The following is a 54,776-nucleotide window of genomic DNA, read 5'->3' as shown; positions in this document are numbered from 1 at the left end:
CTAGGAGCGGTCATGAGCCAGTTTGACGCAAGCCCCGCCGCGATTCTCGCCCGACTCATCCGTTGCCCTTCCGTCACCCCGATCGAGGGCGGCGCCCTGGGCGAACTCGAAGAGATGTTGATTCCGCTCGGCTTTCGCGTCGAGCGCCCGGTCTTCAGCGACACCAACACGCCCGATGTCGAAAATCTTCTCGCCTTTTCTGGGGATAAGGGGCCGCATCTCGCCTTTGCCGGGCATACGGACGTCGTTCCCGCTGGACCTGATTCGGATTGGCAACACCCTCCCTTCGCCGCCGTGATCGAGAATGGCGAGCTCTTCGGACGCGGCGCGGTGGACATGAAGGGCGGTATCGCTTGCTTCGTCGCCGCCCTCGCCCGCATCCAGGCCCGCGAGGGCCGGCTGCCCGGCCGGATCTCGCTTATCGTCACCGGCGACGAGGAAGGGCCGTCGATCAACGGCACGGAAAAGCTCCTGCGCTTCGCCGCCGGGAAGGGTCTTTCCTTCGACGCCTGCCTCGTCGGCGAGCCGACCAACCCGGACGCGCTCGGCGACATGATCAAGATCGGCCGGCGCGGCTCGGTCTCGGGCACGGTGACGGTGGAGGGCCGCCAGGGCCATGTCGCCTATCCGCATCTCGCCGAGAATCCGGTGCGAGGCCTCGCGACGCTGCTCGACGGACTTCTCGCCCGCCCGCTCGACGCCGGCAACGAGCGCTTCCAGGCGACCAATCTGGAAGTGACGATGTTGGACGCGGGCGGCAACACCTCCTTCAACGTCATTCCGGCGCGCGCCGCCGCCTCCTTCAACGTCCGCTTCAACGACGAATGGACGCCGGAAAGCCTCATGGCCGAGATCGTGGCTCGTCTGGACGCGGCCGCGACCGATCTCCGGCTGCGCCCCGGACGGTCCGAGCCGATCCGCTACCGTCTCGCCTGGCGCGAGCGGCCATCCGACGTGTTCCTCACGCGGAACGACGCGCTGATCGGCGTCCTCGCGGCGGCGGTGGAGACGGTCACGGGCCGGCGCCCGGCCCTTTCCACCTCGGGCGGCACCTCGGACGCGCGCTTCATCAAGGATTATTGCCCGGTGGTAGAATTCGGGCTTGTCGGCCGGACCATGCATATGGCCAATGAAAGGGTTGCCCTCTCCGACCTCGAGACGCTGACGGAGATCTATGACCTCTTCATCACCCGATGGTTCGCCGCTCACGCCTGACAGCGCGCCCGGCCTGTCCGAGATCCTCGGCTATTTCCAGGGCACGATCGAACTGATGCAGGGCCGCAGCGAAGGGCTGCGGCGTCTCGATCTCTCGGCCGACGGCTTCTGGAGCTCGTTCTTCGCGCTCTTCGTCGCCCTGCCGCCGATGGCGCTGTCCTGGATCGAGTTCGAGGACGTGCAGCGCGAGGCGCCGGTCGCCGATGCCGGGCCGGTCTTCGTCTTCGGCGCCCATGCGGCGGCCGACATCCTCGCCTGGCTCCTGCCGGTCGCGCTGCTGATGGCGCTGGCGAAATGGATCGGCCTGCGGCGCAAGCTCGCGCCGCTCGTCGTCGCGTCGAACTGGGGCAATGCCTGCCTCGCCTGGGCGATGGCGCCGGCCGAATTGCTGGTGATCGTCACCGGCGGCCATTCGCTGGCGATGATCGTCGCGGTGATCGCCTCGCTCGTGGCGCTGGGTCTCCTCGTCCGGCTGATCGCCACCGCGCTCGGCCACGACATGAAGGCGGCCATCGGCATCACGATCCTGATGATCCTCGCCTCGATGTTCAGCTATGCCGCGATGACCGACCTGACCGGCCTCCAGCTGATCTAGACCTCACGCCGTCTCGCCGCCTTCGGCGAAGGCGCGGATCAGGTGATGGGCGATGGCGAAGGGCTTCGGCAGGCTGATGCCCTCCGGATGGCGCTCTTCGAGCATGGCCAGCACCTCGGCGCGCTCGAACCAGCGGCAGCCCTCGAGCTCGACGCCGTCGAAGACGATCTCCGCCGACAAGGCCTCGGCGAGGCAGCCGATCATCAGCGAGCCGGGAAAGGGCCAGGGCTGCGAGGCGAGATAGCGCACGCGCCCGACCTCGATCCCCGCCTCCTCCTTCGTCTCGCGGCGCACCGCCGCCTCCAGCGTTTCGCCGGGCTCGACGAAGCCGGCGAGGCAGGACCACATGCCGGACGGGAAATGCGGCCCCCGGCCGAGCAGGCAGCGCCCGTCGCGATCGTGGACGAGCATGATCGAGACCGGATCGGTGCGCGGGAAATGCGCCTCGTTGCAGGAGGTGCAGCGGCGGCGGTAGCCGGCGGCCTCGGCGACGGTCGGCCCGCCACACAGGCCGCAGAAGCGCGTGCGCCGGTGCCAGTTGAGAAGATGCTCGCCCTGGCCGAGCCGCCCTTCGAGTTCGGGCTCGACGAGATCGCCGGAGGCGAGCGCGCGGAGCGGCCGCGCCTCCAGGCCGTCCGGGCTCGCCGAAACGCGCATGACGATCGTCGGCGCGCTGTTCGCGTCGATGCCGAGAAGAGTGGCGTCCTCGCCGCCCAGCCGCTCCGCCGCCGCCCGGTCGAAGACGAGATCGCCCCCGGCCGCCAGCCAGCCCTCGGGCGCCAGGAGATGGAAGCGCGCGGCCGGATGGGCGAGCGCCTCGGCCAGCGTCGATTCGGTGCGCAGCTCGCCGTCGCGCCAGAGCGTGTTGACGGCGAAGCCCAGATGCAGGGGCACGGATGGCTTGTCGGTCACTGCGCCAGGACTTCCCGTTTCAGTTCGTCGGCGAAACGCTCCAGGCGCGCCGCCTCGTAGGGCAGGCTCTCGCCGAAGCCCCAGACCGGATTCGGCCAGTTGGGATCGCCGGCATGGCGCGCCACGACATGGAGATGGAACATCGAGACGACATTGCCGAGCGTCGCGATGTTCAGCTTGTCGGCCCGCGCCAGGCGCTTCATCGCCTTGGCCACCAGCGAGGTCTCGAAGGTCAGCATGGTCTGGTCGAGCGGCGAGAGATCGTGGAACTCCACGATGTCGTTGCGCTTCGGGATGAGGATCGCCCAGGGCCAGCGCGCGTCCCGCATGATCCGAAGATCGCAGAGGCCGAGCATGGCGACGTGATGGGTGTCTTTCGCAAGGCGTGGGTCGAGCGCGAAGCGGCGCATGCGGGATCATTCTTGGAGGGCAATCCGTCGATTCTGCCCCAGATCGGGGGGCACTTGCAATCGGGCGAGCGAAAGGCGATATGAGCGCCGGGAGGTTGGTGGTGGACGAGCCACTCGCCAACCGGGTCAGGTCCGGAAGGAAGCAGCCCCAACGAGCCCGGCACGGGTCATCGTGCCAGCCTCCCACCCTTTCTCCACCGCCCCGGAACCCTCGCGACGAGACGTCGCGCGCTTCCGGGCGATCCTCCGGTCGGCGCTCTTGCCACCGCCCCCCTTCCGTCACTAGGTGAGATCCATCGGTCGCGGGCTTCGCCGCGCCGGCGAAACAGGGTGCGTGAGCGCGAATGGTCGATGACACCGAACGGGGCGAAAGGGGCGGAGCCTACCGCGTCCTCGCGCGCAAATACCGTCCGACGAGCTTCGACGACCTGATCGGCCAGGAGGCGATGGTGCGCACGCTCACCAACGCCTTCGAGACCGGCCGCATCGCCCAGGCCTGGATGCTGACCGGCGTGCGCGGCGTCGGTAAGACGACCACCGCCCGCATCCTCGCCCGCGCCCTCAACTATCGCACCGCGACGATCGACCAGCCGACCATCCATATGCGCGAGGAAGGCGTCGACGACCGCGCCATCATGGAAGGGCGCCATGTCGACGTGGTCGAGATGGACGCGGCCTCGCATACCGGCATCGACGACATCCGCGAGATCATCGCGCAGGTGCGCTACCGGCCGGTCTCGGCGCGCTACAAGGTCTATATCATCGACGAGGTGCACATGCTCTCGACGCAGGCCTTCAACGGCCTGCTGAAGACGCTGGAAGAGCCGCCAGAACACGTGAAGTTCGTCTTCGCGACGACGGAGATCCGCAAGGTGCCGATCACCGTCCTGTCGCGCTGCCAGCGCTTCGACCTCCGGCGCGTCGAGGCGGGCGTCCTGATGGCCCATCTCCAGCGCATCGCGACGGCCGAGGGCGTCGCCGCCGAGGACGAGGCCCTGCGCCTCGTCGCCCGCGCTGCCGAGGGCTCGGTGCGCGACGCGCTGTCGCTGATGGATCAGGCGATCGCCCATGGCGCGGGCGCCGTCGAGGCGGAGGCGGTGCGCGCCATGCTGGGCCTCGCCGACCGGGGCCGCATCATCGACCTCTTCGAGCATCTGATGCGCGGCGACGCCGCCGGCGCGCTCGCCGAGTTCCGCGAGCAGTTCGCCGCCGGCGCCGATCCGGTCGTCGTCCTTTCGGATCTCGCCGATTTCACCCATCTCGTCTCCTCGCTGCGCTTCGTGCCCGAACAGGCGAAGGATGCCGCCCTTTCCCCCGCCGAGGCGACGCGCGGGCTCGACCTGTCGCAGCGCCTGTCGGTGCGCGCGCTGTCGCAGGTCTGGCAGATGCTGCTCCGGGCGATCGACGAGGCGCGCCAGGCGGCCGCGCCGCGCCAGGCGGCGGAAATGGCGCTGATCCGCCTCGCCTATGCCGCCGACCTGCCGGATCCGATCGAGCTCGCCCGGCTGGCGCATGACGGGACGGCGCCCGCCGTGCCGGCCGCCGCATCCGGTGCCGGGCGCGACGCTCCGCCGCCCGCGCCGCGCCTGGAGGCCGGCGGCAGCGGCGGTGCGGCGGCGCTCCGCGTCCAGGCCCCCGCCCCGAGCCCGGCGTCGGCGCCGGCCCCGGCGTCGCATCTGACGCTCGCCGCCAGCCGCGCGGCGGCCGCGCCCCCCGCTCCGCGCGCCGAGGCGCCCCCCACGCCGGCGGCACCGCCCATCCGCTCCATCGCGGACCTCATTCTTCTTGCGGAGGAGAAACGCGACTCCTTCGCCCGCGTCGCGCTGCGCCGCTATATCCGGCCGGTCCATGTCGAGGACGGCCGCATCGAGATCGAGCTGACAGAGAGCGCGCCGCGCACCCTGCCGGGCGATCTCCAGAAGCGCCTTCTCGACTGGACGGGGCGGCGCTGGGTCGTCTCCATCGCCTCGTCCGGCGGCGAGCCGACGCTGGAGGAACGCGAGGCGAGCCGGCGCCACTCGCTGGTCTCGGATGCCGAGCTCGACCCGGAAGTCGCCGCCATCCTGAAGGCCATGCCGGGGGCGAAGGTGATCGACGTGCGCCTTCGGGCCGATCTCCTCGCCGCCGAACAGGCCGCGAGCGAGGCGCTGCCCGTCAGCGCCGACGCGGCCGAGCTCGCCGCCGACCCGTCCCTCCTTGCCGATGACGAAGACTGACGAAAGGACGATGCCATGAAGGACCTGATGGGCCTGATGAAGCAGGCCAAGGCCATGCAGGAGAAGATGCAGGGGCTCCAGCAGGAGATTTCCGAGGTGACGGCCACCGGCCAGTCCGGCGGCGGCTTGGTCGAGGTCAAGCTGAACGGACGCCACGAGATGGTATCGCTGGCGGTCGATCCCTCGCTTCTGAAGGCCGAGGAGAAGGACATCCTGGAGGATCTGATCCTCGCCGCCCATAACGACGCGCGCGGCAAGCTGGAAGCGCTGATCGGCGAGAAGACGCAGTCGCTGACCGCCGGCCTGCCGCTGCCGCCTGGCTTCAAGCTGCCCTTCTGAGGACGCCTTTCGCATGGCCAAGCCCATTGCCGGGCCGGAGATCGAGCGGCTGATCCAGCTTCTCGCCAAGCTGCCCGGCCTCGGTCCCCGCTCGGCGCGGCGCGCGACGCTGCACCTCGTCAAGCGCAAGGACCAGCTCCTCGCCCCGCTCGCCGAGGCGATGGACCGGGCGCGGGCCAATGTCCTCGTCTGCTCCAATTGCGGCAATATCGACACGCGCGATCCCTGCACGATCTGCTCGGACGCGACGCGCGACCAGTCGACGGTCGTCGTGGTGGAGGACGTCTCGGATCTCTGGGCGCTGGAGCGGGCGAAGGCGCTGAACGCCGCCTATCACGTGCTCGGCGGCGTGCTCTCGCCGCTGGAAGGCGTCGGGCCGGAGGATCTCACCATCCGCCGTCTCGTCGAGCGCGTGGCGGAAGGCGGCATCTCTGAAGTCATCGTCGCGGTGAACGCCACGGTCGAGGGCCAGACGACGGCCCATTACCTCATCGATCAGCTCGCCGGCTTCGATCTCAAGATCACCCGTCTCGCCCATGGCGTGCCAGTCGGCGGCGAGCTCGACTATCTGGACGAGGGCACGCTCTCGGCGGCGATGCGGGCGCGCACGGCCTTCTGAGGCCTTGCCAGAGGCCGGCCGCCGCGCGAGAGTCGCGCAGGTTCGGCAAGCCTTGGGAGGCTTCGATGACGCTGGCGAATGTCCTGGCCTATTGTCTCGCCCTCGGCATCGCCGCCGCGATTCCGGGGCCGGGCGTCGTCGCCCTCGTGGCGCGCGCCCTCGGCTCGGGCTTCCGCCACGGCCTCGCCTTCGCGGCGGGTCTCGTGCTCGGCGATCTCACCTATCTCACCGCCGCCTGTTTCGGCCTCGCCATGATCGCCGCCGCGATGGGCGAGGTCTTCGTCGTCATCCGCTACGGCGCGGCGCTCTATCTCGCCTATCTCGCCTGGCAGCTGTGGCGGGCCGGCGGACGGGCGGCGGCGATCCGCTCGCTCGCCTCGGAAAGCGCGCTGGCCAGCGTCTCGGCCGGCTATCTCGTCACTCTGTCCAATCCGAAGACGATCTTCTTCTATCTCGCCCTCCTGCCGACGCTTCTCGATCTCCACGCGATCGACCTCGGCAGCTTCGCCGCCCTCGCCGTGGCGACGATCCTCGTTCTCTTCGCGGTGATGATCGCCTATGCCGCGCTGGCCGCCCGGGCGCGGAGCGCGCTCGATCGCTCGCGTCTTCTCGCCCGCCTCAACCGCAGCGCGGCGGCGATCATGGCCGGCACCGCCGTCTGGACGGTGCTGCGCCGCGCCTGAGAGAAGGCGACGAGGAACTCGACCACGCGGCGGAACGGCTAGGCAGGAAGGCTTCCAGCCTCCGCCAACAGTTCGGCCATCGACCGGCACCGCGACTTGGACACTCCTTTCGGCACGAAACAATGATGCATTCTTTCCGGCGCCTCATCGGTGCGGCCCTTCTCCTCGCCGCCTCCTTTGCCCTCGCCGCCCCGGCGCTCGCCCAGCCTTCCTACGACGCCGCCTTCCGCCAGTTCCTCGAAGGCGACATCTGGCCGGCGGCGAAGGCGCGGGGCGTGCCGCGCGCCGTCTTCGACGCGGCCTTCAAGGGCGTGAAGCCCAATCTCAAGCTGCCCGATCTCGTCCTGCCGGGCGAGAAGCCGGCGATCGAGGAGAAGAGCAGCCAGGCCGAGTTTCGCGATCCCGCCGCCTATTTCGACGAGAAGGCGCTGACGCGGCTCGGCGCCAAGGGGCGCACGCTCCTCGCCGCCCACCAGACGGTGCTCGCCCGGATCGAGAAGCGCTACGGCGTGCCGGCGCCGATCCTCCTCGCCGTCTGGGGACGGGAATCGAATTTCGGCGCGGCCAAGATCCCCTACGACGCCTTCGAGGTGCTGGGCACCAAGGCCTGGACCTCGCGGCGCAAGGCGATGTTCCGCGACGAACTCCTCGCGGCGCTCGACATCGTGGCGGACGGCCATCTCTCGGTGGCGGAGATGCGGTCCTCCTGGGCCGGGGCCCTCGGCCAGCCGCAATTCATGCCGACGAAGTTCAAGGACTATGCCGTCGATTTCGACGGCGACGGACGACGCGACATCTGGTCCTCCGTGCCCGACACGCTGGCCTCGATCGCCCACTATCTTCAGGCTTCAGGCTGGAAGGCCGGACGCGGCTGGGCGACGGAGGCGGCCATTCCGGCCGCCCTGTCCTGTACCGGCGAAGGGCCGGATAAGGCTCGGACGCTGGCCGATTTCACGAAGGCCGGCGCGAGGCCGGTCGCGGGAGGCGCCTTTCCAGGCGAGCCGCGCGCGACGGCCCATCTCCTGATGCCGGCCGGGCGGCTCGGCCCCGCCTTCGTCGCGACGCCGAGTTTCTACGTCCTGAAGGTCTACAACAATTCCGACCTCTACGCCCTCTTCATCGGCCAGCTCGCCGATCGCATCGCCGGCAAGGGCGGCGCCTTCGCCACGCCGTGGAAGACGGCAGGCGGCCCGACGCGGGGCGAGATCGCCCGGCTCCAGGAGCGTCTTCAGGCGAAGGGCTACGATGTCGGCGGCGCGGACGGCTTTCCCGGCTTCAAGACGCGCCGCACGATCGGCACGGTGGAGGCCTCGCTGGGACTTCCGGAAAGCTGCTGGCCTTCGTCCGCCCTCGCCGCGAAGCTGCGCTGAGGCGAGGCTCAGCGTTCGGCGTCGAGGCAGAGGATCGGCATGACCGAGTCGGCGATGCCAGCCGTCGTGTCCGCGACACTGGCGAAATTCTTCGAGGCCGGCGCCGAGGCGAAGCGGATGCCCTTGTCCTTCAGGAAGCGGGCGGCGGCGTCCGGGCGGATGGCGAAATTGATCGATTGCGGGATGTCGCCCGTCGCGTCGGCCACCGCAATGGCGTCGAGCTTGGCCGTGACGATGCCGACAACGCGGCCGGTGAGATCGACCAGCGGGCCGCCGGAATTGCCCGGCTGCACCGGCGCGGAGATCTGGAGATAGCGCGGGTCGTTCGACAGGCCGCGCAGCGAGGAGACGTTGCCGCGCGTGACGTTCAGGCTGTCGGCGAGGATCGAGCGCAGCGGAAAGCCGAGGGCGAGCACGTCCTCGCCGAGGCGCGGCATGTCGCCGGCGATGGCGAGCGGCTTGCCGAGCTTGGCGCCGACATGGACGGCCGCGACGTCGTTCGCCTCGTCGACCAGCACCTTGTCGGCCAGGCCCTTGTCGCCGACCATCACGGCGCGGCAGGCGCCCGCGACATGCGCATTGGTCAGCACCCAGCCGTCGTTCGAGACGACGAAGCCCGTGCCGGACGAGGCGGTCTCGGTGGCGGCGGGCGCCGTGCCGCTCTCGCCGTCCGGCCGCGCCTTGGCGTCGAGCAGCGAACGGAAGCGCTCGCCGCGCGTGCGGGCGGCATCCGGCACCGCGCCCGTCGGGGCCGGGTCGAGACCAGCGGTGACGACCGGGTCCTGAACCTGCGGAATGTCGGGGTCGAAGAGATTGGCGGCGACGGTCGCGTAGGACAGCATCGCCTCGCGCTGCGACGGGTCGTAGGAGATGCCGAAGCCGCGCACGTCGCCGGCCACGCCCTTGAAGCGCATGAGATAGGGCCGACCGCCCTCGACGCCGGCGACGGTGAAGCCCCCCTCGGTCGCGACATCGGACGTGACGCTGCGCGTCGCGCTCGGCTGCGACAGCATGGCGTGGACGGCATCGATATCGCCTTCCGTCCCGGTCAGGCGCACGGTCTCGATCTCGATCGCGCGGTCGGCGGAACGCCAGACATGGCCGACCGGCGTCGAGCCGTCGTCGCTGACGAGCGCCAGCGGCAGGGCGACGCGCAGGCCCGTCGTCGCATCGTCCACGAGGTCGAAGCCGACGGCGGCGCGGGCGGCATCACTCTTGGCGATCAGGAGCTGGAGGAAGTCCTCGCTGATGACGCCGTTCGCCTCCATGCCGTGACGGGCCTGGAAGTCGCGGATGGCGCGCAGGCTGCGAGCGTCGACCGAGCCGGAGAAGTCGCCGGCATAGTCGCCCGTCCAGGCAAGACGGATCTGCATGCCGGTGCGGAAGCTCGCATCGGTCTGGTGGTTATAGGCATCGGCAAGGTCGGAGGCCCAGGCCTGAGCCGGAACCAGCGCCACAGGCGCGGACGCAAGAAGAAGCGCAGCCACGGCTGCTTGCATCGCCCGCAGCATGCGAGCCTCCGAATATGTTAAGAACTGCTTATACAACGGCAGGCAACGGTTTTCGATCCACCTTTCTGTTTATAAATCGGTAACAAGCGCGTCAGCGGCACTGCCCGGCCTTGCGTCAACGGGGGAAGCATGATTGGCGGAAGCTTCCCGCGATCCCGATGCGCGGCACGGGACTCGATCGTTCGATTGACCCTGGCGCCGTCAGCGATTACCTCACGGCCATGGCCATCCGACCCCTCGTCATTCTGCCCGATCCGCTGCTTCGCAAGGCATCCCGGCCGGTGGAGCGCGTCGACGCCGACCTGAAGCGCTTCGCCGACGACATGCTGGAGACGATGTATGACGCCCCCGGCATCGGCCTCGCCGCCGTGCAGGTGGGCGAACTCCTGCGCATGCTCGTCATCGATGTCGCGGGCGAGGACGAGGAGAAGCGCCCGCAGGTCTTCCTCAACCCCGAGATCCTCGCCCGGTCCGACGCGATGTCGACCTACGAGGAGGGCTGCCTGTCGATCCCGGACTATTACGCGGAGGTCGAGCGGCCGGCCAAGGTGACGGTCGGCTATCTCGGCCTCGACGGCGCGACGCACGAGCTGGAAGCCGAGGGCGTCCTCGCCACCTGCCTCCAGCACGAGATCGACCATCTGAACGGCGTGCTCTTCATCGACCATATCTCCAAGCTGAAGCGCGACATGGTGGTGAAGAAGTTCACCAAGGCCGCCAAGCGCGTCTCCGCCTGACCATCCGCCGTCGCGAGGGCCGGACATGGCGCTGAAGCTCGTCTTCATGGGAACCCCGGCCTTTTCGGTGCCGGTGCTGCGGCGCCTCGTGGATGACGGGCACGAGATCGCGGCGGTCTATACCCAACCGCCCCGCGCCGCCGGCCGGCGCGGCCTCGCGCCGACGCCCTCGCCGGTCGAGACGGAAGCGCGCGCCCTCGGCCTCGACGTTCGGAGCCTTGCCTCCTTCAAGCGCGAGCCGGCGGAAGTCGAGCGCCTCGCGGCTCTGAAGGCCGATATCGGCGTCGTCGTCGCCTTCGGCATGCTCCTGCCCCAGGCGGCGCTCGACGCGCCCCGCCATGGCTGCCTCAACGGCCATGCCTCGCTGCTGCCGCGCTGGCGCGGCGCGGCGCCGATCCAGCGGGCGATCGAGGCGGGCGACGCCGTGACCGGCACGATGGTGATGCGGATGGAGGCCGGGCTCGACACCGGCCCCGTCGCCGAGACGCGCGAGACGCCGATCGGCCCGTCCGACACGTCCGGCGACCTGCACGACCGGCTCGCCGCGCTGACGGCCGAGGCGATGGCGGCCGCGCTGCGCCGGCTGGAGGCCGGCACGCTCGCCTTCGAGCCGCAGGAGGCGATCGCCGCCCGCACGGGGCGCGAGCCGCTCTATGCTCGCAAGATCGAGAAGAGCGAGACGCGGATCGACTTCGCCGGGACCGGCGCCGCCGTCGCGGCGTGGATCAATGCCTTCTCGCCCTTTCCCGGCGCCTGGACCCTGATCGACTGCGGGGCGGGGCCGGAGCGGGTGAAGCTCCTGCGCGCCGTCGCGGAACCCGGCCTCCACGGCGCGCCCGGCACACTTGTCGACGAGGGCCTGACGGTCGCCTGCGGGACGGGCGCGGTACGCCTTCTCGAATTGCAGCGGGCCGGCGGCAAGGCGATGGGGGCTGCCGACTTCCTGCGCGGCGCCAATCTCCGTCCCGGCGCGCGGATCGGGTCCGATGCCCCGCTATAAGCTGATCGTCGAATATGACGGCACCCCCTATGCCGGCTGGCAGCGGCAGGAGAACGGGCCTTCCGTGCAGGGCGCGCTGGAGCGGGCGGTGGAGGCCTTCTGCGGCGAGCGCGTCACCGTCTTCGGCGCCGGGCGCACCGATGCCGGCGTCCATGCCATCGGTCAGGTGGCCCATATCGACCTGTCCCGCGAATGGCGCACCGACACGGTGCGCGACGCGATGAACGCGCATCTGCGCGAGGACAGCGTCGCGGTGATCGAGGCGGCGGTCGTGCCGGTGGATTTCGACGCCCGCTTCTCGGCCCGCCGGCGCCACTACGTCTACCGCATTCTCGACCGGCGCTCGCCGGCCGCCATTCTCAAGGGCCGCGTCTGGTGGGTGTCGCGCCCGCTTGATGTCGCCGCCATGGACCGCGCCGCCAAGCGCCTCGTCGGCACCTACGACTTCTCGACCTTCCGCTCGGCCAATTGCCAGGCGAAGAACCCGGTGCGCACGCTCGACCGGCTGGACGTCGTGCGCGCGCCGGACGGCGGCGTCGAGATCCTCGCCTCCGCCCGCTCCTTCCTCCACAATCAGATCCGCTCCTTCGCCGGGTCGCTGAAGCTCGTCGGCGAGCATCGCTGGAGCGACGACGACGTCACGGCCGCGCTGGAGGCGCGCGACCGCAAGCGCTGCGGCCCGGTGGCGCCGCCGGACGGGCTCTATTTCGTCGGGGTCGATTACGAGACTGAAGCGGAGCTTGCCGCGCCGCGATCACTTCTGCCGACATATTCGATCACGTCCTTGGCAGAGCCGGCGGCGGGGCGTAGTTAAGGCCGCATATCGCAATGCAACAGGCAGGAAGCCGGGCGCGAAGGGAGAGCGCGGCCGGCCAGGAAGGCATTCGTCCGAATGCCCCGGTCCCGCCGCGCCCGCCTGGATGAGGAGCCCTCCCATGAGCGAAGCCGCCGCGCTCGACCGCAATCCGCCCGCCGATCCCGACATGGCTCCCGTTTCGCGCCGCACCGCCCTGGTGGTGACGCTGGCGCTGGCGGTCGGCAGCTTCGGCGTCGGCACCGGCGAATTCGCCATCATGGGCCTTTTGCCGGACGCGGCGCGCGAACTGAACGTCTCGACGCCGGAAGCCGGACATCTGATCAGCGCCTATGCCTTCGGCGTCGTCGTCGGCGCGCCGGCCATCGCGATCCTCGCCGCCAAGCTGTCGCGGCGCGCGCTCCTGCTGCTTCTCATGCTGGCCTTCGTCGCCGCCAATCTGGCGAGCGCCGTGGTGCCCGGCTATCTGCCGCTGGTGATCACCCGCTTCGTCTCCGGCTTTCCGCACGGCGCCTATTTCGGCGTCGCGGCGCTCGTCGCCGCCTCCATGGCGCCGCCGAGGAAGCGGGCCCAGGCCATCGGCCGCGTCATGCTCGGCCTCACCACGGCGACCCTCGTCGGCACGCCGCTCGCCGCGGCGCTCGGCCAGTTCTTCGGCTGGCGGGCGATGTTCGTCTTCGTCGGCGCGGTCGGCGCGGCGGCGCTGGTACTGCTCTGGGCGACGCTGCCGCGCGACCGCGTGGCGGAAGGGGCGAGCGCGCTGCGCGAGCTCGGCGCCTTCATGCGCCGGCAGGTCTGGCTGACGCTCGGCATCGTCGCCGTCGGCTTCGGCGGCATGTTCTCGGTCTTCAGCTATATCGCCTCGACGGCGACGCTGGTCGCGGGCCTGTCGGAGGACTTCATTCCGATCATCCTGGCGCTCTTCGGCATCGGCACGATCGCCGGCAACATCATCGGCGCCTGGCTCGCCGACCGCTCGCTGATGGGCACGCTCGCCGGCATGATGATCTTCAATGTCTGCGTGCTGGTGCTCTTCTCGCTGACCGCCCAATCCGCGCCGCTGCTCGAACTCTGCGTCTTCCTCATCGGCTTCGGCATCGCCGTCGGACCGGCGGTGCAGTCGCGCCTGATGGATGTCGCGGGCGATGCGCAGACGCTGGCCGCCGCCTCCATGCATTCCGCCTTCAACGTCGCCAACGCGCTCGGCGCCTGGCTCGGCGGGCTGTCGATCGCGGCGGGCTACGGCTATGCCTCGACGGGCTGGGTCGGCGTCACGCTCGGCCTCGCGGGCCTCGGCATCTTCGCCGTTTCCTGGCTGGACGAGCAGGCGAGCCGCCGCGAGGCGGCGGCGGCGGCGGGTTGCTCGGCCTGACGGGCCCGTCCTATTCCGCCGGCGCGAGCAGCGCGTGGCGGTCGGGCGCGGCGCGATAGACGCCGAGATTGCGGAACTCCGCCGAGAAGAAGCGCAGCTCCTCAAGGGCGCGTGCCACCGGCGGATCGTGCGGATGGCCCTCGATATCGGCATAGAACAGCGTCGCCGAGAAGGTGCCGCCGATCTGGTAGCTTTCCAGCTTCGTCATGTTGATGCCGTTGGTGGCGAAGCCCCCGAGCCCCTTGTAGAGGGCGCCCGGAATGTTGCGGACGCGGAAGATGAAGGTCGTCACCACGTCGTGGCTGATATAGGCGCGGCCGCGCTCGGTCGGCTGCGGGTCGCGCGCCGCCCAGAGCGACAGGCGCTGCTCCTCGGAATCGGAGGGCGGCAGCTTCTCGGGATCGCGCAGGATCACGAAGCGGGTGACGTTGTTCTCCGAGTCCTCCACGTTGCGGTCGAGGATCTCCAGCCCGTAGAGCCCGGCCGCGAGTTCGGGGGCGAGCGCCGCCTGGCTCCGATCGCCTCCTTCCGAGACCTCGCGCGCCGCGCCCGCCGTGTCGCCGGCGATCACCGCCTTCCAGCCGTTGCGGCGCAGATATTGCCGGCACTGGCCGAGCGCGTGGACATGGCTGTGGACGCTGACGATCTCCTCCCGGCGCGTGCCGGGCAGGGCCATCAGCTGGAAATGGATCGGCATGAAATATTCGCCGACGATCTGCAGGCCGGAATCGGGCATCAGCCGATGGATGTCGGCGACGCGCCCGGCCAGCGTGTTGTCGATCGGAATCATCGCATGGCTCGCCTCGCCGTTCTTCACGGCGGCGAAGGCGTCGTCGAAGGAGGGACAGGGCAAGGGCTCCAGCGCCGCGCCGAAGACGGCCCGGCAGGCCATGTCGGAATTGGCGCCCGGCTCGCCCTGGAAGGCGATCCTCGGCGAGACGGCACTCATCGGACGGCTCCCGAGGCATAGAGGGCACGGGCGCGTTCGAGATCGTCCGGCGCGTCGACGCCGAGCGGCACGGCCCTGACGATGCTGGCGTCGATCCGCATGCCGGCCTCCAGCGCGCGCAGCTGCTCCAGCTTCTCGCGCGTTTCGAGGCTCGAGGGGCCGAGCGCCACGAATCGCTCCAGCGCCGCGCGCCGATAGGCATAGAGCCCGACATGGTGATAGAGCGGCCCCGGCCCCCAGGGTGCCGTCGCGCGGGTGAAATAGAGGGCGCGCAGCCGGTCCTGCCCGAGCGGCGCGCCGACGAGCTTCACCACATTCGGATTGGTCTTCTCCGCCTCGTCCTCGATCTCGACGCAGAGCGTCGCGATGTCGCAGGAGGGCTCCGCGAAGGGCGTCAGCACCTCGCGCACCGTCTCCGGCTCGATCGTCGGCAGGTCGCCCTGCAGGTTGACGATCGTCTCGGCCTCGCCCTTCGGATCGATCGCCTGGAGCGCCTCGAAGATCCGGTCGGAGCCCGACTGGTGCGCGACGGCGGTCATCACCGCCTCGAAGCCCGCCGCGCGCACCGCCTCGGCGATCTCGGCCGTGTCGGTCGCGACCACGACGCGGCCGATCCCGGCGGCGCTGGCGCGTTCGGCGACGCGCACGATCATCGGTTTGCCGGCGATGTCGGCGAGCGGTTTTCCGGGCAGGCGCGTCGAGGCGAACCGGGCCGGCACGAGAACGAGAGCGGACATGCTGCGAGTAATTTGGAAAGATACCAAAGGACGGATTGAATGATCTGAGGCGCGATGCCAAAAGGGTTCGCGTCCGCGCTTCCATACAGGCGTTGCGACGAACTTGCCAAGACCGCCGGGTGGGCGAGCCAGGGGAGGCCGCCGCCGGCCTACCGACGGGACTTCGCTTTCCATGGATTCATTCGAGGCCAACAAGATCTTCGGGGCGATCCTCGGCGTGGTCTTCGTTCTGTTCGGCGGCAGCCTTCTGGCGGAAGCCTGGTTCAGTTCCGAAGCACCGGAAAAGCCGGGCTATGCGATCCAGGCGCTGGAGACGCCGGCCGCCGGCGGGGGAGCCGGGGCCGACGCCAATGCCGTGCCGCCCGCCGCGCAGATCCTCGCCAGCGCCAGCGCCGATGCGGGGCTCGCCCAGTTCAAGAAATGCCAGGCCTGCCACAGCGGCGAGAAGGGCGGCCCGAACAAGGTCGGCCCGGATCTCTGGGGCGTCGTCGGCCGGCCGATCGCCAGCCACGAGGGCTTCAGCTATTCGGCGGGCCTCAAGGACTTCGCCGGCCAGGGCGACGGCAAGTGGGACTTCGAGAAGCTGAACCACTTCATCCATGGTCCGAAGGACTATGTGAAGGGCACGGCGATGGGCTTCGCCGGCATCAAGAACGACAAGGATCGCGGCGACCTTCTCGCCTACCTGCGCACGCTGTCCGACAATCCCGAGCCGCTGCCGACGGCGGATGCCGCCGCCACCGCGCCCGCCGCGCCCGCGACCGAGCAGCCCGGCACCACGACCGCGCCCGGCAATGACAGCCAGCCGCAGGCGCCGGCCGCCGGTGTCGGCGCCACCCCGGCCAAGCCCGCGACGCCCCCGGCGCCCGCCCCGGCGCCGTAAAGGGCCGGCTCCGGCCTCGGCGCAGCCTCCTCGGCGCCGCGCCGCGCCCGCCCCCAAGCGCTTGCCAAGGCTAAACTTTCGTTTATCGCCTTGGCTTGCCGAAGGATGGCCACAAAATCCGTCTGACGTGCCCGAACCATCCGGAGAGCCCGTTGACGATTCATCGCCCGTCCCGCCGCCATGTCCTTCTCGCCGGCGCGAGCCTCGCGCTCGCGCCCCGCCTCGGCTTCGCCGAGGAGGCGGCGCCCGCCGCGACCGAGGCGGCGCCGATCCAGCCCGCCGCGCCGGCGGCCGCCGCGACGCGCGACTGGCGCATCGGCCTCGGCCTCATCGAGGCGCCGAAATACCAGCCGGGCTTTCTGCATTTCGACTATGTCGATCCGGCCGCGCCGAAGGGCGGCCAGCTCCGCCTCCAGTCGATCGGCTCCTTCGACACGCTCAATCCCATCCTGTCGAAGGGCGACCCGGCGGAAGGGATCGGCCTCGTCTTCGACACGCTGATGAAGGCGTCGGAGGACGAGAGCTCGACCGAATACGGCCTTCTCGCCGACGGCGTGTCCTATCCGGCCGATTATTCCTCCGTCACCTATCGCCTCCATCCGAAGGCCCGCTGGCACGACGGCCAGCCGGTGACCGGCGAGGACGTGGTCTGGAGCTTCGAGCAGCTGAAGGAGCTCAATCCGAGCCAGGGCTTCTACTATCGGCACGTCGCCTCCGCCGCCGTGACCGGCGAGCGCGAGGTGACCTTCACCTTCGACGAGAAGAACAATCGCGAGCTGCCGAACATCGTCGGCCAGCTCATCGTCCTGCCGAAACATTGGTGGACCGGCAAGGACGCATCCGGGCGCCAGCGCTCCGTCGCCGAGACGACGCTGGAGCCGCCGCTCGGCTCCGGCCCCTATCGCATCGCCGCCGTCAGCGCCGGGCGCGGCGTCACCTACGAGCGGGTGAAGGACTATTGGGGCGCCGACCTGCCGGTGAATGTCGGCCAGAACAATTTCGACCGCATCGACTACACCTATTTCCGCGACGATTCCGTCGCCTTCGAGGCCTTCAAGGCCAACCAGTTCGACTTCTGGTCGGAGAACAAGGCCTCGCGCTGGGCGACGGGTTACGACTTTCCGGCGGTGAAGGACGGCTTCGTCAAACAGGAGCGCTACCCCAATCCCTATCGCACCGCCGGGCTGATGGTCGGCTTCGCGCCCAATCTCCGCCGGCCGCTGTTCCAGGATCTGCGGGTGCGGCGGGCGCTGAACCTCGCCTTCGACTTCGAGACCATGCAGCGCACGCTGTTCTTCGGCGAGTACCGGCGGCCGAACTCCTTCTTCTTCAACACCGATCTCGCCTCCTCCGGCCTGCCCGGCCCGGCGGAACTCGCCTTCCTGGAGCCGCTGAAGGGCAAGATCCCGGACAGCGTCTTCACCACCCCTTACGAGAACCCGGTCGGCGGCGACAACGCGAAGATCCGCGACAATCTCCGCGCGGCGTTGCAGCTTCTGAAGGAGGCGGGTTGGGAGCAGCGCGGCGGCCGGCTCGTCAACAGCGCCGACGGCCAGCCCTTCGCCTTCGAGCTTCTCCTCAACGGCGACACGCTGACCGGCGTCGCCGGCCAGTATCAGCAGAGCCTGAAGCGCATCGGCATCGAGATGGCGCTCCGCCCCGTCGATCCGTCGCAATATATCAACCGCATCCGCGGCCGCGACTACGACATGATCTATACCGGCCTCGCCCAGTCGCTGTCGCCGGGCAACGAGCAATACGACTTCTGGAGTTCGAGCGCCGCCGACAAGCCGGCCTCGCAGAACTATGCCGGCATCAAGGACCCGGCGGTCGACCAGCTCGTCGTCGACGTCGTCCAGGCCAAGGACCGCGAGACGCTGATCGCGGCGACGAAGGCGCTCGACCGCGTGCTCCTCGCCAACCAGTACATGATCCCGTCCTATGTCGCCTCGGATGTCCGCGTCGCGATCTGGGACCGCTTCTCGCATCCGGCCGAACTGCCGAAATATTCGATCGGCTGGCCGGCCCTCTGGTGGTGGGACGAGGCCAAGGCCGCCAAGTTGCCGGCGCCGCGCACGTGAGCAGCGCCTGTCTTTCGCGCCGCCGCTTCGGGCAGCTGGCGCTCGGGGCCGGCGCCGCGGCGGCCCTGCCGCGCCCCCTCTTCGCCGAGGTGCCGGCCGACACGCCGGTGCACGGCCTTTCCGCCTATGGCGATCTCAAATACGGGCCGGATTTCCAGGCCTTCGACTATGCCAATCCGGCGGCGCCGAAGGGCGGCACGCTGAATCTCAGCGTGCCGAACTGGTATCTGAACCAGAGCCCGCAGACCTTCGACACGCTGAACACCTTCACGCTTCAGGGCAATGCGGCGCCGCGTCTCGAAAAGCTCTACGATTCCCTGATGGTCGGCGCGCTGGACGAGCCGGACGCGATCTATGGCGCCTTGGCGGAAAGCGTCGCGATCTCGGTCGACCGGAACAGCTTCACCTTCCGCCTGCGGCCGGAGGCGCGCTTCTCGACCGGCGCGCCGGTGACGGCGGAGGATGTCGTCTTCTCCTATCGCCTCATGAAGGAGAAAGGCCATCCTAGCCTGACGATCACGCTGCGCGACCTCACCGACGCCGTGGCCGAGGATGCGCGCACCGTCCGCCTCGTCTTTTCCGGCCGCCAGACGCCGCAGAGCGTGCTCGAAGCTTTCCAACCGGTGATGCCCATCCTGCCGAAGAGCTTCTTCGACGGGCGCGACTTCGAGCGGACCGGCCTCACCGAGATTCCGGGCAGCGGGCCCTACCGGATCGGGCGCTTCGAGACGGGGCGCTTCATCGAATATCACCGCCGCGAGGACTATTGGGCGCGGGACCTGCCCTTCGCGCGCGGTCTCGACCATTTCGACATCCTGCGCATCGACTTCTTCCGCGACCGCCAGCCGGCGCTGGAAGCCTTCAAGAAAGGCCAGATCACCTTTCGCGAGGAATTCACGACGCGCAGCTGGGCGAGCGAATACGATTTTCCCGCCGTGCGCGAGAAGCGCGTCGTCAAGGCGGAGTTCCCGCAGGAGAAGCGGCCGCGCTTCCAATGCTGGGCGCTGAACCAACGGCGCGAGCGGTTCCGCGAGGTCAAAGTGCGCCGCGCCATCAATCTCTGCTTCGACTTCGAATGGACGAACGCCAATCTCCTGTTCGGCCTGCGCAGCCATTCCGATTCGCCCTTCGAGGGATCGGACTATAAGGCGACGGGCAAGCCTTCGCCGGAGGAACTGGCGCTGCTCGACCCCTTGCGTGGTCAGCTGCCGGAGGAGGTGTTCGGCGAGGTCTGGGCGCAGCCGGTCTCCGACGCCTCGGGCAACGACCGCAAGCTTCTGCGCGAGGCGCTGCGGCTCTTTTCCGAAGCGGGCTGGACGCAGAGGAACGGCCGGCTGAGCAATGCGCGGGGCGAGGCTTTCACGCTCGAATTCATGATCAACGGCGCCGAGCAGCAGCGCGTCTACGGCAAGTTCTTCGAGACGCTGCGCCGGCTCGGCGTCGACGCGACGTTCCGGCTCGTCGACGAGGCGCAGTATCAGGACCGCCAGCGCCGCTTCGACTACGACATGATCCTCGCCGCCTTCTCCCTGTCGGCGACGCCGACGCAGCCGAGCCTCGAACTCTTCTTCGGTTCGAAGCAGCGGGACGTCGAGGGCTCCTACAATTTTCCCGGCATGGCGGATGCGGGCGTCGACGCCTTGATCGAGCGGGTCGGCGCCGCCCGGGACCGGGCGAGCTTCACCATCGCCATGCGCTGCCTCGACCGGCTGCTGCGAGCGCGGCTCGACTGGCTGCCGAATATCGGCGCCGGAATGCACCGCGTCGCCTATTGGGACATGTTCGGCTTCAGGCAACCGAAACCCGACTATGGCTTTCCCGTCGAGTCGCTATGGTGGTACGACGAGGCCAAGGCCAAGGCGATCGGCCGGGCCTGACCGGCCCGATCCCTTGCCGCGAGCCGTTACCGAAAGAGGGTCATGGGCGCCTATATCCTCCGACGCCTTCTCCTGATGATCCCGACCCTGTTCGGAATCATGGCGATCTCCTTCCTCGTCATCCAGTTCGCGCCGGGCGGCCCGGTGGAACAGGTGATCGCGAACCTGTCCGGCCAGGGCGGCGGCGCGGCCGACCGCGTCGGCGGCATGTCGGGCGATTTCGGCACCAATGCCAGCGGCGAGGCCTCCGGCTATCGCGGCGCGCAGGGGCTGGACCCCGCCTTCATCGCCAAGCTCGAACAGCAGTTCGGCTTCGACAAGCCGCCGCTCGAGCGTTTCGGCCTGATGATCTGGAACTATCTGCGCTTCGATTTCGGCGAGAGCTATTTCCGCTCCGCCTCGGTAATCGACCTCATCCTGGAGAAGATGCCGGTCTCGATCTCGCTCGGCCTCTGGATCACCCTTCTCTCCTACGGCATCTCCATCCCGCTCGGCATCCGCAAGGCGGTGAAGGACGGGTCGAGCTTCGACACCTGGACCTCGGCGGTGGTGATCGTCGCCTATGCCGTGCCGGGCTTCCTGTTCGGCGTGCTCCTCATCGTGCTCTTCGCCGGCGGCTCCTTCTACGACTGGTTTCCGCTGTCGGGCCTCACCTCCGACAATTGGGCACAGCTCTCCTGGCCGCAGCGGATCCTCGACTATTTCTGGCATCTGACGCTGCCGCTGATCGCCATGTCGCTCTCGGCCTTCGCGACGACGACACTTCTGACGAAGAACTCGTTCCTCGACGAGATCCGCAAGCAATATGTCGTCACCGCCAGGGCCAAGGGCCTCGCCGAGCGGCGCGTCCTCTACGGCCACGTCTTCCGCAACGCCATGCTGATCGTCATCGCCGGCTTTCCGGGCGCCTTCATCTCCGCCTTCTTCACCGGCTCGCTTTTGATCGAGACGATCTTCTCGCTCGACGGTCTCGGCCTTCTCGGCTTCGACAGCGTCTACAAGCGCGACTATCCGGTGGTCTTCGCCACGCTCTACATCTTCTCGCTGATCGGCCTTTTGACCTCGCTCCTTTCCGACCTCACCTATACCTGGATCGATCCGCGCATCGATTTCGAAAGCCGGCAGGTCTGACGCCATGGATCAGCCGACCCCGAACGATCGCGCCGAGCGCCCCGGTGACGTGCCCGCCCCGGAAGAGGCGCGCGAGGACCGCGCCATCGACAGCGCCGGCACGGCGCAGCTCGCCCCCGGCGCGCGGGTCGTGCGCTCGCGGCTCTCGCCGCTGAACCAGCGCCGGCTCCAGAACTTCAAGGCCAACCGGCGCGGCCATTGGGCCTTCTGGATCTTCGCGCTGCTCTTCGTCGTGACGCTCTTCGCCGAGCTGATCGCCAACGACCGGCCGCTCCTCGTCGAATACAAGGGCGAGTTCTACTACCCGCTCGTCACCGACTATCCCGAGGAGACCTTCGGCGGCTTCCTGCCGGTGACGAACTATCGCGATCCCTTCATCCAGGAGGAGATCGGCAACAATGGCTGGATGATCTGGCCGCCGATCCGCTATTCCTATCGCACCGTCAACAACGAGATCCCGACCAACGCCCCCTCGCCGCCCTGGTGGCTGCTGACGAAAGAGGAGCGCTGCGCCAAATATCCGAACGGCGTCGCCGACGTGAACTGCACGCTCGGCAACTGGAACTGGCTCGGCACCGACGACCAGGCGCGCGACGTCCTGGCGCGCATCGTCTACGGCTTCCGCATCTCGGTACTCTTCGGCCTGGCGCTGACGGTATTCTCGGCGCTGGTCGGCGTCTCGGCCGGGGCGGTGCAGGGCTATTTCGGCGGCTGGACGGACCTCATCTTCCAGCGCTTCATCGAGATCTGGTCCTCGATCCCGACGCTCTTCGTGCTCCTCATCATCGCCTCGATCCTGCCGCCCGGCTTCTGGATCCTGCTCGGCATCATGCTGCTCTTCTCCTGGGTCTCCTTCGTCGGCGTGGTGCGGGCCGAGTTCCTGCGCGCCCGCAACTTCGAATATGTGAACGCGGCCCGGGCGCTCGGCGTGAAGGACCGCACCATCATCCTCCGCCATCTCCTGCCGAACGCGATGGTGGCGACGCTGACCTTCCTGCCCTTCATCCTGAACGGCTCGATCACCACCCTGACCTCGCTGGACTTCCTCGGCTTCGGCCTGCCGCCCGGCTCGCCCTCGCTGGGCGAGCTCCTCCAGCAGGGCAAGAACAACCAGACGGCGCCCTGGCTCGGCATTTCGGGCTTCGTCGTCCTGTCCCTGATGCTCTCGCTGCTCGTCTTCGTCGGCGAGGCCGTGCGCGACGCCTTCGACCCGAGGAAGACGTTCAGGTAGGATGGCGGCCATGAACGAGATCCGTCGCGGCCCACAGGAATACCAGCATCGAGGATGCCGTGGCGCGGGTCAGGGACCTTCGCGACGAGTGGGACGACAGGTGACGGTGCCGGTCCATCCCGACGCGAACGCGATCATCCGACTGGCGGACGATCGCGATCCCGCGCTTCTCCGGTTCCCGCGCCGCCTGAACCGAATCCGCGCGTCCTTCGGCGGCAAGGCACCCGAGGCCATCCAGGTGGCATCGGCCTCTCTCGCGGGATGCCGGCTGATCGTCGCCTCGGACAAGCGGCTGCGGACTCCTCCCGAAATCCGGCGCGTCGGCGTCGAAGACCTTGATGAGCTGGTCGATCTGTCATGAATTCCACCGAGCATCGCCACGATCATTCGCATTCCCACGGCCATTCGCACGACCACGCGGAAGGGGCGAGCGAGCGGCGGATCGCCGTCGCGGCGGCGCTGACCGGGCTGTTCATGCTGGCCGAGATCGCCGGCGGCCTCATCTCCGGCTCGCTGGCCCTCCTCGCCGATGCCGGCCACATGTTCGTCGACTTCGCCGGCCTTGCCCTCGCCTATCTGGCCTTCCGCATCGCCCGCCGCCCGGCCGACGCGCGCAACACCTATGGCTACGACCGCTTCCAGATTCTCGTCGCCTATTCGAACGGCCTCGTGCTCTTCGGCATCACCTTCGTCATCGTCATCGAGGCCTGGCGCCGCCTCGCCGCGCCGGAGCCCGTCCTCGGCGGCACGATGCTGGCCGTCGCCATCGGCGGCCTCCTCGTCAATATCGTCGCCTTCTTCGTCCTCCATGGCGGCGACAAGGAGGACCTCAACCTGCGCGGCGCGCTCCTTCATGTGATGGGCGACCTTCTCGGCTCGGTCGCGGCCATCGGCGCCGCCCTCGTCATCCTCTGGACCGGCTGGACGCCGATCGATCCGATCCTCTCTGTCGTCGTCTCGCTGCTGATCCTCGTGAATGCTTGGCGCCTCGTGCGCGATGCCGGCCATATCCTTCTCGAAGGCGCGCCGGCCGGGGTGGAGACCGGCGCGATCGGGCCGGGGCTGACGCGCGAGATCGCCGGCGTCGTCGACATCCATCACGTCCATGTCTGGGCGATCACCCCGAAGCGGAAGGCCGCGACGCTCCATGCGCGGATCGCCGAGGAGGCGGACGCGCCGGCGGTGGTGCGGTCGATCAAGCTCGCCTTGTCCGAGCGCTTCGGCATCTCGCATGCGACCGTCGAGATCGAATACGGCCTCTGCGCCGATCGCGGACTCGCGGGCGGGCACGAGCATGGCCACGATCACGATCACGGCCATTCGCACGATCACCCGCATGCCGAAGCCCATCGGCACAAGGATCGCCATGAGCATCGCCATGGCGAAACGGGCCGGGATGCGCCGCATGTCCATCCGCGCCTGTCCGGAGCGCCGGCATGAGCGCGGCGACGCGGGCTCCCGAGCCGGCCGGGCAGCCGCTTCTCGATGTGCGCGACCTTTCCGTCGCCTTCCACCAGGGCGGGCGGACCTCGCTGGCGGTCGATCGCGTCTCCTTCGCCATCCGGCCGGGCGAGACGCTGGCGCTGGTCGGCGAATCGGGCTCCGGCAAGTCCGTCTCGGCGCTGTCGATCCTGAAGCTCCTGCCCTATCCGGCCGCCAGCCATCCGGGCGGCGAGGTGCGCTTTGCCGGACGCGACCTCATCGGCTGCGACGAGCGGGCGCTGCGCGCCATTCGCGGCAACAAGATCTCGATGATCTTCCAGGAGCCGATGACCAGCCTCAATCCGCTCCATACGATCGCCGATCAGGTGGGCGAGATCCTCACCGTCCATCGCGGTCTCGGCCGGCGCGAGGCGAAGGCGCGCGTTCTCGAACTCCTGCGCCAGGTCGGCATCCGGGAGCCGGAAAAGCGTCTCGACGCCTATCCCCATCAATTGTCCGGCGGCCAGCGCCAGCGCGTGATGATCGCGATGGCGCTCGCCAACGAGCCGGACCTCCTCGTCGCCGACGAGCCGACGACGGCGCTCGACGTGACGGTCCAGGCGCAGATCCTGGAGCTCCTGAAGGAACAGCAGCAGAAGCGCGGCATGGCGATGCTGTTCATCACGCATGATCTCGGCATCGTGCGGCGCATCGCCGACCGGGTCTGCGTCATGTACAAGGGCCGCATCGTCGAGGAAGGGCCGACGGCCCGGATCTTCGCCGAGCCCCGGCACGACTATACGAAGCGCCTCCTCGCCGCCGAGCCGAAGGGCCGGCCGCCCGCCGCCAATGCCAACGCGCCCGTCGTGATGGAAGGGCGCGGCGTGAAGGTCTGGTTCCCGATCAAGACCGGCTTCTTCCGCAAGGTGACCGGCCATGTGAAGGCGGTGAACGGCATCGATCTTACCGTGCGCGCCGGCCAGACGGTGGGCGTCGTCGGCGAATCGGGCTCCGGCAAGACGACGCTCGGCCTCGCGCTCTGCCGCATGATCTCCTCGCAAGGCGAAATCGCCTTCGAGGGCCAGCGGATCGACGACCGCTCCTTCGCCGCCATGCGCCCCTTGCGCGAGCGCATCCAGATCGTCTTCCAGGACCCCTTCGGCTCGCTCTCGCCGCGCATGTCGATCGCCGACATCGTCGGCGAGGGGCTGGAAGTGCATGCGCGCAAGCTTTCCTCCGAAGCGCGCGACCGCCGCGTGGTGGAATCGCTGGAGGAGGTCGGGCTCGATCCGGCCGCCCGCTTCCGCTATCCGCACGAATTCTCCGGCGGCCAGCGCCAGCGCGTCGCGATCGCCCGCGCCATGGTGCTGAACCCGCGCTTCGTGATGCTGGACGAGCCGACCTCGGCCCTCGACATGAGCGTCCAGGCCCAGGTGGTCGATCTCCTGCGCGATCTTCAGAAGAAGCACGACCTCGCCTATCTCTTCATCAGCCACGATCTGAAGGTGGTGCGGGCGCTCGCCAACGAGGTGATCGTGATGCGCAATGGCGAGGTCGTGGAACGCGGCCCCGCCGCCGAGATCTTCGAGCGGCCGAAGACGGACTACACCAAGGCGCTGATGGCCGCCGCCTTCGACATCGCCACCACCAGGACAGGAGCCGCCGCGCAATGAGTTCGGCGCATTATCGCGATCTTCTGGCCGACCAGCCGCTCGATGTCGAAGTCCTGTCGCGCGAGCGGCTGGCGGACGGCTTCCGCAATTTCGAGGCGGTGACGGTGACGCACGAGGCGCTGGACGGGGCGCGCCGGATCGGGCCGCTCCGCCGCGAGCTCCTGTCCACCGGCTCGGTCGTCGTGGTCGTTCCCTACGATCCGGTGCTCGACGCGATCGTGGTGATCCGCCAGTTCCGCATCGGCGCGGCGCTGAAGACGGGCCATGCCGCCGCGCTCGAACTGCCGGCCGGCGTCGTCGATCCCGGCGAGGAGCCGGACGCCGCCGCCGCCCGCGAGCTCTTCGAGGAGAGCGGGCTGAAGGCGCTGGCGCTGGAGCGCTGCTTCACCATGCTGCCCTCGCCCGGCCTCACCGACGAATATGCGATCATCTATCTGGCGCTGGTCGACGCCTCGCGGCTTCAGACCTCGGCCGGACTCGCCGACGAGCACGAGGACATCCGCCCGATCGCCGCTCCCGCCGGGCGCCTGATCGAGGCGGTGGACGACGGGCGCATCGAGAACGGTTTCCTCATCGCCTGCACCCATTGGTTCGCGCGGAAGGGCCGCCCGCTCGCCAACGGGCTGGCCGCCAGCCTGGAGGCGGCCAGCGAGGCCGGGTGAATTCGAAAGGGGATCGCCACGTGACCATTCTCATTTCCATCACGGGCTACGACCCCGAACGCTGGGCCGAGATCTTCCGCCGCGCCGCGCCCGGGCGGCAGGTGGTGACGGCGCCCGCCGGCCCGGCCGATCCGGCGATCCGCTACGCGATCGTCTGGAAGCAGCCGGAAGGGCTGCTCGCCGGCCTGCCGAATCTTACGGCCATCTTCTCGCTCGGCGCCGGGGTCGACCACATCCTGCGCGACCGCACGCTGCCGGATCGCCCGGTGGTGCGGATCGTCGCCGAGGACCTGACGGCGCGCATGAGCGAATATGTCGTCTGGCGGGTGATGGACCATTTCCGGCGCGGCTTCGCCTATCGGGCGCAGCAGGGCCAGAAGCTCTGGCACGAGCGGCTGCAACCGGCGGCGCGCGAGATCACCGTCGGCATCATGGGCCTCGGCAATCTCGGCCGGGACGCGGCGGAGAAGCTGAAGGTCCTCGGCTTCCGCGTCGCCGGCTGGTCGCGCACCGAGCGCCGGGTCGACGGCGTCGATACTTTCGCCGGCGAGGCGGGGCTCGGCCCCTTCCTGGCGGCGAGCGACATCCTCGTCGTGCTCCTGCCGGCGACGCCGGAGACGAAGGGCATTCTCGATGCGAAACTCCTCTCCCGCCTGAAGCGGCAGACGCCGCTCGGCGCCGGTCCCGTCCTCATCAATGCCGGGCGGGGCAGTCTCCAGGTCGAGGCCGACATCCTGGCGGCGCTGGACGCCGAGCGCCTGTCGGAAGCCTCGCTCGACGTCTTCGAGAGCGAGCCCCTGCCGGCGGCGAGCCCGCTCTGGACGCATCCGCGCGTCTTCGTCACGCCGCATGCGGCGGCCGTGTCCGACCCGACCGCCCTCGTGCCGGAAATCCTGAAGCAGATCGAGGCCTTCGAGCGCGGCGAGCCGCTGCGGCATGTGGTGGACCGTCAGGCGGGCTATTGAGGCGCGACGGCGCAGCGTCCCTCCTTCTCCCGGCTCGGGAGGAGGCGCGGCCAAGCGGATGAGGGAAGCATAGGGGGATCGGCCCCGCCGGATGGGGCCATGACATCGAAGAGCGGCGGTCTTCGACTCCCTCATCCCCTGCCGGGACCTTCTCCCGGCTCGGGAGAAGAGAGCGGTTTCGCCGCCGCGCTATCCGAGCCGCTTGCGGCTGGTGACGAAGACCCCCTTCGCCTCGAAGCGGCGGCGGGTTTCGGCGAGCGGCTCGATCGTCACCGCCATGTGGAAGGCATTGGCGTGGAGCAGCCGTTCGGCGTCGAGCATGAGGCCGACATGGCCGCGCCAGAAGACGAGATCGCCGCGCCGCAAGGACTCGCCTTCGGGAAGCCCCGTCCCGAGCACGGCCTCCTGCATGTCCGTGTCGCGCGGCGCCGCCATGCCCGCCATGTGCAGCGCCGCCTGGACGAGGCCCGAACAGTCGGTGCCGGCCGCCGTCTTGCCGCCCCAGAGATAGGGCGCGCCGAGCCAGCGCTCGGCCGTCGCGACGAAGTCCGGCAGCGCCGCGTCCATGCCGAGGAGATGCTGCACGACGACGGCGCCCTCCGGCTCGACCAGCGCATAGGTCGCGTTATGGTCGCTCGCCTCCCCGACCGTCGCCAGCAACGCGCCCATCGGCAGATGCGCCAGCACCGGCCGCTTGATGTCCGGCCCCGGAAACAGCAGCGTCGAGGGCGCGGCGACGCGGTGGGTGGGCGCCGCGCCGGGCGCGCCGAGATCGCCCGCCGCCATCCAGCCGACATAGCCGTCCGTATCGAGCTGCGCCCAGGCCCAGCCGTCCTCCGCCCGTGTCTCGAAGACGCGGACGCCCTCGCCGAACAGCGCCTCGGTCTCCTGCATCGCGTCCGGCTCCGGCGCGCGGCGGAGCGGCGCGACCGGCACGGCGACGCGGCACGGCTCGCCCTCGACGAAGCGCGCGGCGGCGACGCGCCCTTCGAGGCGCCGGTCGGCGAGATCCGGCCGATAGGCGTGGAGACGGCGGTCGAGCGCCTGGTCGGTCATCGGCGGGATCTCCTGGCGCGGCCGGTTCAGGCGGCCGGATAGCGGCTTTCGAGAACGCGGTGCAGGGCGCGGATCGCCTGCGCCTCGCCGCCGACCGGGCCGAGCGGGCCAGCCTGCGGGCGCCAGCCGAAGACGTCGAAATGCGCCCAGCTCTTCGCCTTCTCGACGAAGCCCTGAAGGAAGAGCGCCGCCGTGACCGCGCCGGCGAAGCCGTCGCTCGTCACGTTGTTGATGTCGGCCACCTTGGAGGCGAGGTTCCTCGCATAGGGCTGCCAGAGCGGCAGGCGCCAGATCGGATCGGCGACCGCTTCGGAAGCCTCGCGCAGCGCCTCGGCGAGGCCCTCGTCCTCGGTGAAGAAGGGCGGCAGGTCGGGGCCGAGCGCGACGCGCGCCGCGCCGGTCAGCGTCGCCATGTCGATCAGGAGTTCCGGCGCCTCCTCGTCGGCGAGCGCCAGCGCGTCGGCGAGGATCAGCCGGCCCTCGGCATCGGTGTTGCCGATCTCCACCGTCTTGCCCTTGCGGCTGCGCAGGATGTCGCCCGGCCGGAAGGCGCTGCCGGCGATGGCGTTCTCGACCGCCGGCACCAGCACCCGCAGCCGCACCGGCAGGCGCCGGCCCATGACGATGCGCGCCAGGGCGAGCACGTTCGCCGCCCCGCCCATGTCCTTCTTCATCAGGAGCATGCCGGAGGAGGGCTTGATGTCGAGCCCGCCGGTGTCGAAGCTGACGCCCTTGCCGACCAGCGTCACCTTCGGCGCGCCGGGATCGCCCCAGCTGAGGTCGATGAGGCGCGGGGCGACGGCGCTGGCCCGGCCGACGGCGTGGATCATCGGAAAATTGGCGGCCAGCAGCGCGTCGCCGACCGTCACGGCGACGTCCGCGCCGAATTCGGCGGCGAGCGTCCGCGCCGCATGTTCCATGCCGTCCGGCAGAAGGTCGTTCGCCGGCGTGTTGATGAGGTCGCGCGCGAGGCGGATCGAGCCGGCGAGAAGCGCCGCGATGTCGGCTTGCGCTCCCCCCTCGCCCTCCAGCGTCGCGGTGGGCGGCTCCTCCTCCGCCTTGTAGCGGTCGAAGCGATAGGCGCCGAGCGCGAAGGCGAGCCGGGCGAGCCCGGCATCCAGCGGATGGCCCTCGGCGAGGCGCCAGGCGCCGGCCGGCAGGGCCTTGCCCAGCGCGCCGGCGAGGAGCGAGGTGGCGGGACTGGCGGTGCCGCGCTTGCCGAGGCCGAGCAGCGCCGCGCCGACGCCGCCGCCCTCCGGCACCAGCAGCACCTCGCCGGCGCCCGCCTTGAAGCGGCAGGCTTCCGCCCAGGCGCGCGCCGCCTCGGGCAGCGCTTCCAGTTCCTTCGCGAAAACCGGCCAGACCGGCCGTGCCGCGCCCTTCGTCTCGTCCATCGCCTCGATCACTTCCGCCGCCTCAACCGCCAGACAAGGTTAACGAACCATTGTCGGCCGAGCCTTGCGGCTTAACGGGTTTGCCCGCCGCCGCAAAGACCGCCTTCGCGGAGGATCGACCTTGCCATTTCGTCTCGCCGGGTGCTCCGGCGCCGTCCGCGCCGGCCTTCTCGGCCTCGGCGCCCTTTCGCTGCTTTCCACCGGCGGCTGCCTGTCGCGTCACAACACCTCGCCGATGATCACCGGCTCGATCCGGCCGGCCGGCGGCGCGGCCGCGCCGACGCAAGGGTTCGAGCGCATGACGCCGACCGAGCTCGGCACGGCGGTCGAGACCTATGGCGTCAGCTACGAGAAGAACCCGAAGGACAAGGCGACCGGCCTCACCTATGCCTCGCTGCTCCAGATGACCGGGCGCAACGACCAGTCGCTCGCCGTGATGCGGCAGGTGGCGATCGCCAATCCGAAGGATCGCGAGGTGCTAGCCGCCTATGGCAAGGCGCTGGCGGCGGCGGGCGACCTGCCGAAGGCGCTGGAAACGGTGCGCCGCGCCCAGACGCCGGACTATCCCGACTGGCGGCTCTTCTCGGCCGAGGGCGCGATCCTCGATCAGCTCGGCAAGCCGGAGGAGGCGCGCGTCCTCTACCGCAAGGCGCTCGACATCCGGCCGGACGAGCCCTCGGTCCTGTCCAATCTCGGCATGTCCTATCTTCTCGCCAACGACCTGAAGTCGGCGGAGACCTATCTGCGCCAGGCGACCGCGCGCCCCGGCGCAGACAGCCGCGTGCGGCAGAATCTCGCGCTCGTCGTCGGCCTCCAGGGCCGCTTCGACGAGGCGGAACGCATCGCCGGCGCCGAACTGCCGCCGGCGGACGCCGCGGCGAATGTCGCCTATCTGAAGCGGATGCTGGCGCAGCAGAACACCTGGTCGATGCTGAAGGACAAGGACGGCCGGAAGTCGTAGCGGCTCACCCGGTCGAGGCGACGACCTGGATGATCGCCGGCCCGAGGATCACCGCGAAGAGGACCGGCAGGAAGAACAGGATCATCGGCACGGTCAGCTTCGGCGGCAGGGCGGCGGCCTTCTTCTCGGCGAGATTCATGCGCGCGTCGCGCCCTTCCTGCGACAGGACGCGCAGCGCCTGGCCGAGCGGCGTGCCGTAGCGCTCGGCCTGGACAAGGGCGGTCGTCGCCGAGCGCACGTTCTCCAGGCCGACGCGCCCGTTGAGATTCTCGTAGGCCGTGCGGCGGTCCTCCAGATAGGCGAGCTCGGCGCAGAGCAGCACGAGTTCCTCGGCGAGCGGCACCGACTGGACGCCGATCTCCTCCGAGACGCGGCGGAAGGCCGCCTCGATCGCGAGACCCGATTCCACGCAGATGAGCAGGAGGTCGAGCGCGTCCGGCCAGGCGCGGGCGATCGACTGCCTGCGCTTCTTCGCCTTGTTCGAGATGACGATCACCGGCAGGTAGAAGCCGAGATAGGCGACGGCGAGGCAGGCGATGAGGCGCATGCCCGCTCCGCTTTCCGCGAAGAGCCCGAGGCCGAAGATATAGGCGAGGGCGAAGAGGAAGAGGCCGAGCGGCAGCGCCGTGCGGAAGAACAGGAACAGCGTCAGCGGCCGCTGGCCGCGATAGCCCGCCTGACGCAGCAGTGCCGTCGTCTTCTCGTCGGCCAGCGCCTTCTTCAGGTTCAGCCGCTCCACCACCTTGGCGGCGATGCCCTGGTCGTCCTGCTGGCGCGCCGTGCCGCGCCGGTCCTTGTCGGTGGAAAGGCGCGCCCGCTCGCGCGCCCGCATCTCCTCGCGCTCCAGCGCCACGGCCTTCATACGCGACTTCAGCCCGCTGCCCTGAAGCAGCGGCATGGCGAGCGACAGGACCGTGGCGAAGACGGCGACGCAGACGAGAAGGCTCAGCACCAGCGAGGACGAGAGGCCGAGGCTGTCGAAGGTCTGGTCGAGGGAGGCGCGCTGCATGGTCGGAACCCCGCGTCAGAAGTCGAAATTGATCATCTGGCGCATCACCAGGATGCCGATCGACATCCAGAGCGCGCCGCCGCCGAGGATCAGGTGCCCGGTCGAGCTCGTGAAGAGCAGCGAGATATATTGCGGCGTCATCAGATAGATCAGGCCGCCGACGACGATCGGCAGGCAGCCGATGATCGAGGCGGAGGATTTCGCCTCCATCGACATGGCCTGGATCTTCGCCCGCATCTTCTTGCGGTCGCGCAGCACGCGGCTGAGATTGCTCAGCGCCTCGGACAGATTGCCGCCCGCCTGCGACTGGACCGAGATGACGATGGCGAAGAAGTTCGTCTCCGACAGCGGCATGCTCTGGTAGAGGCGCTCCACGCCTTCCGAGACGGGAATGCCGAGCTGGATCGCCTCGACGACCTTGCGGAATTCCGAGCGCACCGGCTCGGTCGTTTCGGTCGCGATCATGCGCAGCGTGTCGTTCAGCGGCAGGCCCGACTTCACGCCGCGCACGATGAGGTCGAGCGCGTTCGGAAACTCGTCGATGAACTTCCTTTGGCGCCGCTTGCGCAGGATGTCGACCACCAGGCGCGGCAGGCCGATCCCCCCGGCCAGCGCCGCGCCGAGGGAGACGAGCAGCGATTCGGACAGAAGGAAGGTCAGGACGAAGGCGACCGAGCCGGCGCCGGTGCTCAGCACCACGAAGCGGCGCTCGTCCATGGCGAGACCGGCCTGTTCGAGGCGCCGGCGCAGGTTCGGCCGCAGGGCGTGGCGGGAGCGCTCCTTCTCGCGCTCCTCGAGTTCCTTCAGCGAGGTCTCCAGCGACTTGCGGCGCCGCACCGTGTCGGCGACGCGATTGCGCGACGCGATCTTGGCGGCGCCCTCCGCCTCGGCGCGGGCGAACTGGCCGAGCCGGGCGGCCGTCTTCTTCTCGTTGGCCATGCGCGGCTGGAGGAAGACGAAGGCGAGGCTCGCCGAGGCGACGGCGGCGAGGAGGACGAAAACGAGGATGCCGGCCATCAGCGGTGCTCGACCTCCGCCTCGTCGAGGACGCGGGCGAGCCGCTGTTCCTCGCCGTAATAGCGCGCCCGGTCCCAGAAGGCCGGCCGGCCGACGCCGGTCGAGCGATGCCGGCCGACGAGCCGGCCGTTCGCGTCCTCGCCGACGATGTCGTAGAGGAAGAGGTCCTGGGTGGTGATGACGTCGCCTTCCATGCCGACGACCTCCGTCACATGGGTGATGCGGCGCGAGCCGTCGCGCAGGCGCGCCGCCTGGACGATGACGTCGACCGAGCCGACGATGATCTCCTTCACCGTGCGCGCCGGCAGCGAGAAGCCGCCCATGGCGATCATCGATTCCATGCGGTTCAGGCATTCGCGCGGGCTGTTGGCGTGGATCGTGCCCATCGAGCCGTCATGGCCGGTATTCATGGCCTGGAGGAGATCGAAGACCTCCGGGCCGCGCACCTCGCCGACGATGATCCGCTCGGGCCGCATGCGCAGGCAGTTCTTCACGAGATCGCGCATGGTGATCTCGCCCTCGCCCTCGATGTTCGGCGGCCGCGTTTCCAGGCGCACGACATGCGGCTGCTGGAGCTGGAGCTCGGCCGTGTCCTCGCAGGTGATGATGCGCTCGTCCGCCTCGATATAGCGGGTCAGGCAGTTCAGCAGGGTCGTCTTGCCGGAGCCCGTGCCGCCGGAGATGATGATGTTGCAGCGCACGCGGCCGATGATCTGAAGCAGCGTCGCGCCGGCCGGCGAGATCGCGCCGAACTGCACGAGCTGGTCGAGCGTCAGCTTGTCCTTCTTGAACTTGCGGATGGTCAGCGTCGCGCCGTCGATGGCGAGCGGCGGGGCGATGACGTTGACGCGGCTGCCGTCCGGCAGGCGCGCGTCGCAGATCGGCGAGGCCTCGTCGACGCGGCGGCCGACCTGGCTGACGATGCGCTGGCAGATGTTGAGGAGCTGCATGTTGTCGCGGAAGCGGACACTGGTCTCCATCACCTTGCCGCCCACCTCGATGAAGGTGTGGTTCGGCCCGTTGACCATGATGTCGGCGATGTCGTCGCGCGCGAGCAGCGGCTCCAGCGGGCCATAGCCCAGGATGTCGTTGCAGATGTCGGCGAGCAGGTCCTCCTGCTCGGCGATGGTCATCGCGAAGTTCTTGATCGTGATGATGTCGTTGACGATGTCGCGGATTTCCTCGCGCGCGCTCTCGTTGTCGAGCTTGGCGAGTTGCGACAGGTCGATCGTGTCGATGAGCGCGCTGAAGATCTGCGCCTTCGTCTGGAAATAGGCTTCCGAGCGGCCGCGCGCCGGCGGCTCGGCGACGGGCGCCGGGGCGGGCGCGGCGGCGCGGCGCTCGGGCATCTGACCGATCTCGAGCGGCGTCGAGGGCGCGAGGGGAGCCGCGGCGGGCCGCGGCGGCGCAGCGGCGGCCGGGCGTGGCTTCTCCGCCGGCGGCTTCGTCGCGACCGTGTCGCCCGAATCCAGGGAACGCTTGCCGAACATGCGCGCGGGCTCCTTCCTTCGCCCTACTTGCGCCGCAGCCGGGCGAGGAAATCGAGACCGGACGCGCGCTTGGCGCGTCTCGGCTCGCCGCGCCCGGTGAGCACATGGGCGATCTGGTCGAAGATCTCGACGGCCGCGTGCTTGGGATCGGCCTCGGCGATCATCCGGCCGTTATTGGCGGCGCCGCCGAAGGTCAGCGGATCGAAGGCGACGAGGCCCACCGGCTCCAGCTGCAGCGGATCGCAGAAATCCGTCGCCGTGATCTCCGGCCGCTTCGGCATCTGGATCTGGTTCAGGATGAGATGCGGCGGCTTGTCGTTCGGCCGCCCCTTGCGCAGCGTGTCGACGAGATTCTTGGCATTGCGCAGATTGGCGAGATCGGGGCTCGCGACGATCGCCACCTCGTCGGCCTTGGCGAGGACGTTGCGCGTCCAGTCGTTCCAGACATGCGGCACGTCGAGGATCACGACGGGCGTCGTGCGCTGGGCCGTCTCGATGAGGGCGGTGAAGGCGTCTCCGGCGAAATCGTAGGTCCGGTCGAGCATGGAAGGCGCGGCGAGCAGCGACAGATGGTCGGCGCATTTGGCGAGGAGGCGGTCGAGGAAGACCTCGTCCATCCGGTCGGCCGAGAACACGGCCTCGGCGATGCCCTGTGCCGGGTCCTGGTCGAAATTGATGTTCGCGGTGCCGAAGGGCAGGTCGAGATCGGCGAGCAGCACGTCGGTGGAGAAGAGCCTGGAGATCGACCAGGCGACGTTGTGGGCGAGCGTCGAGGCGCCGACGCCGCCCTTGGCGCCGACGAAGGCGATGATCCGGCCGAGCGGCTTGGCGTCGGGATCGGCGAAGAGGCCGGCGATGACCGACATCACGTCCGCCATGGAGACGGGCGCGACGAGATATTCGGAGATGCCGCGCCGCGTCAGGTCGCGATAAAGACCGACATCGTTGAAATGGCCGACGATGACGACCTTCGAGCCGGGATCGCAGACCTCGGCCAGGGTGTCGAGCTCGTTGACGAGGTCGCCCGGCAGGGCGCGGGATTCCAGGATGATGAGATTGGGCGTCGGCGCGCTCGAATAATGCTCGGTCGCGGCGCGGATGCCGCCCATATGGACGCGCAGATGCGCCTTGGCCATCCGGCGGTCCTCGCCGGCGCGCTGCACGGCCTTGGCCGTCGCCTCTGATTCGCAGAAGGCCTGGACTGAGATGCGCGGGATCGGCCGCACATTCTCCATCGCGGCGATCTCGTCGCGCAGCAGCGAGGTGTCGGCCCCCTTCAGGACGTCGCTCATGCCCGCTCCCCCGTCACCAGTTATAGGTCGATTCGGTGCGCGACCGGTCCGACGCCGTGCTGCGGCCGAGGCGGTAGTCCTCCAGCATGTTCGTGCGGCGGGCGGCATCGACCGGATCGCGGCCGCGCGGACCGAGAAGGTCGCGCGGATCGGCGACCTGCGCGGCGAGGTTCTGCTGCGTGGCGCAGCCGAAATTGAAGTAGTTGCGGTTCTGCTCGGTATCGGCGAGCTGGTCCGGCCAGCGCCCGCAGGGCGCGGTTTTGGCGGTGAGCGTCGCGAAGGACAGGCGGATCGGAACCGGCCCGCCCTCCCCCGCCGCGTCATAGGGCTGGACCAGGATGCGGTCGCCCGCGACGCCGATGCGGCGCAGGGTCGCCACCACGTCGCGCGAGGCGAGCGCGGCGGCCTTCTCGTTGGCCGAGCCGCGCGGCAGGAGCACGCGGAGCGCGGCGGCATGGGTGCCGCGGAAGCGCTGGCCGAAATCCTCGATGCGGCTGCGGGCGTTTTCCGACAGGCGGATCTCGGAACTGGCGATCGGCAGCTCGATCGCCACCTCGCTCTCGCCGACGACGATCGGATGGCGCGTGCGATAATCGTCCGGCACGGAGCCGACCTCGATCGCATGACGGTCGGCGCAGCCCGCCAGCAGAAGCGCGCCGACAAGCGCGAGGCCGGCGGCGCGCCGGATATTAAGGGATCTCGGAGCGCTCATTTGTAGATATATCCGACGATGCCGTGATAGCGGCCGGGCGGCAGGTCCGTGTCCATCGCGCCATAGACGCGATTGATGCGGCCGAGGAAGTTGCCGGCGCCGTCCGCCGTGAAGTTCAGCCCGTCATCCGGGCGGGCGAGATCCTGGCGCGCCACCGGCCGCACGAGATAGGGCGTGACGATGACGACGAGCTCGGTCTCGTAGCGCTGGAAGTCGCGCGAGCGGAACAGCGTGCCGAGGACGGGAAGCTTCGACAGGCCCGGAAAGCCGGAAATGACCTGGCGCGTCTCGTCGCGCACGAGACCGGCGATGACCAGCGAGCCGCCGGAGGGCAGTTCGACCGTCGTATCGGCGAGGCGCTTGCGGATGCCGAGCAGGTTGACGGCCGGCGCGGCGCCTCTCGGCACGTTGTAGGGGGACTCGAAGCTCGGCTCGGAAACCGATGTGCGGACCTTCAGGCTGATGCGGCCGGCCGAGAGCACGACCGGCGTGAAGTCGAGGCCGATGCCGTAGTCGATCTGGCGATGCTCGTATTCGACCTTCGCGGGCGTATCGTCGTAGCCGACGATGTTGCCGGCCGCGTTGAGGATCGGCGTCCGCTTCGCCGGCGTCTCGTCCTTGCCGTCCGCGATGTTGAACTCGCCGCCGACCTTGAAGCTCGCGCTTTCGCCGGAGATCGCCGTCAGCGAGGGCTCGGCGAGCGTACGCATCACGCCGGCCTGTTCGAGCGCGCTGAGCTGCGCGTCGACATTGGACGAGCCGATCGAGCCGGTGCCGAAGAGGCTGGAGGACGACAGGGCCTTGCCGAGGCCGAAGGGATTGTCCGAGACGGCGCCGAAGGTGAAGCCGTCGATCGCCCCTTGCGCGAGGCCGTTGAAGCCGAGCTGCTTGATCACCGAGCGCTGCACCTCGGCGACGGTGACCTTCAGCGTCACCTGATCCTCGCCGTCGATCTTCAGGAGATTGATGACCTGGCTGGTCTGGCGGTCCTCGAAGGCCTGGCTGACGCTGCCGCCCCCGCCCCCGCCCCCGGAACCGCCCGAGCCGCCGGGCGCGATGGCCGACTTGATGAACTGGCTGGTCGTCGCCTCGCCGCCCGTGACATAGACCTGCGCGAGGCGCACCGCCTGGGCGGCGTCCTGCGGCGTCTGCACCCGGCCGGTCAGCACGATATTGTCGTTGAGGATCTCGACCTTCACCTCCGAGGCCGGAATGTATTTGGAGATGGTCTGCTGCAGTCCGGCGACGTCGCGCTCGACGCGCAGGTCGAGGATGGCGATCTCGGCGCCGTTGCGGTCGAAGACGAAGATATTGGTCTGCCCGACCTGCTTGCCGAAGATATAGATCCGGCGCGCGGTGCGCGTCACCGCATCGGCGATGGCGGGATTGGCGACGAGGATGTCGTGCGCGTCGGCCGGCAGGTCGATCACCTTGGACTTGTCGAGGCCGAGCGAGATGGCCTGCTGCGCCCGCGACACGGTGATGGTCGCCGGGCTCGCCGCGCCGGCCGGCGGGACGGGCGCGAGGCCGATGGTGGCGGCCAAGGCGGAGGCGAGCGCCCGGGCGGCGAAGCGGCGCGCGGGGCCGGAGGAAGCGGGAACCTGGACCATGGTGCGGCTCATTTCCGGGTCGTCACGTCGCTGGTCTGGCCGTAGCGCACGACATGCACGCGGCTCGGCCGCTGCTCGCCGGCGAGCAGGAAGGCGGCATAGCCCTTGCCGCCCGGCACCGAATCCTCGAGCGAGCGGAGCGTCAGCACGATGCGGTCGGCCATCTGCTGGGCGGCGGTGACGGCCTCGGCCTGTTCGGGATCGACCTCGAGCGTCGCGGTCGTGCCGATGACGCTGCGGCTGCCGCTCTTCTCGTCGATGGCCTGATCGATCGCCAGGACGCGGATATTCGACAGGACGGTCTCGGTATCGACCTCGCCGGTCGGCACGCCGTCCTTCATGCGCTTGCGCGTCATGATCATGTCGACATGGTCGTTCGGCAGGATGAAGCCGCCCGCCGCCGTCTCGGCCGCGATCTGCACGGCGATGGCGCGCTTGCCCTGGGGCAGGACCACCGACATGAAGCCGCGATCGGACTTGACGAGCTTGTCCTCGCGCACGGGCTCGCCGGTGACGAAGGACTGGCGCGCCAGCGTGCCGCCGAGTTCCTCGACGGCGTTCGGCCGGTTGCCGCGCAGGATGAGCGAGGGGCCGAGCGCGTCTTCCGGCCAGCTCTGCCAGCCGAGCCCGCCCTCGACGGCGCCGCCCATGGGAATGTCGCGCGTCGTCACCAGCACTTCGGCGAGCTTGACCGTCGGCTCGCTCGGCGCGGTGATGACGATGGGTTCGGCGGGTTCCCGCGCCGACAGGTTGAGCGCGACGACGCCAGCGCCGACCGCCGAAGAGAGTGCGACACCGAGCACCGCGAGGCGCGAAGCGTTCATTTCCGATCCTCATCCCCCGCGGATCGCGGCTTGGAGCATCGTTATGGGCGCCAAACCCTCAATACATGGTTAATGAAACGTGTCGGAGCGGCGGGGCCGGTAAGGAAGCCGCAAGGCTCCCGTCGATCCGGCGGCGCCGAATCATCCGCGCCCCGGCGCCTCGTTCCTTATCGCAGGGATCAGAACGCGTGAGGAACCCGGGCCCTCCCTGTTTCCGACGCCAGAGCTGCGACTTCGATACGCCTTAACGAAGCACCTTCGGCCGGGCCGAAGCTTCTTCATCGGCGATGCGCGAAGGGGCTGGACAGGCCGTCGCGGGCCACCTATAAGGCGCCCACCTCGCGACGAAACGAGCCGCTCCGGCGGCAGGTCGCCGGGCCCAGGTAGCTCAGTTGGTAGAGCATGCGACTGAAAATCGCAGTGTCGGTGGTTCGATTCCGCCCCTGGGCACCATCCCGCCTTTCCAGACCATCGCGATCCCGACAAGCCACGACCTGATCCTCGCGCAGCCGCGCGCCGCTCCGGGGCGTCAGGCGAAGGTCGCGGCGAGGGCCTCGGCATAGGGCGTGTCGGCGAAGACGCGCAGGCCGGCGAGGCCGAGCGCGATGCCGTAGGGGCAGCCGACCGTCTTGGTCAGCAGGCGGTCGAGAAAGACGATGCCGGTCGTCGGGGCGAGCAGCGCGCGCGCCAGGAGAAGCAGCAGGGTGAGGATGCCGCCATAGAGCGTCGCGGCCATCGCGTAATCGGCGAGCGCCGTCGTCGGCCCCAGCCAGAGCGCGGTCGCGGCAATCAGCTTCGCGTCGCCGCCGCCCATCCAGCCGGCCGCGAAACAGCCGAAGGTCAGAAGCAGCATCAGCGCGCCCGTCGCCAGATGCAGGCCGAGAACCGGCAGCGGCAGGCCGAGCGAGAGGGCCGCCAGCACGAAGCCGCCCGCGAGCGCCAGCTGCAGGCGGTTCGGGATCGTCATGCTGCAAAGGTCCGTCAGCGCGGCGACGATCATGCAGGCCGGAAAGATCAGAACCGGAAGCAGGACCATCGATGCCCCTATTGAAGCCTTTGGGGAAAAAGCGAACGGGTCGCCGTTCAAGCGACCCGTTTCATTCTAGAGGAATTTACTGGCCGCTGCTCAACTTCGTGCCGATCGACGTGAACTGGCTGGAAACGCCCGCCGTGATCTTCGGCAGAGCGGCGATCAGGCAGACGGCCATGAAGGCGGCGATGAGGCCATATTCGATCGCGGTCGCACCGGACTCGTTGCGAGCGAAGCGGCTGAAGAACTTGCGCATGAGAAAACCCCGTCAGTCCCGGTTGAGCTTTCCGTCGACTTGTCCCCGCCGATCGGATGAGTGCAGATTATCCAGGAGCGATTGCACCTCGCTTAAGAAGTTTCATTAAATTTGTTTGATTCGGCGGGTTTGCTATCGCGATGAACGAAGGGTTGAAGTCGATCCTTTCCGAAAAGCTTCCGACAACTTGCATCCGCTCGCGGCGGGGCGAGCCGGCCGGGCCGGCCCGTCCGTGGCGTCGCGCGCTTTAGAGGCCCTGACGGAACCCTCCGGGCGGAGGATGGGCGAGGGATCTTCGTCCGGTGACGAGGAGCGAAGCGCAGTCGATGCCGGCGGCATCGGCGAGCATTCGCGACACGGTCACCGGCGAAGAGACCCGGCCAGCCGACCCCGCGAGGTTCCGTCAGGGACTCTTAAGGGATCGTTCACCCTGCTCGTCCATGCTCGGGCCCGGATCGCCCGCCACCCGAGTTGCCTCATGTTCCGCGCCTGGTTCCTTTCGCTCGCGCTCGCCAACGGCCTCGCGAGCGCGGCCTTCGCCGAAGCCGCGCCGCAGCTGCTGTCCGTCGATGTCGACCATGCGAGCGTCCTGAAGGTGCCGCGCCCGGCGGCGACCGTCATCATCGGCAATCCGGCGATCGCCGACGTCACCGTGCAGGACGCGACCACCATGGTGCTGACGGGCCGCGCCTATGGCATCACCAATCTCATCGTGCTCGACGGCGACGGCCAGCCGCTGATCGACGAGAAGGTCGCGGTGCGCGCGTCCGAGGAAGGCACGGTGCGGATCTATCGCCAAGCCGAGCGGCAGACCTATGCCTGCATGCCGGAATGCGAGCCGACCGTGACGGTGGGCGACACGGAGGCCAGCTTCAACCTCGCGATCACCCAGCACACGCAGCGCCAGTCCCTGGCGACGGCCGTGACGAAGTAGCCGCGCCGCGCATCCTCCTTTAAGCTTCCGTCTCGCGCCGTCAGCAGCGAGGCAACCGTGGCCCGAGCCCTTCTCATCGTCCTCGATTCCTTCGGCATCGGCCAGGCGCCGGATGCCGAGGCCTTCGGCGATGCGGGCGCCGATACGTTCGGCCATATCCTCGCCGCCGCCGCGGCGGGCGCGGCCGATCGGCCGGGCCTCCGGGAAGGGCCGCTGCGCCTGCCCCGCCTCGAGGCGCTCGGCCTCCATCTCGCCGCCGGCCGAGCCGCGAGCGGCGCGCCCGCCGGCCTTTTCGGCGCGGCGGAGGAAGTGTCGCGCGGCAAGGACACGCCCTCCGGCCATTGGGAGATCGCCGGCGTCCCCGTCGCCTTCGACTGGGGCACCTTTCCGCGCCGCGTCCCGGCCTTTCCCGCCGAACTGATCGCCGCGATCCTCGACGAGACGACGATCCCCGGCATTCTTGGCGATCGTCACGCCTCGGGCACCGAGATCATCGCCGAGCTCGGCGAGGACAGCATCCGCACCGGCCGGCCGATCTTCTACACGTCCGCCGATTCCGTCATCCAGATCGCCGCGCACGAGACGCATTTCGGCCTCGACCGGCTCTATGCCCTCTGCGAGGCGGCCCGCCGCCATGCCGATCCCTTGAACATTGGCCGCGTCATCGCCCGCCCCTTTCTCGGCGAGACGGCGGCGACGTTCCGGCGCACCGCCAATCGGCGCGACTATGCCGTGCCGCCGCCTGAGGACACGCTGCTCGACCGGGCATCGGCCGCCGGCCGCCAAACGATCGCCATCGGCAAGATCGGCGACATCTTCGCCCATCGCGGCATCTCGCGCCTCCTGAAGGGCGACGGCAACATGGCGCTGTTCGACGCCATGCTGGAAGGCTGGGAGATGGCGGCGGAGGGCGATCTCGTCTTCGCCAATTTCGTCGATTTCGACATGCTCTTCGGCCATCGGCGCGACGTCGCCGGCTATGCGGCGGCGCTGGAGGCCTTCGACCGGCGCCTGCCGGAGCTGGAGGCGCGGCTGCGGCCCGGCGACCTCGTGGTGATCACCGCCGACCATGGCTGCGACCCGACATTCGCCGGCACCGACCACACGCGCGAGCGGGTGCCCGTGCTCGCCTTCGGCCCCGGCATCGCCTCCCGTCCGATCGGCGTCCGGCCGAGCTTCGCCGATATCGGCGAAAGCGTCGCCGCCCATCTCGGCCTCGCGCCCGGCCGGCACGGGACGAGCTTCCTGTGACGCCGGATCGCCTCGCGCGCCTGCCGAAGGCGGAGCTGCACTGCCATCTGGAAGGCACCGCCTCCCCCGCCCTCGTCCAGCGCCAGGCGGCGCGCCATGGCGTCGACGTCTCCGACATCCTCGCGGACGGGGCCTATCGCCGGGGCGACTTCCAGACCTTCCTGCGCGCCTATGACCGGGCGAGCGCCCTCTTCCGCACGGAGGAGGACTATGCCGAGCTGACCCGGACCTATCTCGCCGCGATCGCGGCGGAGGGCGCGTTTCATGCGGAGCTTTTCGTCTCGCCCGACCATGCGCGCGCCGCCGGACTGGCGCCGAGGACCTATATCGGCGCCGTCGCGGCGGGCGCGGCGCGGGCCGAGGCGGATCACGGTATCGTTTGCCGGCTTATCGTCGTCGGCGTCCGCCATTTCGGCGTGGCGGCGGTGGAGGCGGCGGCGCGGTTCGCGGCGGAGCCCGGCCTGCCGCGCGTCAGCGGCTTCGGCCTCGCCGGCGACGAGACGGTCGGCCGCCCCGCCGACTTCGCCCGCGCCTTCGCCATCGCCGGCGAAGCGGGGCTCGGCCTCACCGCCCATGCCGGCGAGTTCGCCGGGCCGGACGCCGTGCGGGAAACGCTCGACGCGCTGAAGCCGTCCCGGCTCGGCCATGGCGTGCGCGCCGTGGAGGATCGCGAACTCCTGCGGCGGATCGCGGCGGAGGGTGTGGTGCTGGAGGTCTGTCCGGGCTCGAATCTCGCGCTCGGCGTTTATCCCAGCCCGGCGGCGCATCCACTGCGCCGGCTCGTCGAGGCCGGCTGCCGGGTGACGGTCAATTCCGACGATCCGCCCTTCTTCGCCACCAGTCTCGCCGCCGAATATGCCTTCGCGCGGGACAGGCAGGGGCTGGCGGAGAGCGTCCTCGCCGGCTTTACCCGCACGGCGATCGAGGCCGCCTTCGTCGATAAGGATACGCGGCGAATGCTGGAGGAACGGTTCGTCGCGGCGCTCCTCGCCCTTGGCTCCGGCCCTGGCAGCGACTAGTCTCCGCCCGACCGAGACAAGAGGGCAGAGCATGGACGGCGTCACCGTCATCGATCATCCGCTGGTGCAGCACAAGCTCACCATCATGCGCAAGAAGGAAACCTCGACGGCGAGCTTCCGCCGCCTTTTGCGGGAGATCTCGACGCTGCTCTGCTACGAGGTGACGCGCGACCTCGAACTGACCACCATGCCGATCGAGACGCCGATCGAGCCGATGGAGGCGCCGACGCTCGAAGGCAAGAAGCTGGTCTTCGCCTCCATTCTGCGCGCCGGCAACGGGCTGCTCGAAGGCATGCTGGATCTCGTGCCGGCGGCGCGCGTCGCCCATGTCGGCGTCTATCGCGACCACGAGACGCTGGAAGCGATCGAATATTACTTCAAGGCGCCGGAAGACCTCGCCAACCGGCTGGTCATCACCGTCGATCCGATGCTTGCCACCGGCAATTCGGTCATCGCGGCCATGGATCGGCTGAAGAGCCGAGGCGCGAGGAACATCCGCTTCCTCTGCCTCCTCGCCGCGCCGGAAGGCATCAAGCGCTTCCACGAGGCCCATCCCGACATCCAGGTCTATACGGCGGCGATCGACAGCCATCTCAACGAGAAGGGCTATATCGTGCCCGGCCTCGGCGATGCCGGCGACCGGCTCTACGGCACGAAGTAGCCATTCGGCAACCATGGCGACGAAAGGGAGGGGCGGCTTCGGCCTCCCTTAACGGTGCCCGCCGGAGAGTGGCGGGCCCGGATCGGCCTTTCGGATGACGCCGTGTCGAGACCCCTTCTCCTTCTCGCGGTCGCCTCGCTCGTCGCCGTCGCCTTTCCGTCCGTCTTCGAGGACTACCGCAAGCATCAGGCGGCCGAGAGCGGCCCGGAAATGCTGGACCCGCCGGCCTCGGTGGTGACGGCCGCGGCGCCCGTGCCGCCGCCCGGCCGCGCCGTCCTTCCGGCCGGGGCGGACGGCCATTTCCGCGCCAGCGCCCGACTCAACAATCGTCCGGCCGACGTGCTCGTCGACACGGGCGCCACCTATGTCGCCCTCAACGAGGCGACGGCGCGCCGTCTCGGCCTCGTCCTGCCGGCCAGCGCCTTCCGCTATAAGACAAAGACGGCGAATGGCGAGGTGCCGGTGGCGCTCGGCACGCTCGACCGAGTCGAGATCGGCAATGTCATGGTGCGCGACGTCGAGGTGGCCGTGACGAAGGGCGACGGGCTCGACACGATCCTGCTCGGCATGAGCTTTCTGAAGAAGCTGTCGCGCTACGAGGTGGCCGGGGGCCGCCTCGTCCTCAGCCGCTGACGCTCAGCCGATCCGCGCGATGACGGGCGGGCGCGCCGGTGGCGGTGCCTCGCCGAGCCGGTAGGCGGCGCGCACCCGCCGCTCGGCGGCCTCCGCCCCCTCCTCGCTGCGGGCGAGAATGCGGCAGAGCGGCGCGCCGCGTTCGAGCCGGTGTCCGACCGGCGCCAGATCGACCAGCCCGACGGCATGGTCCACCGGATCCTCCGGCCGCGTCCGCCCGCCGCCGAGCGCGACGACCGCAAGGCCCAGCGCCCGCGTCTCGATGGCCGCCACCGTGCCCGCCGTCTCGGCCCGCACCTCCCGTTCGATCGGCGCCGCCGGCAGATGGGCGTCCATGCGCTCGACGAAATCGGCGGGACCGCCGAGAAGGGCCGCCATGCGGCCGAAGATCTCCGCCGCCGTGCCGTCGCCGAGCTTCGCCTCGGCCCGGGCCCGCCCGTCCTCGGCATTCGCGGCGAGGCCGCCCTGCGCCAGCATCTCGCCGACCAGCGCCAGGGTGACGTCGAGAAGGCGCGGGTTCCGGTGGGCGCCGGTGAGGAAGCGGACGGCGCCGCGCACCTCCACCGCATTGCCGGCCTCGGCGGCGAGCGGCTGGTCCATGTCGGTGACGAGCGCCGTAGTTTTCAGCCCCGCGCCGTTGGCAACGGCGACGAGACTTTCGGCGAGCGCCCGCGCCGCGTCCTCGCTCGCCATGAAGGCGCCGGAGCCGGTCTTCACGTCGAGCACCAGCCCTTCGAGCCCGGCCGCCAGCTTCTTCGACAGGATGGAAGCGGTGATGAGCGGGATCGATTCCACCGTCGCCGTCACGTCGCGCACCGCGTAGAAGCGCTTGTCGGCCGGGGCGAGACGGCCGGTCTGGCCGATGATGGCGCAGCCGGCCTCCTTCACCACGCGGCGGAACAGGGCATTGTCCGGCGAAACGCCGTAGCCGGGAATCGCCTCCATCTTGTCCAGCGTGCCGCCGGTATGGCCGAGGCCGCGCCCCGAGATCATCGGCACCGCGCCGCCGCAGGCGGCGACGATCGGGGCGAGCATCAGCGAGACATTGTCGCCGACGCCGCCGGTCGAATGCTTGTCGAGGATCGGCCGCCCGATCTCCGGCCAGGCGAGCACGTCGCCGGAATCGCGCATCGCCTCGGTCAGCGCCACCGCCTCCGCCGGCGCCATGCCGCGAAAGAACACGGCCATGCCGAAGGCGGCGATCTGGGCATCCGTGACGCCGCCATCGGCGAAGCCGGCGACGAAGCTCCGGATCGCCTCCGGCGCCAGCGCCTCGCCATCGCGCTTGGCGGCAATGATCTCCTGCGGCAGGAGGGCGCCCATCGTCAGTAGCCCTCCAGGCCCGGGCCGCGCGCCGCCCCGCCCGCGACGGCGAGAAGATCGGCGAGAACGGCCGAGGCGCCGAGCCGGAAGCGGTCCGGCGTCGCGTAGCCGTCGCCGCACAGGCGGTTGGCGAGATCGCGATAGGCCTTCGCGTCCTCGTAGGTGCGGATGCCGCCGGCCGGCTTGAAGCCGACCGCGCCGCCATGGTCGGCGATGGCGCGCAGCAGGATCTCGGCGGCTTCCGGCGTCGCATTGACCGCGACCTTGCCGGTCGAGGTCTTCAGGAAGTCGGCGCCGCCGGCAAGCGCGGCCTTAGCCGCCCTGCCGATCAGCACCGGCTCGGCGAGTTCGCCGGTCTCGAGGATCGCCTTCAGCCGCGCCTCGCCGCAGGCCTCCTTCACGCGCCGCACCTGATCGTCGACGAAGCCCTCGTCCGCCGCCAGCCGGCGATAGCTGACCACGAGATCGATCTCGTCCGCGCCGTCGGCGAGCGCCTGGCGCGTCTCGGCGAGGGTCGCCTCGACATCCTCGCCGCCCTCCGGGAAGTTCACGACGGTCGCGATCCGGATGCCGGACTTCAGGCGCGGACGGGCGAAGGCGACGAAGCGCGGCCAGATGCAGATCGCCGCGACGTCGCCTTCCGAGGTCGCCGCCCGGTCGCAGAGCGCCGCGACGTCTTCTCGCGTGCAGCGGTCCGACAGGTCGGTCAGATCGAGCGAGGCGATCAGCGCCTGCGCGATCTCGCGCTCCGACAGGTCTCCGGTCATCGGTCCATCTCCGGCAACGCCGCGGCGAGGAGGCGGGCGAGCCGCGCCCCGCCCTTCGGCGCCATGTCCTTGGTTTCCTGGTGGCTGAGTTCGGCGCCCGTCATGCCGGCTCCGTAATTGGTGATGACGGAGGCGGCGGCGACCCGCAGGCCCAGGAAGCGGGCGAGGATCACTTCCGGCACGGTCGACATGCCGACCGCGTCGGCGCCGAAGCCGCGCGCCATGCGGATCTCGGCCGGCGTTTCGAAGGACGGGCCGGAGAACCACATATAGACGCCGCGATGGAGCGGCTCGCCGAGCCGCTCGGCCGCCCCGAGCAAGGCGGCGCGCATCGCGCCGTCATAGGCCTCGGTCATGCCGACGAAGCGCGCGTCGCTCGGCTCGCCGATCAGCGGATGGGCGCCGGAGAAGTTGATGTGATCCTCGATCAGCATGACCGAGCCGGGCGGCATGTCCTCGCGCAGCGAGCCGGCGGCATTGGTCAAAACCAGCCTCTCGATGCCGAGGCCCTGGATCGCCTCCAGGACGGGGCGCATCGCATCGGCCTTGCCCGCCTCGTAATAATGGACGCGGCCGGACAGGATCAGCACCTCGACGCCGCCGAGCCGGCCGAGCACCACCGCGCCGCCATGGCCGGACACGGTGCTTTCCGGGAAGCCCTCGATCTCGGCATAGGGAATGCGCCGCGCATCCTCCAATTCGTCCACCACGAGGCCCAGGCCGGAGCCGAGCACCAGCGCCACTTTCGGATGGCGCTCGCCGAGAAGGAAGCGCAGGGCGGCGACATCGACGATCATCGGTGACGGACCTTCCTCATATCGGTTCGGCCGGCCGAGCGGGTGCCGCGCCGCCTCAATCGAAGCCTTCGCTCTCGAAGGCGCGGGGCAGGAGTTCGCCGATCGTCATGGTGAGCTTCACGCCCGTCTCGTCACAGAGATGGATGCGCGTTCCGGCATCGGCGAATTCGGCGATGCGCTGGCGACAGCCGCCGCAGGGCGTGCAGAGCGCCATCTTCTCGGCGATCACCGCGATCTCGGCGATGCGCGTTCCGCCGGCCATGACCATATGGCCGATCGCCGTCGTCTCCGCGCACCAGCCCTCGGGAAAGCTCACCACCTCGATATTGGCGCCGGCATGGATGCGGCCCGCCTCGTCGCGGATCGCGGCACCCACCGGAAAGTGCGAATAGGGCGCGTGCGCCCGCGCCATCGCGCCGCGCGCCGCTTCGAAGAGCTCGTCCATCATCGCTCCTTCACATAGGGGACGCCGCCGGCCTTCGGCGGGCTCGGCTTGCCGACGAAGCCGGCGAGGAGGATCACCGTCAGGATATAGGGCAGCGCCTGCACCGCCTGGACCGGCACCTGCCCGACGAGCGGCAGCGGCACGCCCTGGATGCGGATCGAGGCGGCGTTGAGGAAGCCGAAGAGCAGGCAGGCGAAGAGCACCGGCACCGGCCGCCAATTGGCGAAGATCAGCGCGGCGAGCGCGATATAGCCCTGGCCGGCCGTCATCTCGCGATTGAAGCCGGCCGACTGCGCGATCGACAGATAGGCGCCGGCGATGCCGGTGAGGAGCCCGCAGATCAGGACGGCGCGATAGCGCAGCCAGGTGACCGAGATGCCCGCCGTGTCGACCGCCGCCGGGTTCTCGCCGACGGCGCGCAGCCTGAGGCCGAAGCGGGTGCGGAAGAGCACCCACCAAGTGACGGGCACCGCCAGGAAGGCGGCATAGACGAGGATGTTCTGGCCCGAGACGATGCCGGCATAGAGCGGCCCCAGCACCGGCACGCTCCGCAAGGCTTCCGCCCCCGGCAGCGCGACGTCGCCGAAGCGCGCGGCGCCGGCGAGGTTCGGCGTGCGCCCGCCCTCCCCGTACCAGTTCTGGCCGAGCAGCACGGTGAGGCCGCTCGCCACGAAGTTCAGCGCGACGCCGGAGACGATCTGGTTGCCGCGATAGGTGATCGAGGCGAGGCCATGGACGAGGGCGAAGACGAGCGCCGCCGCGATGCCGGCGAGAAGGCCGAGAATCGCCGAGCCGCTCGCCGCCGCGCCGACGGCGGCGAAGAAGGCGGCGACCAGCATCTTGCCTTCGAGCCCGATGTCGAAGACGCCCGCCCGCTCGGAAAACAGGCCCGCCAGCGCGGCCAGCAGCAGCGGCGTCGACAGGCGGATGGCCGAATCGACGATGTCGAGAATCGCGCCCGCATCCATCAGACGGCTCCCTCCGCCGGGGCGGCGCGCGCCGGGCGCAGCCGGATCCAGCTGAAGACGCCGCCGACCGCCGGCCGCATCATGTTCTCCAGCGCGCCGGCGAAGAGGATGACGAGGCCCTGGATGATGACGATCATGTCGCGCGAGATCGCCGGCATGTCGAAGGCGAGCTCGGCGCCGCCCTGATAGAGGACGCCGAACAGCACCGCCGCCGGCACGATGCCGAGCGGATGGCCGCGCCCCATCAGCGCGACGGCGATGCCGACGAAGCCGGCGCCGGCCGGGAACTCGATCTGGACGCGCGCCTGGTCGCCCATCACGGGATTGAGCGCCATCAGGCCGGCCAGCCCGCCCGAGATCATCATGGCGGTGACGATGAGGCGGGTTTCCGACATGCCGGCATAGCGGGCCGCTTGCGGCGAATGGCCGAGGGTGCGGATCTCGTAGCCGAGCCGCGTGCGCCAGATCAGCAGCCAGACGGCGACGGCGGCGACCAGCGCGACGATGAAGGAGACGTTGAGCGGCGCCCCGCCGAGATCGGCGCCGAAGAGCTCGAAGAGGCCCGTCAGCTTCGGCAGCTGCGCGCCGGGCGCGAAGGTCACGGTCTCCGGCGCCATCTGGCCGGGCGCCTTCAACGGGCCGACCAGGAGATAGACCATCAGGCTCGCGGCGATGAAGTTGAACATGATGGTGGTGATGACGACATGGCTGCCGCGCCGCGCCTGAAGGATCGCCGGCACGAAGGCCCAGACCGCGCCGCAGACGAAGCTCGCGACGATCGCCAGCGGCAGGTTCAGCCACCAGGGCAGGAGGTTCTGGAAGGCGAGCGCCACGGCGGCGACGCCGAGCCCGCCGAGATAGGCCTGCCCCTCGCCGCCGATATTGAACAGCCCGCCATGGAAGGCGACCGCGACGGCGAGCCCGGTGAAGATGAAGTTCGTCGCGTAGAACAGGGTGAAGCCGATGCCCTCGCCATAGCCGAAGGCGCCCTGGATCATCAGCTTCGCCGCTTCCAGCGGGCTTTCGCCGACGATCAGGACGACGATGCCGGCGACGAGAAAGGCGACGACGAGATTGACCAGCGGCAGGACCACATAGTCCACCACCGGCGGCAGCTTCGCATAGGGGCGGCTCACGCTTGCGGCTCCTTGGAGAGATCGAGCTGCCCGCGCTCGTCCATGGCGAAGAAGGGATTGAAGGCGAGTTCCCAGAGATGGCCGTCGGGATCGGCGAAATAGCCGGAATAGCCGCCCCAGAACACCTTCCGCGGCGTCTTCACCGCCGTGCCGCCGGCCTCGATCGCCCGCGCGAAGAGCCGGTCGGTCTCCGCCTCGCCCGAAAGGTTGATGGCGAGCGTCAGCCCCCGGAAGCGCGGCAGCGGCCCGCCCGCCGCCAGTTCCGCATCCTCCGCCAGCGCGGCGAGGCCGAAGAGCGACAGGACGATGCCCTCGCCTTGCAGGAAGACGACGGACTCGTTGCCGGCCTCGTTTCTTTGCCAGCCGAGCGCCTCGTAGAAGCCGGCCGAGCGCTGGAGATCGGCGACCCCGAGCGTGACGAGCGTGATCCGGGCATCCTTCATTCCGCCGCCTCCCTCGGCTCGACGCCGGCCATCAGGAGGCCGAGCTCGCCCTCGTCGGCGCCGCCGCTTCGCTCGCCGACGATCCGGCCGGCGAACATCACCAGGATGCGGTCGGACAGGGCGCGGATCTCGTCGAGCTCGACGGAGACGAGGAGGATCGCCTTGCCCTCGTCGCGCATCTCCACGATGCGGCGATGGATGAATTCGATCGCGCCGACATCGACGCCGCGCGTCGGCTGGCCGATGAGGAGAACGGAAGGACCCCGCTCCATCTCGCGGGCCAGCACCAGTTTCTGCTGGTTGCCGCCGGAGAAGTTCGCCGTTTTCAACCGGCAGTCGGGCGGGCGCACGTCGAAGGCGGCGATGCGCTCCTTCGCCTCGCGCCGCATGGCGTCGAGGTCGAGCAGCCCGATGCGGTTGCGGAATTTCGGATCGCGCTGATAGCCGAGGATCGCGTTCTCGCAGGCCTCGAAGGGCAGGACGAGACCCATGTGATGCCGGTCCTCCGGCACATGGGCGAGGCCGCGCCGCCGCAGCGCCGCCGGATCGTGACCGGCCTCCGCCTCGATCGGGCGCCCGTCCAGCTCGACCCGGCCGGCCTCCGCCCGCCGGATGCCGGCCAGCGCCTCCAGGAGTTCGGTCTGCCCGTTGCCGGCGACGCCGGCGATGCCGACGATCTCGCCGGCCCGGATGTCGAAGGAGACGCCGTCGACCATCCGGACGCCGCGCCCGTCGCGCACCGCGAGGTCGCGCACCGCGAGCTTCACCGGGCCGGGGCGCGCCGGGCGCTTGTCGACGGTGAGGAGCACGCGCCGGCCGACCATCAGCTCGGCCAGCTCGGCGGCGGAGACCTCGGCGGTTTTGCGCGTCGCGACGATCTCGCCGCGCCGCATCACCGAGACCGTGTCGGTGATCGCCTTGATCTCGCGCAGCTTGTGGGTGATCAGGATCACCGTCTTGCCCTGGTCGCGCAGCTCCTTCAGCACGGTGAAGAGCTGGTCGGCCTCGGCCGGGGTCAGAACGCCGGTCGGCTCGTCGAGGATCAGGATCTCGGCGCCGCGGTAAAGGCTCTTCAGGATCTCCACCCGCTGCTGGAGCCCCACCGGCAATTCGCCGACCACCGCATCCGGGTCGACATCGAGCCCATGCGCCCGTTCCAGCCGCTTCAGCTCGGCCCGCACCTTAGCGATGCCCTTGTTGAGAAGCGGCGACTGCTCGGCGCCGAGCATGACGTTCTCGACGACGGTGAAATTCTCCACCAGCATGAAATGCTGGTGCACCATGCCGATGCCGGCGGCGATCGCCGCATTGGTGTCGGTGATCTCGACCTTTCGCCCATCGACGCGGATCTCGCCGCGATCGGCCTGGTAGAAGCCGTAGATGATTGACATCAGCGTCGACTTGCCGGCGCCGTTCTCGCCGACGATGCCGTGGATCGTGCCTTTCTCGACCATGAGATTGATGTCGCGGTTCGCATGGACCGCGCCGAAGCTCTTGTCGATGCCGATCAGTTCGATCGCCGCCATGCGCCGCCCGCACTCCACTCGCCTGCCGGGGAAACTAGACGGGCGCCCGGCGATTGCCAATCGCGCCGCGCCGCGCCATGACGCCCCGTCGTCACCCAGCCTGGGAAGGAAAGCCGATGGACGAGGCGCATATCCTGAAGCTCGAGGAAACGATCGCGCATCAGCAGATCGCCCTCGAGGAGCTCTCGGACGAATTGCGCCGGCAGGGCCTCGCCATCGACGCGCTGGAGCGGGCGCTGCGCCGCCTCGGCGATCGCTGCGAGACGATCGAGGCGGCGCTGCCGGCGCCCGAGATCACCAAGCCGCCGCATTACTGACGATCAGGACGCCCGCGCAGGGCGGGCGTCCCGGCCGGCATGCCTCAATAGGGGCACTTGTCGTCCGAATTGTAGTTGTGGACCTGGATCTTGCCGCTGATGATATCCGCCTTGGCGGTCTCGGCGGCCTTCGCCATCTCGGGCGTCAGCAGGCTCTTGTTGTTGTCGTCGATGGCATAGCCGACGCCGTCCTCCTTCAGGCCGAGCACTTCCTTGCCGGCCGTCCAGTGGTTCTTCGCGACATCGTCGAAGGCCTTGTAGACTGCGACGTCGACCCGCTTCACCATCGAGGTGAGGACATGGCCGGGATGGAGCATGTTCTGGTTGGAATCGACGCCGATGCCGAACTTGCCGGCATCCGCCACCGCCTGTAGCACGCCGATGCCGGTGCCGCCGGCGGCGTGGAAGATCACGTCGGCGCCCTGGCTGAGCTGCGACTTGGCGAGTTCGCCGCCGCGCACCGGGTCGTTCCAGGCCGCGCCCGTCGTGCCCGTCATGTTCTCGAAGACCTGGATATCCGCCTTGGTCGCCTTGGCGCCGCCCTTGTAGCCGCAGGCGAAGTTGCGGATCAGCGGGATGTCCATACCGCCGACGAAGCCGACCTTGCCGGTCTCGGACTTCATCGCGGCGAGAAGCCCGACGAGATAGGAGCCCTGCTCCTCGCTGAAGAGGACCGAGCGGACATTCGGCGCCTCGACCACCGAATCGATGATGACGAACTTGGTGTCGGGAAATTCCTTCGCCACCTTCTCGACCGCGCTGGCGGCCGAGAAGCTCATGGCGACGATCGGCGAGGCGCCGGACCGGGCGAAGCGGCGCAGCGCCTGCTCGCGCTGCGAATCGTTCTGGATCTCGAACTCGCGATAGTCCTTGCCCGCTTCCTTCTTCCACTTCTCCGCGCCGTTATAGCCGGCCTCGTTGAAGGATTTGTCGAACTTGCCGCCGAGATCGTAGATGATCGCCGGGCCGCCTTCGGCGGCGGAAGCGGCGCCGGCCGCCGAAGCGATCATGGCGCTCGCCGCCATCAGTCCAAGGAAGAGCTTTTTCATTGCGCCGTCGAGCCTGTTGGTCGGTTGGGCGGCGCCGGGAGCCTCGCGGACCGGGACTCGGACCGCGACATCGGCGCCGTGAGGGATCATCGGGCCGGATGGCGCGCGAGCGCCCCCGCCTTGCCCGAGACTTGCACGGCCTTTGGAAAGTTTCACCTGGATTCTTGCGAAAATCACCGGCGACGCGGCGGCGGCGAAAAACGCCGACGCCGGACCCCTCGCCTATTGCGCCGCCGCCAGGCCGACCGGGCAGGACACGCCCGTACCGCCGAGGCCGCAATAGCCGTTCGGGTTCTTGGCGAGATATTGCTGGTGGTAGTCCTCGGCATAGAAGAAGGTCGGCGCGTCGAGGATCTCGGTCGTGATCGTGCCGCGATGCCCGGCCTGCGCCAGCGCCGCCTGATAGGCCGCCTTCGCCGCCTCGGCCGCCGCGCGCTGCTCCGGCCCCGAGACATAGATGCCGGAGCGATATTGCGTGCCGATGTCGTTGCCCTGGCGCATGCCCTGCGTCGGATCGTGATTCTCGAAGAACAGCTTCACCAGCGTCGCGAAATCGACGACCTTCGGATCGTAGACGACGAGCACGACCTCGTTATGCCCGGTCTGGCCGGTGCAGACCTCCTGATAGGTCGGGTTCGGCGTCGTGCCGGCGGCATAGCCGACCGCCGTGACATGGACGCCCGGCACCTTCCAGAACACCCGCTCCGCGCCCCAGAAGCAGCCGAGGCCGAACAGCGCCGTCTCGAAGCCTTCCGGGAAGGGACCCTTCAGCGCCTGGCCATTGACGAAATGCCGCTCGGCCGTCGGCAAGGGCTCGGGGCGGCCGGGCAGCGCCTCGCCGGCTTCCGGCAGGCGCGTCTTCTTGGTGAACATGTCGAGGATATACATGGCGGTCCTTTCGGAAACGGGTTCAGCGGGCGAAGCGCCCCCGGCGATGCGGCGGGCGGGCGATGAAGAGCAGCAGAAGGGCGGCAAGGCCGCAGGTGAGCGAGGCGGGCCAGCCGGCCAGCGCCGCGACGATGTCGAGCGCGCCGGCGGAAAGCCCCCGCGTCTCCTGCGCGAGCGGCAGGCCGACCGAGGCGAATCCCTCGCCGAGCGTCGTCAGGCGCAGGGTTCCGTCCGCCAAGGTGCGGGCGATATCGGCCGTGGCGAAGACGAGGGCGACGGCCAGAAGGAGGCCGCCCAGGAGATTGAACAGAAAGCGCATGATCCTCGGCGCATCCGGCGGGCGATGATGTCGGTCTCCCGAAGCCTGCCGGAAACGCTTTCGGGCCGATCCGGCTCCGAAGATGGGGTTTCCCGCCGCGAAGGGCAATGTCGAAAGGCGGCCGGGACGCCGCGCTCCGCCGGTCTCACGCAAATGCGACATCGACGCAAAAGGCGGCTTGAACGGCGGAGCGATCCGGTTATAAGAGCGCCTCGACCGTCCCGCCGGCCCAGCGCCGCCGAGAC

General features: G+C 69.4%; 55 protein-coding genes, 1 tRNA gene and 1 other RNA gene. 30 read left to right on the top strand and 27 right to left on the bottom strand.

The features are described 5' to 3' along the window. Positions 1-12 precede the first annotated feature (12 nt). Together dapE and IEY14_RS15575 are read left to right on the top strand one after the other, a co-directional pair. Positions 13-1,215, top strand: a complete 1,203-nt coding sequence (dapE, locus tag IEY14_RS15580) for a succinyl-diaminopimelate desuccinylase (protein WP_188910043.1) — start codon at positions 13-15, stop codon at positions 1,213-1,215. Continuing rightward, a complete protein-coding gene (locus tag IEY14_RS15575) occupies positions 1,175-1,810 on the top strand; it encodes a hypothetical protein (protein ID WP_244639495.1) in 636 nt (211 codons plus the stop codon). Before dapE ends, IEY14_RS15575 begins: the two co-directional genes overlap by 41 nt. Positions 1,811-1,813: 3 nt before the next feature. On the opposite strand, the gene nudC is transcribed toward IEY14_RS15575, so the two are convergent. After that, positions 1,814-2,704 (bottom strand): NAD(+) diphosphatase, encoded by an 891-nt coding sequence (gene nudC / locus IEY14_RS15570; RefSeq protein WP_244639493.1) that lies wholly within the window; start codon positions 2,702-2,704, stop codon positions 1,814-1,816. A gap of 14 nt (positions 2,705-2,718) precedes the next feature. Beyond that, positions 2,719-3,132 (bottom strand): HIT domain-containing protein, encoded by a 414-nt coding sequence (locus tag IEY14_RS15565; RefSeq protein WP_188910039.1) that lies wholly within the window; start codon positions 3,130-3,132, stop codon positions 2,719-2,721. Between the two features lie 90 nt (positions 3,133-3,222). Here IEY14_RS15565 and ffs point away from each other — a divergent pair. The 6 genes from ffs to IEY14_RS15535 all read left to right on the top strand — a co-directional run bounded on the left by ffs (position 3,223) and on the right by IEY14_RS15535 (position 8,359). Then, positions 3,223-3,319: signal recognition particle sRNA small type (gene ffs / locus IEY14_RS15560), an RNA gene on the top strand. A gap of 157 nt (positions 3,320-3,476) precedes the next feature. Continuing rightward, positions 3,477-5,348 carry a DNA polymerase III subunit gamma/tau gene (locus IEY14_RS15555; RefSeq protein WP_188910036.1) on the top strand — a complete coding sequence of 624 codons (1,872 nt, stop codon included), beginning with the start codon at positions 3,477-3,479 and terminating at the stop codon, positions 5,346-5,348. Between the two features lie 15 nt (positions 5,349-5,363). After that, the gene (locus IEY14_RS15550; RefSeq protein WP_188910034.1) at positions 5,364-5,687 is read left to right on the top strand and encodes a YbaB/EbfC family nucleoid-associated protein; all 324 of its coding nucleotides are present in this window, start codon (positions 5,364-5,366) and stop codon (positions 5,685-5,687) included. A gap of 13 nt (positions 5,688-5,700) precedes the next feature. Then, positions 5,701-6,306: a recombination mediator RecR gene (gene recR, locus IEY14_RS15545; RefSeq protein WP_188910032.1), complete on the top strand. Its 606-nt coding sequence runs from the start codon at positions 5,701-5,703 to the stop codon at positions 6,304-6,306. Between the two features lie 65 nt (positions 6,307-6,371). Beyond that, positions 6,372-6,989, top strand: coding sequence for a LysE family translocator (locus IEY14_RS15540; RefSeq protein ID WP_188910030.1), 618 nt, complete (start codon positions 6,372-6,374; stop codon positions 6,987-6,989). 125 nt (positions 6,990-7,114) lie between these two features. Beyond that, on the top strand, positions 7,115-8,359 hold the full coding sequence (locus IEY14_RS15535) for a lytic murein transglycosylase (RefSeq protein WP_308422044.1): 1,245 nt from the start codon (positions 7,115-7,117) through the stop codon (positions 8,357-8,359). A gap of 8 nt (positions 8,360-8,367) precedes the next feature. Here IEY14_RS15535 and IEY14_RS15530 read toward each other — a convergent pair whose 3' ends face one another. After that, complete coding sequence (locus IEY14_RS15530) at positions 8,368-9,870, bottom strand: serine protease (RefSeq protein ID WP_244639492.1); 1,503 nt, start codon at positions 9,868-9,870, stop codon at positions 8,368-8,370. 221 nt (positions 9,871-10,091) lie between these two features. On the opposite strand from IEY14_RS15530, the gene def reads away from it, so the two are divergent. From def to IEY14_RS15510, 4 genes are all read left to right on the top strand, one after another. Next, a complete protein-coding gene (gene def, locus IEY14_RS15525) occupies positions 10,092-10,607 on the top strand; it encodes a peptide deformylase (protein ID WP_188910026.1) in 516 nt (171 codons plus the stop codon). 25 nt (positions 10,608-10,632) lie between these two features. Next, positions 10,633-11,607 carry a methionyl-tRNA formyltransferase gene (gene fmt, locus IEY14_RS15520; RefSeq protein ID WP_188910024.1) on the top strand — a complete coding sequence of 325 codons (975 nt, stop codon included), beginning with the start codon at positions 10,633-10,635 and terminating at the stop codon, positions 11,605-11,607. Then, the gene (gene truA / locus IEY14_RS15515) at positions 11,594-12,421 is read left to right on the top strand and encodes a tRNA pseudouridine(38-40) synthase TruA (protein ID WP_188910022.1); all 828 of its coding nucleotides are present in this window, start codon (positions 11,594-11,596) and stop codon (positions 12,419-12,421) included. The genes fmt and truA overlap by 14 nt, the downstream gene beginning before the upstream one ends. A gap of 121 nt (positions 12,422-12,542) precedes the next feature. Next, on the top strand, positions 12,543-13,793 hold the full coding sequence (locus IEY14_RS15510; RefSeq protein ID WP_188910020.1) for an MFS transporter: 1,251 nt from the start codon (positions 12,543-12,545) through the stop codon (positions 13,791-13,793). A 10-nt stretch (positions 13,794-13,803) separates the two neighbouring features. On the opposite strand, the gene IEY14_RS15505 is transcribed toward IEY14_RS15510, so the two are convergent. Both IEY14_RS15505 and IEY14_RS15500 read right to left on the bottom strand, forming a co-directional pair. Continuing rightward, entirely contained in the window at positions 13,804-14,742 is a 939-nt protein-coding gene (locus IEY14_RS15505) for a prephenate dehydratase (RefSeq protein ID WP_188910018.1), read from the bottom strand. Then, the gene (locus tag IEY14_RS15500; protein ID WP_188910016.1) at positions 14,739-15,479 is read right to left on the bottom strand and encodes a 3-deoxy-manno-octulosonate cytidylyltransferase; all 741 of its coding nucleotides are present in this window, start codon (positions 15,477-15,479) and stop codon (positions 14,739-14,741) included. Before IEY14_RS15500 ends, IEY14_RS15505 begins: the two co-directional genes overlap by 4 nt. A gap of 172 nt (positions 15,480-15,651) precedes the next feature. On the opposite strand from IEY14_RS15500, the gene IEY14_RS15495 reads away from it, so the two are divergent. The 10 genes from IEY14_RS15495 to IEY14_RS15450 all read left to right on the top strand — a co-directional run bounded on the left by IEY14_RS15495 (position 15,652) and on the right by IEY14_RS15450 (position 27,404). After that, positions 15,652-16,362 (top strand): c-type cytochrome, encoded by a 711-nt coding sequence (locus IEY14_RS15495; RefSeq protein WP_188910014.1) that lies wholly within the window; start codon positions 15,652-15,654, stop codon positions 16,360-16,362. A 152-nt stretch (positions 16,363-16,514) separates the two neighbouring features. Then, on the top strand, positions 16,515-18,443 hold the full coding sequence (locus tag IEY14_RS15490) for an extracellular solute-binding protein (protein WP_244639491.1): 1,929 nt from the start codon (positions 16,515-16,517) through the stop codon (positions 18,441-18,443). Continuing rightward, entirely contained in the window at positions 18,440-20,320 is a 1,881-nt protein-coding gene (locus tag IEY14_RS15485; protein ID WP_188910012.1) for an extracellular solute-binding protein, read from the top strand. The genes IEY14_RS15490 and IEY14_RS15485 overlap by 4 nt, the downstream gene beginning before the upstream one ends. 42 nt (positions 20,321-20,362) lie before the next feature. Beyond that, a complete protein-coding gene (locus tag IEY14_RS15480) occupies positions 20,363-21,451 on the top strand; it encodes a microcin C ABC transporter permease YejB (protein ID WP_188910010.1) in 1,089 nt (362 codons plus the stop codon). Positions 21,452-21,455: 4 nt separating this feature from the next. After that, positions 21,456-22,682 (top strand): ABC transporter permease, encoded by a 1,227-nt coding sequence (locus IEY14_RS15475; protein WP_188910008.1) that lies wholly within the window; start codon positions 21,456-21,458, stop codon positions 22,680-22,682. A 10-nt stretch (positions 22,683-22,692) separates the two neighbouring features. After that, on the top strand, positions 22,693-23,043 hold the full coding sequence (locus IEY14_RS15470) for a hypothetical protein (protein ID WP_188910006.1): 351 nt from the start codon (positions 22,693-22,695) through the stop codon (positions 23,041-23,043). Then, complete coding sequence (locus IEY14_RS15465; RefSeq protein ID WP_188910005.1) at positions 23,040-24,122, top strand: cation diffusion facilitator family transporter; 1,083 nt, start codon at positions 23,040-23,042, stop codon at positions 24,120-24,122. Before IEY14_RS15470 ends, IEY14_RS15465 begins: the two co-directional genes overlap by 4 nt. Further along, the gene (locus IEY14_RS15460) at positions 24,119-25,777 is read left to right on the top strand and encodes an ABC transporter ATP-binding protein (RefSeq protein ID WP_188910003.1); all 1,659 of its coding nucleotides are present in this window, start codon (positions 24,119-24,121) and stop codon (positions 25,775-25,777) included. The genes IEY14_RS15465 and IEY14_RS15460 overlap by 4 nt, the downstream gene beginning before the upstream one ends. Beyond that, positions 25,774-26,439 (top strand): NUDIX domain-containing protein, encoded by a 666-nt coding sequence (locus IEY14_RS15455; RefSeq protein WP_188910000.1) that lies wholly within the window; start codon positions 25,774-25,776, stop codon positions 26,437-26,439. The genes IEY14_RS15460 and IEY14_RS15455 overlap by 4 nt, the downstream gene beginning before the upstream one ends. A 20-nt stretch (positions 26,440-26,459) precedes the next feature. Next, positions 26,460-27,404 (top strand): 2-hydroxyacid dehydrogenase, encoded by a 945-nt coding sequence (locus IEY14_RS15450; protein ID WP_188909998.1) that lies wholly within the window; start codon positions 26,460-26,462, stop codon positions 27,402-27,404. A gap of 189 nt (positions 27,405-27,593) precedes the next feature. Here the strand turns inward: IEY14_RS15450 and IEY14_RS15445 are convergent, their stop codons facing one another. Together IEY14_RS15445 and IEY14_RS15440 are read right to left on the bottom strand one after the other, a co-directional pair. Next, positions 27,594-28,460, bottom strand: a complete 867-nt coding sequence (locus IEY14_RS15445) for a C40 family peptidase (RefSeq protein WP_188909996.1) — start codon at positions 28,458-28,460, stop codon at positions 27,594-27,596. A gap of 26 nt (positions 28,461-28,486) precedes the next feature. After that, on the bottom strand, positions 28,487-29,854 hold the full coding sequence (locus tag IEY14_RS15440) for a leucyl aminopeptidase family protein (RefSeq protein WP_188909994.1): 1,368 nt from the start codon (positions 29,852-29,854) through the stop codon (positions 28,487-28,489). Positions 29,855-29,975: 121 nt separating this feature from the next. Here IEY14_RS15440 and IEY14_RS15435 point away from each other — a divergent pair, with 121 nt between their 5' ends. Beyond that, positions 29,976-30,815: a tetratricopeptide repeat protein gene (locus IEY14_RS15435; RefSeq protein ID WP_373288983.1), complete on the top strand. Its 840-nt coding sequence runs from the start codon at positions 29,976-29,978 to the stop codon at positions 30,813-30,815. A gap of 4 nt (positions 30,816-30,819) precedes the next feature. Here IEY14_RS15435 and IEY14_RS15430 read toward each other — a convergent pair whose 3' ends face one another. The 7 genes from IEY14_RS15430 to cpaB are packed head-to-tail and all read right to left on the bottom strand — an operon-like array spanning position 30,820 to position 38,769. After that, positions 30,820-31,824, bottom strand: a complete 1,005-nt coding sequence (locus tag IEY14_RS15430) for a type II secretion system F family protein (protein ID WP_188909992.1) — start codon at positions 31,822-31,824, stop codon at positions 30,820-30,822. Positions 31,825-31,839: 15 nt separating this feature from the next. Next, the gene (locus tag IEY14_RS15425; protein ID WP_188909990.1) at positions 31,840-32,841 is read right to left on the bottom strand and encodes a type II secretion system F family protein; all 1,002 of its coding nucleotides are present in this window, start codon (positions 32,839-32,841) and stop codon (positions 31,840-31,842) included. Beyond that, the gene (locus tag IEY14_RS15420; RefSeq protein ID WP_188909989.1) at positions 32,841-34,331 is read right to left on the bottom strand and encodes a TadA family conjugal transfer-associated ATPase; all 1,491 of its coding nucleotides are present in this window, start codon (positions 34,329-34,331) and stop codon (positions 32,841-32,843) included. Before IEY14_RS15420 ends, IEY14_RS15425 begins: the two co-directional genes overlap by 1 nt. Positions 34,332-34,354: 23 nt before the next feature. Then, entirely contained in the window at positions 34,355-35,623 is a 1,269-nt protein-coding gene (locus tag IEY14_RS15415) for a CpaE/TadZ family protein (RefSeq protein ID WP_188909986.1), read from the bottom strand. Between the two features lie 13 nt (positions 35,624-35,636). Continuing rightward, a complete protein-coding gene (locus IEY14_RS15410; RefSeq protein ID WP_188909984.1) occupies positions 35,637-36,335 on the bottom strand; it encodes a CpaD family pilus assembly protein in 699 nt (232 codons plus the stop codon). Further along, a complete protein-coding gene (locus IEY14_RS15405) occupies positions 36,332-37,945 on the bottom strand; it encodes a type II and III secretion system protein family protein (protein WP_188909982.1) in 1,614 nt (537 codons plus the stop codon). The genes IEY14_RS15410 and IEY14_RS15405 overlap by 4 nt, the downstream gene beginning before the upstream one ends. An 8-nt stretch (positions 37,946-37,953) precedes the next feature. Then, positions 37,954-38,769 carry a Flp pilus assembly protein CpaB gene (gene cpaB / locus IEY14_RS15400; RefSeq protein WP_188909981.1) on the bottom strand — a complete coding sequence of 272 codons (816 nt, stop codon included), beginning with the start codon at positions 38,767-38,769 and terminating at the stop codon, positions 37,954-37,956. Between the two features lie 377 nt (positions 38,770-39,146). Here cpaB and IEY14_RS15395 point away from each other — a divergent pair. Beyond that, positions 39,147-39,222 (top strand) — tRNA-Phe (locus IEY14_RS15395). Positions 39,223-39,298: 76 nt separating this feature from the next. Here the strand turns inward: IEY14_RS15395 and IEY14_RS15390 are convergent. Then, the gene (locus tag IEY14_RS15390; protein ID WP_188909979.1) at positions 39,299-39,805 is read right to left on the bottom strand and encodes an A24 family peptidase; all 507 of its coding nucleotides are present in this window, start codon (positions 39,803-39,805) and stop codon (positions 39,299-39,301) included. Between the two features lie 76 nt (positions 39,806-39,881). Continuing rightward, a complete protein-coding gene (locus IEY14_RS15385) occupies positions 39,882-40,055 on the bottom strand; it encodes a Flp family type IVb pilin (protein WP_188909977.1) in 174 nt (57 codons plus the stop codon). A 478-nt stretch (positions 40,056-40,533) separates the two neighbouring features. Here IEY14_RS15385 and IEY14_RS15380 point away from each other — a divergent pair, with 478 nt between their 5' ends. The 5 genes from IEY14_RS15380 to IEY14_RS15360 all read left to right on the top strand — a co-directional run bounded on the left by IEY14_RS15380 (position 40,534) and on the right by IEY14_RS15360 (position 44,553). Further along, complete coding sequence (locus IEY14_RS15380) at positions 40,534-40,989, top strand: pilus assembly protein N-terminal domain-containing protein (protein ID WP_188909975.1); 456 nt, start codon at positions 40,534-40,536, stop codon at positions 40,987-40,989. 57 nt (positions 40,990-41,046) lie between these two features. After that, positions 41,047-42,240, top strand: coding sequence for a phosphopentomutase (locus tag IEY14_RS15375; RefSeq protein ID WP_188909973.1), 1,194 nt, complete (start codon positions 41,047-41,049; stop codon positions 42,238-42,240). Further along, a complete protein-coding gene (locus IEY14_RS15370; protein WP_244639490.1) occupies positions 42,237-43,259 on the top strand; it encodes an adenosine deaminase in 1,023 nt (340 codons plus the stop codon). The genes IEY14_RS15375 and IEY14_RS15370 overlap by 4 nt, the downstream gene beginning before the upstream one ends. Before the next feature lie 31 nt (positions 43,260-43,290). Beyond that, positions 43,291-43,920 carry a uracil phosphoribosyltransferase gene (upp, locus tag IEY14_RS15365; RefSeq protein ID WP_188909971.1) on the top strand — a complete coding sequence of 210 codons (630 nt, stop codon included), beginning with the start codon at positions 43,291-43,293 and terminating at the stop codon, positions 43,918-43,920. A 102-nt stretch (positions 43,921-44,022) separates the two neighbouring features. Further along, complete coding sequence (locus tag IEY14_RS15360; RefSeq protein ID WP_188909970.1) at positions 44,023-44,553, top strand: retropepsin-like aspartic protease family protein; 531 nt, start codon at positions 44,023-44,025, stop codon at positions 44,551-44,553. Between the two features lie 3 nt (positions 44,554-44,556). On the opposite strand, the gene deoA is transcribed toward IEY14_RS15360, so the two are convergent. The 8 genes from deoA to IEY14_RS15320 are packed head-to-tail and all read right to left on the bottom strand — an operon-like array spanning position 44,557 to position 51,958. Continuing rightward, positions 44,557-45,876: a thymidine phosphorylase gene (gene deoA, locus IEY14_RS15355; protein WP_188909968.1), complete on the bottom strand. Its 1,320-nt coding sequence runs from the start codon at positions 45,874-45,876 to the stop codon at positions 44,557-44,559. 2 nt (positions 45,877-45,878) lie between these two features. After that, positions 45,879-46,643 (bottom strand): deoxyribose-phosphate aldolase, encoded by a 765-nt coding sequence (gene deoC, locus IEY14_RS15350; protein WP_188909966.1) that lies wholly within the window; start codon positions 46,641-46,643, stop codon positions 45,879-45,881. Further along, positions 46,640-47,440, bottom strand: coding sequence for a purine-nucleoside phosphorylase (locus IEY14_RS15345; protein WP_188909964.1), 801 nt, complete (start codon positions 47,438-47,440; stop codon positions 46,640-46,642). The genes deoC and IEY14_RS15345 overlap by 4 nt, the downstream gene beginning before the upstream one ends. A gap of 55 nt (positions 47,441-47,495) precedes the next feature. Next, positions 47,496-47,888: a cytidine deaminase gene (locus tag IEY14_RS15340; protein WP_188909962.1), complete on the bottom strand. Its 393-nt coding sequence runs from the start codon at positions 47,886-47,888 to the stop codon at positions 47,496-47,498. Beyond that, complete coding sequence (locus IEY14_RS15335) at positions 47,885-48,853, bottom strand: ABC transporter permease (RefSeq protein ID WP_188909960.1); 969 nt, start codon at positions 48,851-48,853, stop codon at positions 47,885-47,887. Before IEY14_RS15335 ends, IEY14_RS15340 begins: the two co-directional genes overlap by 4 nt. Further along, positions 48,853-49,989 (bottom strand): ABC transporter permease, encoded by a 1,137-nt coding sequence (locus IEY14_RS15330; RefSeq protein WP_188909958.1) that lies wholly within the window; start codon positions 49,987-49,989, stop codon positions 48,853-48,855. Before IEY14_RS15330 ends, IEY14_RS15335 begins: the two co-directional genes overlap by 1 nt. After that, positions 49,986-50,432, bottom strand: coding sequence for a VOC family protein (locus IEY14_RS15325; RefSeq protein WP_188909956.1), 447 nt, complete (start codon positions 50,430-50,432; stop codon positions 49,986-49,988). The genes IEY14_RS15330 and IEY14_RS15325 overlap by 4 nt, the downstream gene beginning before the upstream one ends. After that, positions 50,429-51,958, bottom strand: coding sequence for an ABC transporter ATP-binding protein (locus IEY14_RS15320; RefSeq protein WP_188909954.1), 1,530 nt, complete (start codon positions 51,956-51,958; stop codon positions 50,429-50,431). Before IEY14_RS15320 ends, IEY14_RS15325 begins: the two co-directional genes overlap by 4 nt. Positions 51,959-52,074: 116 nt before the next feature. On the opposite strand from IEY14_RS15320, the gene IEY14_RS15315 reads away from it, so the two are divergent. After that, positions 52,075-52,275, top strand: a complete 201-nt coding sequence (locus tag IEY14_RS15315; RefSeq protein WP_188909952.1) for a SlyX family protein — start codon at positions 52,075-52,077, stop codon at positions 52,273-52,275. A 44-nt stretch (positions 52,276-52,319) separates the two neighbouring features. On the opposite strand, the gene IEY14_RS15310 is transcribed toward IEY14_RS15315, so the two are convergent. From IEY14_RS15310 to IEY14_RS15300, 3 genes are all read right to left on the bottom strand, one after another. Then, positions 52,320-53,324 carry a BMP family lipoprotein gene (locus tag IEY14_RS15310; RefSeq protein WP_188909951.1) on the bottom strand — a complete coding sequence of 335 codons (1,005 nt, stop codon included), beginning with the start codon at positions 53,322-53,324 and terminating at the stop codon, positions 52,320-52,322. 222 nt (positions 53,325-53,546) lie between these two features. Then, complete coding sequence (gene msrA / locus IEY14_RS15305) at positions 53,547-54,212, bottom strand: peptide-methionine (S)-S-oxide reductase MsrA (protein WP_188909950.1); 666 nt, start codon at positions 54,210-54,212, stop codon at positions 53,547-53,549. Positions 54,213-54,234: 22 nt separating this feature from the next. Beyond that, positions 54,235-54,531: a hypothetical protein gene (locus IEY14_RS15300; protein WP_188909949.1), complete on the bottom strand. Its 297-nt coding sequence runs from the start codon at positions 54,529-54,531 to the stop codon at positions 54,235-54,237. Positions 54,532-54,776: the final 245 nt, after the last annotated feature.

This window comes from Aureimonas endophytica (assembly GCF_014642635.1).
In the GTDB taxonomy this organism is placed as follows: domain Bacteria; phylum Pseudomonadota; class Alphaproteobacteria; order Rhizobiales; family Rhizobiaceae; genus Plantimonas; species Plantimonas endophytica.
The sequence above is the reverse complement of the archived record's forward strand: the minus strand, read 5'-3'. Positions and strand labels throughout refer to the sequence as shown.

What these genes read in the sequence shown, in the direction of transcription:
- dapE (WP_188910043.1), top strand. Translation starts at nt 13, where the DNA reads ATGAGCCAGTTTGACGCAAGCCCCGCCGCGATTCTCGCCCGACTCATC.
- IEY14_RS15575 (WP_244639495.1), top strand. Translation starts at nt 1,175, where the DNA reads ATGACCTCTTCATCACCCGATGGTTCGCCGCTCACGCCTGACAGCGCG.
- IEY14_RS15565 (WP_188910039.1), bottom strand. Translation starts at nt 3,132, where the DNA reads ATGCGCCGCTTCGCGCTCGACCCACGCCTTGCGAAAGACACCCATCAC.
- IEY14_RS15555 (WP_188910036.1), top strand. Translation starts at nt 3,477, where the DNA reads ATGGTCGATGACACCGAACGGGGCGAAAGGGGCGGAGCCTACCGCGTC.
- IEY14_RS15550 (WP_188910034.1), top strand. Translation starts at nt 5,364, where the DNA reads ATGAAGGACCTGATGGGCCTGATGAAGCAGGCCAAGGCCATGCAGGAG.
- recR (WP_188910032.1), top strand. Translation starts at nt 5,701, where the DNA reads ATGGCCAAGCCCATTGCCGGGCCGGAGATCGAGCGGCTGATCCAGCTT.
- IEY14_RS15540 (WP_188910030.1), top strand. Translation starts at nt 6,372, where the DNA reads ATGACGCTGGCGAATGTCCTGGCCTATTGTCTCGCCCTCGGCATCGCC.
- IEY14_RS15535 (WP_308422044.1), top strand. Translation starts at nt 7,115, where the DNA reads ATGCATTCTTTCCGGCGCCTCATCGGTGCGGCCCTTCTCCTCGCCGCC.
- IEY14_RS15530 (WP_244639492.1), bottom strand. Translation starts at nt 9,870, where the DNA reads ATGCTGCGGGCGATGCAAGCAGCCGTGGCTGCGCTTCTTCTTGCGTCC.
- def (WP_188910026.1), top strand. Translation starts at nt 10,092, where the DNA reads ATGGCCATCCGACCCCTCGTCATTCTGCCCGATCCGCTGCTTCGCAAG.
- fmt (WP_188910024.1), top strand. Translation starts at nt 10,633, where the DNA reads ATGGCGCTGAAGCTCGTCTTCATGGGAACCCCGGCCTTTTCGGTGCCG.
- truA (WP_188910022.1), top strand. Translation starts at nt 11,594, where the DNA reads ATGCCCCGCTATAAGCTGATCGTCGAATATGACGGCACCCCCTATGCC.
- IEY14_RS15510 (WP_188910020.1), top strand. Translation starts at nt 12,543, where the DNA reads ATGAGCGAAGCCGCCGCGCTCGACCGCAATCCGCCCGCCGATCCCGAC.
- IEY14_RS15505 (WP_188910018.1), bottom strand. Translation starts at nt 14,742, where the DNA reads ATGAGTGCCGTCTCGCCGAGGATCGCCTTCCAGGGCGAGCCGGGCGCC.
- IEY14_RS15500 (WP_188910016.1), bottom strand. Translation starts at nt 15,479, where the DNA reads ATGTCCGCTCTCGTTCTCGTGCCGGCCCGGTTCGCCTCGACGCGCCTG.
- IEY14_RS15495 (WP_188910014.1), top strand. Translation starts at nt 15,652, where the DNA reads ATGGATTCATTCGAGGCCAACAAGATCTTCGGGGCGATCCTCGGCGTG.
- IEY14_RS15480 (WP_188910010.1), top strand. Translation starts at nt 20,363, where the DNA reads ATGGGCGCCTATATCCTCCGACGCCTTCTCCTGATGATCCCGACCCTG.
- IEY14_RS15475 (WP_188910008.1), top strand. Translation starts at nt 21,456, where the DNA reads ATGGATCAGCCGACCCCGAACGATCGCGCCGAGCGCCCCGGTGACGTG.
- IEY14_RS15470 (WP_188910006.1), top strand. Translation starts at nt 22,693, where the DNA reads ATGAACGAGATCCGTCGCGGCCCACAGGAATACCAGCATCGAGGATGC.
- IEY14_RS15465 (WP_188910005.1), top strand. Translation starts at nt 23,040, where the DNA reads ATGAATTCCACCGAGCATCGCCACGATCATTCGCATTCCCACGGCCAT.
- IEY14_RS15460 (WP_188910003.1), top strand. Translation starts at nt 24,119, where the DNA reads ATGAGCGCGGCGACGCGGGCTCCCGAGCCGGCCGGGCAGCCGCTTCTC.
- IEY14_RS15455 (WP_188910000.1), top strand. Translation starts at nt 25,774, where the DNA reads ATGAGTTCGGCGCATTATCGCGATCTTCTGGCCGACCAGCCGCTCGAT.
- IEY14_RS15445 (WP_188909996.1), bottom strand. Translation starts at nt 28,460, where the DNA reads ATGACCGACCAGGCGCTCGACCGCCGTCTCCACGCCTATCGGCCGGAT.
- IEY14_RS15440 (WP_188909994.1), bottom strand. Translation starts at nt 29,854, where the DNA reads ATGGACGAGACGAAGGGCGCGGCACGGCCGGTCTGGCCGGTTTTCGCG.
- IEY14_RS15430 (WP_188909992.1), bottom strand. Translation starts at nt 31,824, where the DNA reads ATGCAGCGCGCCTCCCTCGACCAGACCTTCGACAGCCTCGGCCTCTCG.
- IEY14_RS15425 (WP_188909990.1), bottom strand. Translation starts at nt 32,841, where the DNA reads ATGGCCGGCATCCTCGTTTTCGTCCTCCTCGCCGCCGTCGCCTCGGCG.
- IEY14_RS15420 (WP_188909989.1), bottom strand. Translation starts at nt 34,331, where the DNA reads ATGTTCGGCAAGCGTTCCCTGGATTCGGGCGACACGGTCGCGACGAAG.
- IEY14_RS15415 (WP_188909986.1), bottom strand. Translation starts at nt 35,623, where the DNA reads ATGAGCGACGTCCTGAAGGGGGCCGACACCTCGCTGCTGCGCGACGAG.
- IEY14_RS15410 (WP_188909984.1), bottom strand. Translation starts at nt 36,335, where the DNA reads ATGAGCGCTCCGAGATCCCTTAATATCCGGCGCGCCGCCGGCCTCGCG.
- IEY14_RS15405 (WP_188909982.1), bottom strand. Translation starts at nt 37,945, where the DNA reads ATGGTCCAGGTTCCCGCTTCCTCCGGCCCCGCGCGCCGCTTCGCCGCC.
- cpaB (WP_188909981.1), bottom strand. Translation starts at nt 38,769, where the DNA reads ATGAACGCTTCGCGCCTCGCGGTGCTCGGTGTCGCACTCTCTTCGGCG.
- IEY14_RS15390 (WP_188909979.1), bottom strand. Translation starts at nt 39,805, where the DNA reads ATGGTCCTGCTTCCGGTTCTGATCTTTCCGGCCTGCATGATCGTCGCC.
- IEY14_RS15385 (WP_188909977.1), bottom strand. Translation starts at nt 40,055, where the DNA reads ATGCGCAAGTTCTTCAGCCGCTTCGCTCGCAACGAGTCCGGTGCGACC.
- IEY14_RS15380 (WP_188909975.1), top strand. Translation starts at nt 40,534, where the DNA reads ATGTTCCGCGCCTGGTTCCTTTCGCTCGCGCTCGCCAACGGCCTCGCG.
- upp (WP_188909971.1), top strand. Translation starts at nt 43,291, where the DNA reads ATGGACGGCGTCACCGTCATCGATCATCCGCTGGTGCAGCACAAGCTC.
- deoA (WP_188909968.1), bottom strand. Translation starts at nt 45,876, where the DNA reads ATGGGCGCCCTCCTGCCGCAGGAGATCATTGCCGCCAAGCGCGATGGC.
- deoC (WP_188909966.1), bottom strand. Translation starts at nt 46,643, where the DNA reads ATGACCGGAGACCTGTCGGAGCGCGAGATCGCGCAGGCGCTGATCGCC.
- IEY14_RS15345 (WP_188909964.1), bottom strand. Translation starts at nt 47,440, where the DNA reads ATGATCGTCGATGTCGCCGCCCTGCGCTTCCTTCTCGGCGAGCGCCAT.
- IEY14_RS15340 (WP_188909962.1), bottom strand. Translation starts at nt 47,888, where the DNA reads ATGATGGACGAGCTCTTCGAAGCGGCGCGCGGCGCGATGGCGCGGGCG.
- IEY14_RS15335 (WP_188909960.1), bottom strand. Translation starts at nt 48,853, where the DNA reads ATGGATGCGGGCGCGATTCTCGACATCGTCGATTCGGCCATCCGCCTG.
- IEY14_RS15325 (WP_188909956.1), bottom strand. Translation starts at nt 50,432, where the DNA reads ATGAAGGATGCCCGGATCACGCTCGTCACGCTCGGGGTCGCCGATCTC.
- IEY14_RS15320 (WP_188909954.1), bottom strand. Translation starts at nt 51,958, where the DNA reads ATGGCGGCGATCGAACTGATCGGCATCGACAAGAGCTTCGGCGCGGTC.
- IEY14_RS15315 (WP_188909952.1), top strand. Translation starts at nt 52,075, where the DNA reads ATGGACGAGGCGCATATCCTGAAGCTCGAGGAAACGATCGCGCATCAG.
- IEY14_RS15310 (WP_188909951.1), bottom strand. Translation starts at nt 53,324, where the DNA reads ATGAAAAAGCTCTTCCTTGGACTGATGGCGGCGAGCGCCATGATCGCT.
- msrA (WP_188909950.1), bottom strand. Translation starts at nt 54,212, where the DNA reads ATGTATATCCTCGACATGTTCACCAAGAAGACGCGCCTGCCGGAAGCC.
- IEY14_RS15300 (WP_188909949.1), bottom strand. Translation starts at nt 54,531, where the DNA reads ATGCGCTTTCTGTTCAATCTCCTGGGCGGCCTCCTTCTGGCCGTCGCC.